Origin of the sequence: Pollutimonas thiosulfatoxidans (genome assembly GCF_004022565.1) — a bacterium.
Taxonomy (GTDB): Bacteria; Pseudomonadota; Gammaproteobacteria; order Burkholderiales; family Burkholderiaceae_B; genus Pusillimonas_D; species Pusillimonas_D thiosulfatoxidans.
Genome location: NZ_CP022987.1, coordinates 115,343 through 170,331, shown reverse-complemented (window position 1 = coordinate 170,331; position 54,989 = coordinate 115,343). Strand labels below are relative to the sequence as shown.

The following is a 54,989-nucleotide window of genomic DNA, read 5'->3' as shown; positions in this document are numbered from 1 at the left end:
ACGGACCACGGGTTCTTGCTGGCGGAACATGACTGGTGGGGCAAAAACAGAATGCCCTTCTTCAACGAGATCGCGCACATCCCGCTGATCATTCACCATCCTGCCTATGCCGAGCAAGCAGGCACTCGCCGCAAGGCCCTGACGCAAACTACCGACATCATGCCTACCTTGCTGGACTGCCATGGGATGGCGCCGCCGCATACTGTTGAAGGGCATTCACTGTTGCCTGTACTGGCTGAAGACGCCCCCCTGCGCGAGGCCCTCCTATATGGCATGTTTGGCGCTGGCACCAACATCACTGACGGACGCTACACCTACTTTTGTTATCCCGAAGACATGACCCGCCAGATGCTATACGAGTACACCCTGATGCCCATGCATTTAAAGGGCTTGTTCCATGTGGATGAGCTTCGCCAGGCCGAGCTGACGTCAGGGTTCGGCTTCTCGCAAGGGGTTCCATTACTGAAGGTGCCAGCAAGGCGCAACGTAAAGGGACAGCCAGTCGGCCATCGAGGTCAAGGCGGTGGCTATGAAGACACCACGACAGTGCTGTACGACCTGGAAACAGACTACGAGCAGCAGCATCCCTTCCGTGATGAAGCCATCGAGAACCGCCTGCTGACCTCCATGTCAAAGATCATGGAAGCCAACGAGGCGCCAGCAGAGGCGTTTACGCGCCTGGGGCTACCCAGCCCATGGGCCCCCGCCGGTCAGCACTAGGCTTTGGGTGGAGGCCGACTTGCACGACTTTAAAAAATCGTGCATAATCTCGCTTCTTCGCTAGACAAGCCGGTTACGGGGGTATAGCTCAGCTGGGAGAGCGCTTGCATGGCATGCAAGAGGTCAGCGGTTCGATCCCGCTTACCTCCACCAGTCTTACGAAGATCAATTGGTACACAGCAGTAAACAGCGTATTGATATGCTAGAATACGCAACTTGTTTTGTCCTGTCCCCTTCGTCTAGAGGCCTAGGACACCACCCTTTCACGGTGGGTACAGGGGTTCGAATCCCCTAGGGGACGCCAGTTATCGCTGCGGAGCGGTAGTTCAGTTGGTTAGAATACCGGCCTGTCACGCCGGGGGTCGCGGGTTCGAGTCCCGTCCGCTCCGCCAAAAAATTCGAAAATCAAGCGCTTACGAAAGTCGGCGCTTTTTTTTCGTCCCGATTTATATTCCGAAGTCGGGGGTAGTGACGGGAACGATCTAACCTCACACCCTAACGCTCAACCTCGCCCCACAGCTACAAGATCCACACAGACGGTCCGGCTTGCCATAACATACAAAATATTGTATAAATCACGCATGCCGCCGCTTAAGCCTGTCGAGTTCCTCGGAAGTTCACTTGATGATCTTCGTGCCTTCCCGCCCTCTGCCAAGCGCGAAGCGGGTTACCAGATCGATCAGGTGCAGAACGGTTTTGATCCGGATGACTGGAAGCCTATGAACGTAGTGGGCCAAGGTGTCAGAGAAATCCGCGTTCGCGATGGCGCCGGCGCCTTCAGGGTCATCTACATTGCCAAGTTCGCCGATGCCGTCTATGTGATCCACTGCTTCCAGAAAAAGACAGAGAAAACCAACAAGGCGGATATAGATCTGGCCTCGAAACGCTATCGGGACCTACTGCAGGAGCCAAGTAAATGAAAAACGAACGATTTACCAGCGTCTGGGATGCGATCGAAGACACCCACGAAGAAGCAGAAAACATGAAGCTTCGATCAGTCCTCATGACGGCGCTGAAGCAGCACATAGTTCGCGTCAAGATGAGCCAGACCGAAGCCGCCAAGCTTTTTGGCGTGACCCAGCCCCGCGTCTCTGACCTGATGCGCGGAAAAATCAACGTTTTCGGTCTTGATGCACTGGTAAATATGACCGCTGCCGCTGGACTGCACATTGAGATGCGTGTTCTTGAGCCTGCCTAAGGTGAGGCATAGAATTTCGAATCCCTATACAACCTCGCATCTAGCGCTCAGACCTTGCAGGGCTAAGTCACTCAAGGCTTTGGCAGGTGCGGCGCAGCCTTTGGCGATGATATGAACTTTCATGTCGCTGGCTTGCGGAGACAGTGCAGTATGCGTCACACAGTGCTGAGTCATCATGCCGGTAAGATAAATGTCAGTGATGCCAGCGTCGCGCACGATTTGCTCCAAGTTTGTTTTGAAGAAACTGTCAGCCTCGCCTTTTACAACAATGGGTGCATCACCCAACGCGGCAGCAATGGTACTGTGGATTTTCACGCCTTCGGTGTTGGGCTTGAAAGCGGGGCCATCGGGTGAACCGACGTGCTGCACCCCCACAACCAGCCATCCATCGCGCTTCGCTTGCTCAATGGCTTCGACAGCACCTTTGCAAGCTTCGTCGGCATTTTCCAGTGTGAATGCACCGCCAGGAAAGTAGTCGTTCTGAATATCGATAACGATAAGTGCTTTATTCATTGAGTTTCCTTTGTAGCGTTAAAGAACCGGCCTAAACGTTTAGGCAGCTTTATTTCATTAGAACTCCATGGACTGACCATCGTCAGGAACCAATACCCGCTTCCAGTGTTGAATACCACTACGTCTGGCTTATGCTGCTTCAGCGCCTCAACGAACGCTTGCAACGCACACGAGAGTTGCTGGAAAGTACCTCGTTGCCTGTGGAAACTATCTCTGACGCGGTCGGATTTCAAACCCTACTTCGCTGCGTCAGCACTTCAAGCGCAGAAACCAGATAAGTCCCAGAGAGTGGAGACGAACCTTTGGATGCGGCTGAACATCCCATAACGCGTGAATGGACTGATAGACATTGCACCCGGTACGGTGGACATTATGCGTCTAGTCAAATATCTATGCTATTAATAAAAGATTAGTCGCACGCGATTGGTATTGCCATGCCTTCAGCCATTGTCCTGCACCGAGCCGGCCCCCCCTGGGAACCTGAAATTTGAGCAGCTCAACGTTCGAGGCCCCTTGCCTGGGGAGATTCGGCTTCGGCATACCGCCGTCGGCGTGAATTTCCACGATATTTACGTCCGTTCAGGTCTGTATCAGACGCTGGCTCTACCAGGGATTCCGGGTATCGAAGGGGTCGGAGTCGTCACTGAGCTGGGAAGCGAAGTCAAGCACCTGGACGTTGGCGACCGTGTCGCCTACATTTACCTAGGCTACGGCGCTTATTCGGAAGAACGAACGTTGCCCGCCGGGGCAGCGATTCGGCTACCTGCTGGCATTGACGACCACCTTGTCGCTGCCACCTTGCTCAAGGGCCTCACCGCGCAGGTTCTAGTGCACGAGGTTTACGTCGTTAAGTCGGGTGACTGGATACTGGTCCACGCGGCTGCGGGGGGTGTTGGCTCCTTGCTAAGCCAGTGGGCCAGCCACTTGGGCGCCCGGGTCATTGGCACGGTTGGGGCAGAACATAAAGTGGAGCTCGCGCAGCGCTATGGATGCAGTCATGTTATTCAGTATAGGCAAGAGGATTTTGTCGCCCGGGTTAAAGACATTACGGGCGGCGAAGGCGTCCAGGTAGCGTACGACGCCGTTGGCAAGGACACTTTTTCTGGGTCACTGGCATGCTTGGCGCCGTGTGGTCATTTGGCCAATTATGGACAAGCGTCGGGCATCGTGCCGCCGTTTGAAGTATCGGCCTTATTCGCTCGGTCCAACTCGCTGTCCCGACCGAACGTATTCCAGCACCTGCGGACTACCGAGAAACTGCACGCCGCAGCAGCGACGCTTTTCAAAGCGTTAAACGATCAGATCTTGCAGCCGGGCCACATCACCACGTTCGACCTCGCCGATGCAGCGCAAGCGCATCGTGAAATGGAATCCCGGTTCCGACAAGGGTCTGTGATACTCACGATATAGAGGAAGACCAGGGACTTCAAGTCGGCGCGGCACACTTTTCCGATAGATCGCGACAGTTGGACTCCGGAGTAGCGGGAATGCACGTAGCCATCGCGATTGCAACGTTGAAAGACATCCTCGCAGCACTCAATGCGCATGATCTTCTGGAGTTTCACAATGGAAAGATCGTCAAGAAGGACTCGTACTGGAAAATAATCCAGAAATGAACCAGGGCCGTGGCGCAAGATGCAGCCGCTGACTACACCCGACGGCCGATACATCGTTGTTCGCGGACGCCTTTGGCGCGCAAGCAACCCGAATCTGTCCGACACCGAGCGCAGTGCGCTGGTGCATGCGCTATCAAGCGCTCGGCGCGATGTGAAAGCAGCCCTCCGGCAGCAAGACCGGGCAAGCCTTGCCGCCGCTCGAAACGCCGTCCACCAAGCGAAAGTTGCGCTCGGCGAGCGTGGCGCGCCGTGGTGGAAAGATGGTGCCAAGGACTTCAACCGACACATGATCAAGAACAGCCCCTATGCGCAGTGGTATGAAGAAGTAACAGCAGCCAGTTAAATCGCTTGCCTGATTGCTTCTTATGCGGCAACGGCGTAACAATGCAATATTGCGCACAACCGTTCCGATGACATCAAGTCAGCCAAGGAGCATACGGTGAAATACATACCCACAATACCAGGCATCTTGTCCGCTGCCGCCGCAGTGCTGCTCATCCCCATTGCGCTCGCACAAGATGCCACCCAGACAGATGGAGATAAGTACAAGGTCGTGCTGGAAAACGAATGCGTCAGAGTGTTGGAGTATCGCGATCAGCCGGGCGACAAGACACAACAGCACCGTCATCCAGCGTTCGTTCTATACGCTCTAAGCCCGTTCGAACGGACATTGACCCTTCCCGATGGCAAGGTGCTGCGACGCCAGTTCAAGGCGGGCGAGGTCATGTGGTCGGAGGCGCAAACACATATTGGAGCAAATGTTGGCCAAACAGCCACACATGTTCTCATTACTGAATTGAAGAGCAGCCCTCAAGGCAACCAGGGGTGCACCAAACGTTGACGGTAAGGCGCCCCGCAACACGGTAGTTGCGAGGCGCCTTATTTTCGGTTCCGAGCTTAAGCGCCGTTCTGCTGAACCTCTCTGTTGGCGTCGATAACAGTCAGCGCGGCCATATCGATAATGCGCCGCACCGACGAACTTGTTGTCACGATATGCACAGGCGCATTGGCGCCCAGCAGGAAGGGTCCCACAGCCACATTGGCGCCAGCCGTGGTCTTGAGCAGGTTGTAGGCGATATTGCCGGCGTCCACGTTGGGACAAACAAGCAGGTTGGCCGAACCGGTCAAGCGCGAATTGGGCAGAATGCGCCGACGCAAGGCTTCGTCCAGTGCGCAGTCGCCGTGCATTTCGCCATCGATCTCCAGGTCGGGCGCCTGCTCCAACACCAGCTCCATCGCCCTGCGCATTTTCTCGCCCGATGCCGAACTGCCTGAACCAAAATTGGATCGCGACAGCATCGCGACCTTGGGCACAAGATTGAGCCAGGAGATCTGCTGGGCCGCAGCCAAGGTGAACTCTGCGATCTGCTCCGCCGTGGGGTGATCATTGACGTGGGTGTCGACCAGCGCCACGGTTCTTTCGTCCAGCAGCAGGATGTTCATGCCAGCGTATGTCTGCGCACCAGGTTTGCGCCCGATGACTTCATCGACGTATCGCAAGTGATCGTGATAGCCGCCCACGGTGCCACAGATCATGCCGTCGGCATCGCCCAGGTGCACCATCATGGCGCCGATCAAAGTCAGACGACGGCGCATTTCGACGCGCGCCATTTCCTTGGTCACGCCGTGCCGACAGCGCAGCTCCCAGTAGGTGGTCCAGTATTGGTGGAAGCGATCGTCGTATTCGGGGTTGGTAACCTCAACGTCCTGGCCCAGACGCAGCCGTAAGCCGTATTTCTCGATGCGGGACTGCAGCACCTGCGGGCGCCCGACCAGTATGGGACGGGCCAGCTTTTCGTCGACGATAACCTGCACGGCGCGCAGCACGCGCTCTTCTTCGCCTTCGGAGAAGACGATGCGCGACTTGCCGCCCTCGCGCACCATCTTTCTGGCGGCGGTGAACAGCGGTTTCATGAATGCGCCGGAGTGGTACACAAACTGCTGCAATTGATCGGCGTAGGCCTGCAGGTCGGCCAGTGGCCGCGTGGCAACGCCGCTTTCCATGGCTGCCTGGGCGACCGCCGGCGCGATGCGCACGATAAGGCGCGGATCAAACGGTTTGGGAATCAGGTATTCGGCACCAAACGAAATATCGTAGGTGCCGTAAGCGGCAGCCACCACTTCGTTCTGCTCTTCTTCAGCCAGGCCGGCAATGGCGAGCACGGCCGCCTTCTCCATCTCTCGCGTGATGGTGGTGGCGCCGACATCCAGCGCGCCGCGGAAAATATACGGAAAGCACAGAACGTTGTTGACCTGATTGGGATAGTCGGAGCGGCCGGTGGCCATGACGACGTCGTCACGCACCGCATGGGCGTCCTCTGGGAGGATCTCCGGGTGGGGGTTGGCCAGCGCCAGTATCAAGGGTTTGTCAGCCATGCGGGCCACCATGTCGGGCTTCAGCACGCCGCCAGCGGAAAGGCCCAGGAAGGCATCCGCGCCGTCTATCACTTCGCCCAGCGTGCGCAGGGCGGTATCTTGCGCGTAGCGTTCTTTCTTGGGGTCCATCAGCACCGTGCGCCCCGTGTAGACCACGCCTTCAATGTCCGCTACCCAAATGTTTTTCAGCTGCACGCCCAGATCGACCAATAGGTCCAGGCACGCCAGGGCCGCGGCGCCTGCGCCCGACACGACCAGTTTGATATCGGCAATGTCTTTGCCCACCACCTTCAGGCCGTTGATGAAGGCAGCCGAGACCGTGATGGCCGTGCCATGCTGGTCGTCGTGGAATACGGGGATGTTCAGCCGCTCGCGCAGCTTGCGCTCGACCGTAAAGCACTCGGGCGCCTTGATGTCTTCCAGGTTGATGCCGCCGAAAGTGGGCTCCAGCCCGGCAATGATCTCGACCAGCTTGTCCGGATCGGTTTCATTGATCTCGATGTCGAACACATCGATGCCGGCAAACTTCTTGAACAGCACCGCCTTGCCTTCCATCACCGGCTTGGAAGCCAGCGCACCTATATTGCCCAAGCCCAACACCGCCGTGCCGTTGGTGATCACCCCAACCAGGTTGCCGCGCCCGGTATAGCGAAAGGCATTCATGGGATCAGCCGCGATTTCTTCACAAGCCGCCGCCACCCCCGGCGTATAGGCCAGCCCGAGATCGTGCTGCGTTACCAGCGGCTTGCTCGCGGTAACGGAGATCTTCCCGGGGTGAGGAAATTCGTGGTAGTCCAGGGCTGCTTGGCGATCGGTCGTGGCGCTCATGTGTGTCTCGAAGGTAAGGGGCTGGGGAGGTTGAGGCCATTCTAACAAGCATCCATAACCTAAATATTCTTGTTCACTATCGCTGAATAACCCTACAGTTATAATGCGCCATGGAAACCTTGAATCCACAGGCCACCATACATCGGCTGACTCAGCGCCTGAAGATGCGCCACCTGGTGCTGCTGCTCCGCATCCAGCAGCACGGCTCGCTTACGCGTGTTGCCGACTTCATGGCTACCAGCCAGCCAGCCGTCACCAAAGCGCTGGCTGAACTGGAAGCAATGTTCGGCGCACCGCTATTCGACCGCTCGTCGCGGGGGATGACGCCTACCGCACTGGGACGCGTGGCCTTGAAGCGAGCCGAAGCCATGCTGCACGATCTGGATCACCTGGCGCGCGACATGCAGGCGGTGGCCTCCGGCCATCACGCCCACTTGAATGTCGGTGTAACGCCCTTTCTGTCGGGCAGCATCCTGGGCAGCGCAGTGCGCAATGCGGTCAGCGACCCTCTCGAACCCTTGATGCTGACGCTGCATGAGGGCAGCAGCGAGTATCTGCTGCAGCGGCTGCGCGACCACAGCCTTGATGTCGCGATCTGCCGCGCCTCGGCGGCGGTCGACATTGAAGGCCTGGCCTTCGAGGTATTGTTGCACCAGCAGCCCCGGCTGCTGGCCAGCCGGCGCCTGGCCGCGCAACTGGCGCGCCGCCAACTTAGTTGGCCAGCCTTGCGGGACCTGCAATGGATACTGGGCACGGAAGGCACCTCGGTCAGGCAGCAAGTCAGCAACATCTTTCTGCAAGAGGGAATCACGCCACCCCTGCCTGTGGTCGAAAGCGACTCGACCATGATCGTCGGCGACATCCTCGTCGCCAATGAAAATGCCATATCCATCATGCCCTCGGACATTGCCGCTGAACTGGTGCGCATCGCTGGGGTAGCCATAGTCCCCTACACCTTTTACTGGACCTTGCCACCTATCGCCCTATACACCCGGCTGGAAGATCCGCAAAGGGAAGCCGGCACGCGGTTTGCCCAAGCTCTGCGCAAGGCCTTCCCCGGAGGCCATCAACGCGAGGCCGGCCATGGGCGCTGATCGACAAGAAGAACTGGAAGCTGTCTTTAACAATGCGATCTATATCGTTTATGCCCCGGAGGGTGAGCTACGCTTGCGGATAGGCGAGGACGCCCCAGCGCTGCGCCAACTATTGCACAAGCACGGAACAAACAGGGCGGCGATTATCACTGCTCATAACCCCGAGGCTCGTAGGCAAGGCGCGGCCGCCAACCAGGCCGCTCAAGCTCGGCTGCTGCACCAGGCGGAGGAACTGCAACTGCCCTTGCTACATGGGCACAATCGCGCCGAACAGGGGGATGGCCCGGTAGAACCGACAGTTGTCATACTGGGAATTGAGCACCAGGATGCCTGCAAACTCGCACGCGACTTTGATCAGGTGGCGCTGGTATACATTGGCGAGCACGCCCCCGAAGTCGTTTGGCTCTAGCGCCGTTACTTCTGCTAACCATAATTCTGTCTGCAGAGTTACCTCGTCCAGCGGGTGCATTTTTCGCAAATAACGCAATATTAGAAGACGTTGACGAAACTTCCGAGATTTTAGAACCGTTTTAGCCAAACCGCATCCTTGCCTTGCGCGCTTACGCTCTCTACCATTCCCGAGCTACTGCAACAAAGAGGAATGGAAATGATTGCAACCAACGTCGCCCGTATGCGGGACAAAGACCAATGGAATATAGAAGATATCCTGGCGCTATATGACTTGCCGCTGATGGACTTGCTATTGCGGGCGCAAACCACGCACCGCGCCCACCATGCGCCTAACGCGGTGCAACTTTCCAGCCTGCTTTCGATCAAGACCGGCGCCTGTCCGGAAGACTGTTCCTACTGTCCACAATCGTCGCGCTACGACACTCCGGTCCGCGATGAGCCCCTGATGCCTCTGGACGAGGTGTTGGCAGCAGCAAAAAAAGCAAAAGACAGCGGCGCGCAGCGTTTTTGCATGGGCGCCGCCTGGCGGTCTCCCACTGCCAGGCAATTGGACCATGTCATCGAAATGGTGTCGGCCGTGAAAGAGATGGGCCTGGAAACCTGTGTAACGCTGGGCATGCTTAAGGCTGGACAAGCCGAGCGCCTGCGCGTGGCGGGCCTGGACTACTACAACCACAACCTGGATACCGCGCCCGAATTCTACGGAAACATTATTTCGTCGCGCAGTTATCAAGACAGGCTGGACACCCTTGATCGGGTCAGGTCGGCAGGCATCAAGGTTTGCTGCGGCGGCATCGTGGGCCTGGGCGAGTCGCGTCGGCATCGTGCCGGCTTGCTGGCTCAGTTGGCCGGCCTGTCGCCCCAGCCCGAGTCGGTACCCATCAACAATCTCGTGAAGGTCGCCGGCACACCCCTGGAAAACGAAGCCGATATCCCGACGTTTGAGTTCGTGCGCACCGTGGCCGTCGCTCGTATCGTGATGCCTAAATCGGTTGTCCGCTTGTCCGCCGGACGCGAAAGCATGAGTGACGAGACGCAGGCCTTGTGCTTCATGGCGGGCGCCAACTCCGTCTTCTATGGCGATCATTTACTGACCACCGGCAACCCGCAAGTCGAGCATGACCGCATGCTGTTCGACACCCTGGGCCTGACTCACTAGTACGACTTCCTTCTCCTACCGGACCTTGAACCTGCCATGTATACCCTAGTGATCAGTATTGCCTGCAGTGTCGCCGTATCGATCCTGCTTAAAATCGCACGCCGCCAGCAAATTCAGGTTGACCAGGCCATTGCCGTCAATTATGTGGTCGCTGCCGCGCTATGCGTCGCTATTCTGCAGCCACAGCCGTCCGCCCTGCTCGCCCCCGGCACGCCGTGGGGCGTGCTGATTGCCTTGGGAGTGCTGCTGCCCACCATCTTCCTGGCGATGGCCGGTGCAGTACGGCATGCCGGCATCGTCCTGAGCGATGCCGCACAACGCCTGTCGTTGTTTCTGCCGCTGATTGCAGCCTTTGTGCTGTTTAGCGAGACGGTATCAGGCAGCAAACTGGCCGGCATCGCCGTTGCCCTGGTGGCACTGGGCGGCCTGCTCTACCGTCCGCGCCCGCAGGAGGCAGGCGCTACTACCGGCAAGACAGTGGGGTTCCTGCTGGCGGTCTGGCTGGGTTACGGCACCATAGACATTCTGTTCAAGCAACTGGCCAAAAGCGGTGCTGGCTTCACCAACAGCTTGCTGGTGTCCTTCGTGCTGGCCGGGATCGTTATCTTTACCTACCTGATTGCCCGACGCAGCGTATGGACCAGGCGTAATGTCGTGGCAGGCGTGGTACTGGGCCTGCTGAACTTCAGCAATATCTATTTTTATATACGGGCCCACCAGGTGTTTCCAGAGAACCCCACGCTGGTATTCTCGGCCATGAACATCGGCGTGATTTCGCTAGGCACCTTGGTGGGCGCCGGCTTCTTCCGCGAAAAGCTATCCTGGATCAACGCGGCGGGTATCGCCCTGGCCATTACCGCCATCGTCATCCTCATCCCCCGCTAGGCCCGCGTCAACAGCCACCGGCGCCGCGTCGGGGTCGTCTTCTTCCACAGGCGGCTCCGCTTCTTCGACGGGCTCGAAAGAGACGTCATGCTCTACATCTACACGCGGGTCCAAAGCAGCCACCACGTTAGAACTTTGCAGGCTGTCGGACATGGCCACGAAGTGAGTCGGCGCGTCTTCGGTAAGGTTGGCGCCTGTAACGCGCTGCGGTCGTATGACCAGCACCAGGATAGCGGCGCATACCGAGACAAAAACAAAGTACATGCTGGAATCGAGCTCGCGCATGAGCAGACCGGCCACCAACGGGCCGACACACGCCCCCAAGCCATAGACCATATACAGAATGGCGCTCAGCCCAACGCGCCGTTCCTGTTCGACGTTATCGTTGGCGAAGGCGGCGCCCAAGGGATAAAGCGTGAACTGCAGGGCACCAAAAGCACACGAAAAAGCCACCAGGGCCGTGAAGGAGAATGTCCAGCCCCAACCCCACAAGGGCACGGCCAGCAGCAGCAATACCATTGCGCTGATCCGGATCATCAGCACACGGTTCATGCGGTCGGCAAGCCAGCCCAGCGGCCATTGAGCCAGCAGGCCAGTGGCCACAGACGCCGCCAGGAAGACAGCCACCTGGCTGTTGCTTAAGCCCTGATGCAGCGCGTAAACGGGCGCCAGGCCATAGAAGGCGCCTGTCAGCGTCCCGGCAACAAACAGCACTGTCAAGGACAGGGGGACCCTGGCCATGTAGTACTTCACTTGCAACGGAGCAGGCAGTTGCAGGGCCGGGTGCAGGCGCCGCGTAAGCGCAATGGGCACCAGGCATAGCGCCGAGCACATTGCGGCGAAAATCAGCGGCCGGTAATCCAGTGTAGGAAATAAGGTAAGGGATAGCTGGCCGAGCACGGTGCCGCAACTGGAAAACACCATGTAAAAGGCGAAAACACGGCCACGTTGATGGTTCTCGGTTTGCTCATTCAGCCAGCTTTCCAGCACCATGAATTGCGTCACCATCGCGATGCCGGCAACAAAACGAAAGCCCAACCAGGTCCAGAGGTTATCCACCAGCGCCAGAACCAGGACTGTGATGGTGACGATGGCAGCCGTCGCCGCATAGGCGCGTATATGGCCCACCCGAATGATGATCTTGTGCCCGATGCGCGCGCCGAACACCAGGCCCAGGTAATACACCGCGATCAGGCCGCCCACCCACACCTCGGACACGGACTGCGAGGTCAGCCGCAGGCCCATGTAGGTATTGAACAGCCCGGAACCTGCGAGGAGCAACAAGGTGGCCAGGTAAAGCGAGAAAAACGCGCCTATCATTTGCACCATGGCAGATACCCGGGTAAAGACATAAAAAAGTTCAGGAATCCAATTGCGTCAACATGGTCTGCGCGTCGCTGACCTCGAATTGCCCGGGCTTCTCGATATTCAGCATCTTTACGACGCCATTGTCGATCAGTGCTGAATAGCGCTGCGAACGTACGCCCATGCCGCGCGCAGACAGATCCAGTTCCAGCCCCAGCTTGCGTGTCCACTCGGCGCTGCCGTCGGCCAGCATGCGTACCCGTCCGTTCACATTCAGATCACGTCCCCAAGCCCCCATGACGAAAGGATCGTTGACCGACACGCAGCAGATTTCATCGACGCCAGCGGCCTTGAGCGCCTCGTACTGCTCGACGTAGCCCGGCACATGCTTGGCCGAGCACGTAGGGGTGAAGGCCCCGGGCACCGCGAACAACGCCACTTTCTTGCCGCCGAACAGCTCGGCAAGCGACACATTGGTCGGACCCACCGGGCACGACTCAGTAGCTGTGTCGATGTACTCGCTCAGGGTGCCGTCCGGCATTTGATCACCGATTTTTATGGACATCGCGCTCTCCAGGTAGAAAAGTCAATAAAGGCGCCGCGAACGGCGCCAGGAAACCCTAATCATACGACTATCAGGCTACACCACCGCGACAAGGGTCCGTGTCAGCTCAGGCGCATTGCGTATATGATAGTTAATCACCTGCCCTGCAATCGTTTCCACATGAGCAACGCCACTATGGACAACCCCGTACTCACGCACATCGACGAATCCGGCCAGGCCCGTATGGTGGACGTCAGCAATAAAACAGCTACCGCCCGTACGGCAGTTGCTGAAGGGCGCATCCGCATGAGTTCGGAGGCCTATGCCCTGCTGTCTGCACAGCAGAACGCCAAAGGCGATGTGCTCAACACCGCGCGTATTGCGGGCGTGCTGGCTGCCAAGCGCTGCGCCGACCTCATTCCCTTGTGCCACAGTCTGCCGCTCAGTTTTGTGGGCATCGAATTTTTCACGAACGACACCGACTACACGATTACGGTGCGCGCCACCTGTCGCACCGATTACAAGACCGGCGTCGAAATGGAAGCCATGACTGCCTGCAGCATCGCGGCGCTTACCATTTACGATATGTGCAAGGCGGCCGACAAGGGCATCGTGCTCGAGCAGATAAAGCTACGCTATAAATCAGGAGGTAAAAGCGGTGAATGGCGCAACGACGATTAAGGTGAGGTACTTCGCCCAAGTGGCAGAGCTTACGCAAGTTCGGGAAGAAGACTGGCCCTTGCCGCAAGCAATCAGCGGCACGCAATGGCTGGCCGCCCTGGCGCAGCGCTATCCACAGCTCGGTTCGGTCAGTCGCCTGAAACTTGCCATCAATCAATTTCATGTAGCGCAAGACACCGTCATACAGCCGGGCGATGAAGTCGCCGTGTTCGAACCCGTTACCGGGGGCTAAGACATGGTCATTGTGCAGGAAGACGACTTCGACACAGCTTCATTGCTGGAAGAATTGCGGCAGCGTGGCGCCGGCAAGGCCGGTGCGGTGGTTAGCTTTACGGGCTATGTTCGCGACTACGCCGAAGACACCCCTACCCAGTCGCTGTTCCTGGAGCACTACCCCGGCATGTGTGAGCGCGAAATCGAAGCCCTGTGCGCCACGGCTCAATCGCGCTGGAACATCCACGAGTGCCTGGTGGTGCATCGCGTGGGCGAATTGCATAATGCCGACCAGATCGTCTTCGTGGGCGTAGCAAGCGCCCACCGGACAGATGCCTTCCGCGCTTGCGAGTACATCATCGACGCCCTGAAGACGCGGGCGCCCTTCTGGAAGCGCGAAACACTCGCCAGCGGCGAACGATTTTGGGTACAACAGCGCGACGCCGACGCGCAAAAGACCAGCCTATGGGATGAACCCCAGGAGCCAAAACAATCATGAGTAAAGCCAGGACCGATGCGCCCGCCATCGCATTGCGATGTGCCGTGCTGACCATATCAGACACGCGTACGGCGGATAGCGACAGTTCGGGCGACTATCTTGCAGCATCGCTGGCTGCGGCCGGCCACCAATGCACCGCCCGCGCCATCGTCCCCGGCAACCTTTACGGAATTCGGAGAATCATCAGCGACTGGATAGCCGACGATGCCGTGCAAGTGATCCTGACCAACGGCGGCACTGGCTACTCGCATCAAAAGTCCACGGTAGCCGCCATCACGCCGCTGCTGGACCAGCTTATTACCGGTTTTGGCGAGCTTTTCCGGCAGTTGTCCTATCGGGACATCGGCAGCTCGGCATTGCAATCCGAGGCCTTCGCAGGCGTTGCCAACGAGACCCTGGTCTTCTGCATGCCCGGGTCCACGTCAGCCTGCAAGACGGCCTGGGAAGGCATACTCCGGGAACAACTCGACAGCACCCACCGACCCTGCAACTTCGCCAGTGATTACCACCATGCTTGATTTCGACGTCGCCCAGTCGCGCCTGGCTGCAGCCGGCAAACCGCCCAGCATCACCGAAGCCTGTTCCTTGAACGACGCCTACGGACGCGTACTTGGACAAACTCTTTTCGCCACACAAGACCTCCCACCGGCGGACAACAGCGCCATGGACGGCTATGCGTTACGGTATGCCGACTACGCCCCAGAATGCGTTCTGCCTGTGCAGCAACGCTGTTACGCGGGCGAGCTTCCAGAGGCGCTACAAGCTGGAAAAACCATCAGGCTGTTTACCGGCAGCCTCATGCCGGAAGGCGCCGACACGGTCGTCATGCAGGAAGACACGGTCGAAGCCGATAACATGCTGCAGTTCCGGCACATTCCGGTGCGCGGTGCCCATGTGCGATTGCGCGGCGAAGACGTACGCGCCGGCGACCAGCTTTTCGCCAAAGGCACCGTACTGGGCGCAGCACAAATAGCACTGTTGGCATCGCAAGGCTACGCCGAGGTCACCGTTTATGCGCCGCTTAACATCGGCATATTAACCACTGGCGACGAACTGGTACCGGCAGGCCAGCCGCGCAGCGAAGAACAAATCTATAACGCCAACGGCCCCATGCTGGCCGCGCTGGCCCAAGCCATGGGCGTGCGGGTTCGGCATGTGTTGCACGCTCAGGACACCATGGAGTCGCTTGAATCAGCGTTCTCGACATTGCTGGCGGAATGCGACCTGGTGCTGACGGTAGGTGGCGTCTCTGTCGGCGACAAAGACCTCGTCAAACCAGCCATCGAACAACTGGGGGGCACTTTGGATCTATGGCGGGTATGCATGAAGCCGGGCAAACCGGTGGCACTGGCCACGGCACAAGAAAAGACCATCGTCTGCCTGCCGGGCAATCCGGTGTCGGCATTTGCCGTGTTCACCTTGCTGGTCACGCCGCTGATCCGCCAGATGCAGGGGCGTTCGACCATCATGCCTGCGGTTCAATACGGACGCATCGTCACCCCCGATCCCCTGTACGAAAAGCGCGAAGAGTTTTTGCGTGTACAGGCAGCCCACGACCGCGCCGGGCTGCCCGCTTTGACGCCGCATCCTCAACAAGGCTCCGGCATCATGAGCTCGCTGCCCTGGGCGACCGGTCTGGCCCGCATACCGCCCGCCACCCAAGTCAATGACGGCGACGTGGTCGCCTACTACGACTTGCAAAGCTGGTTGGCGTAAGCCAGGTCGTCCGGCGTGTTGATGTTGAAGAATGCGTGGGCGTCATCGGGAAACAGGACGGGGACCGCCTGATGGAGTGATTGCCACAGGCCCACCTTGCGATCACCGCCGCTCAGGAAGTCGCCCAGCGATGACATCAGGCTGGCGTGGACGACCATGCATAAGGGATGGCCGCGAGTAGCGGTTGTCGCATACGCAATAAGCGCAGCGGACTGATCAAGTGCCTGCGCCAGGCGGCCGATTAGGTCGGGTGGTAAACGAATCACATCCACAGGAAGCACGACTATCCACGGCGTGTCGATGTGGCGCAGCGCCGTAGCGACACCGACCAAAGGCCCCGCATCGTCGCCCCAGCTCTGGTCGTCGCTGATAACCTTGCCATAAGCTGCATAGCGCTCCTGATGACGGTTTGCGCTAACCAGCACGGTACCCACGCGAGGCGCCAGGAAACGATGCGCATGTGCGACCAGCGGCTCTCCGTTCAGCATCAGCAAGCCTTTTTCTTCGGCCGTACCGGCGCCGGCAAGAAGGGGGGATTGCATCCGCCGCGCGCGCCCGCCGGCGAGTATCAGACCGGTAGCGACAGCAGGGGGAATCATCCGCCGATATAGCTCATTTCGATCTTCTTGCGCGCGACCGTTGCGCGCCCCCGAATCTCGGAATAGTTGTCATCGCGAACCGACCAGATGCCGGCCATGCGCGCCGCGATGTCCTGATCGGAAGCGCCGCTGCGTATCAGGCCTCGAAGATCATGGCCTTGCGTGGCAAACAGGCACAGGAACAACCGGCCTTCTGGCGACAGGCGTGCGCGGGTACAGTCGCCGCAGAAGGGCTGGGACACACTGGTGATCACACCGACCTCGCCGCCGCCGTCTTCATAGCGCCAGCGCGCTGCCACCTCGCCACGGTAGTCGGCCTGCAAAGACACGACGGGGAACTCGGCGTGGATGCGCTGCAGTATTTCGGCGCCTGTAATGACTTCATCCATGTTCCAGCCGTTGGTGCTGCCTACATCCATGAACTCAATGAAGCGCAGCACGTGGCCGGAATGGCGAAAGCGCCGCGCCATGGGGATGATCTGCTGGTCGTTCAAACCTTTGCGCACGACCATGTTGACTTTGACTGGTGCCAAGCCCGCCTCGGCCGCCGCCTCGATGCCATGCAGCACCGTGGCGGGGCTGACCTGGCTGTCGCTCATGCGGGCGAACAACGCGTCGTCCAGGGAGTCCAGGCTGACAGTGACGCGGCTTAGGCCGGCCTCTTTCAATACCCTGGCTTTCTTGGCCAGCAATGTGCCGTTGGTGGTCAGCGTTATATCAAGCGGCATGCCATCAGGCGTACGCAATTGCGCCAGCATGGCGATCAGCGTCTCGATGTTCTTGCGCAGCAAGGGCTCGCCTCCGGTCAGACGAAGCTTGCGCACGCCCAACTGGGCCGCCACACCTGCGACCCGCGTGATCTCTTCAAAGCTTAACAAGGCCGAATGCGGCATGAAACTGTAGTTGGCGTCGAACACCTCGCGCGGCATGCAATAGGTGCATCGGAAATTGCAGCGATCGGTGACCGAGATGCGCAAGTCATGCAGCGGACGCCCGCGCGTATCTTTCGCTGGGCCCAAGGGGCGAGACGCCCCCGGCTGCGCGTCGGGTCCGGACCCTGCGGTATGGAAAATGACTTTGCTCATGACCTTATCTTAATCTTTCAGCGTCCAGCTCGGAGCGCCCGGGCGAAATCTGGCCCGAATGCCTCTTCCAGGGTTTCGACGCGGCCCATCAACGTAGCGTCGTAACCCACCAACTGCGATACATAGCCTTGATACTCTACCCCGTTCATCAAGTCCAGCAAACGCCTCATGTGCGGGGTGTCCAGGTTGTCCCGATGCACGGCCAGGAAATAGCGTTCCTTGGCAAGCGGTATGAAAGCCAGGCCACAACGCCAGGCCGCCGTCTCGACACCGATGCCGACATCGGCCATGCCGCTGGCAATGTGGGCGGCAATCGCCATATGGGTGAACTCGCTGGTGTCGAATCCCTGCACCCTGCTGGTGTCGATATTAAGCTGTTCCAGCATCAGCCCGACCAGGAAGCGCGTACTGGAGCCGATCTGCCGGTTGACGAAGCGCACGTCCTGATTGACCAGGTCGGCCACGGAGGTGATGTGCTTGGGGTTGTCGCGCTTGACGAACATGCCGGTATTGCGCACGGCAAGATTGATCAATCTGTGTCGGGTCGGATCCAGCCACTCGCCGTAGCGCTTCAGGATAGGCAGCTCGAACTCGCCGACCGGCACCTGGAAGCCGGCCAGGTCGCATTCGCCTCTATCCAGCGATGCCAGGGCTTCGATGGCAGTTCGGTAGCGTAGCTCCAGCGGCGACATATCCATGCCATTGGCCAACTGCATCAGGCCTTCCACCGCAAAACCATGGCTGGCGTGCAAGCGCAAGCGCGGCTGGCTTTCCGGGTATAGCCGCTCGAGTTCTTCCTGCAACTCGGAGGCCATGCTTTCCAGTGTCGGCATGAGCCGCGCGTCCAGCCGCCTGTTGGCCCAGATAAGGTGTTGGCCGAAATTGGTCAGTTTGGTGCCCTGCCGTCGCGAGGTCTCGATCAGTGCCATCTCGAATTCTTTCTCTGCATGGCGCAACAAGCCCCAGGCATGCCGATACGACATGCCGCAGGCGCGGGATGCGCCCGAGATATTACCTGTGGCATCGACCGCTGCCAGCACGCGCAACACTTCGCTAAGAGGCAGGACCGTACCGGACGGTTTCTCCAGTACCCACTCGGAACTCAATCGGGCCTTGAATTTGTATGTCATGGCTTCTCTGGCGGTGGCGCCGCGCATATATGCAGAACAGTTCCTATTGAATGATACGCGCTGGCCGAGTAGATTAGCTCAAACTGACAACAAGTATATATGCAGACAATTGCATGTTTGCGACAGAATAGTCCTGATCCCACCAAAGGAAGCGTCATGCATACGCCCCCAGACCCCAGCCAGTTCCGTCCATCGGACGATAGCGTGCGTGCTGTTGCATGCCAGGCCATCGAGCAATATCGCGACCAGCCCGGCAACCTGCTGCCCATACTCCATGCCGTGCAGCACGCCCTGGGTTGTATACCGGCCGGCGCCGTCCCGGTGCTGGCCGAGGGGCTGCAGTTATCGCGCGCCGAAATCCACGGCGTCATCAGCTTTTATCCGCACTTGCGCAGTACACCGGCCGGCACGGTATTGCTGGAAGTGTGCCGGGCCGAGGCCTGCCAGGCGATGGGCGGCGAGAAGCTGGCCGATCATGCCCAACAACGCCTGGGTTGCAGCTTCCATGCAACGACAGCCGACGGCGCGATCACGCTCGAGCCGGTCTACTGCCTGGGGCTTTGTGCACAATCGCCCGCCGTGATGATCAACGGACAGCCACACGCCCGCATGACGGCCGGCAAACTCGATCGGCTGCTGCAAGCCGAAGGGGTATAGGCATGGGCACTCAGCGCATCTTCATCCCCCGCGACAGCGCGGCCATTGCCGTTGGGGCTGACGCCGTCGCCCGCGCGGTCGCTCATGAAGCCGAGGCACGCGGGCTACAGGTAGAAATGGTCCGCAACGGATCGCGTGGCTTGCTCTGGCTGGAAACCTTCGTCGAAGTGGAAACGCCGGCGGGACGATACGCGTACGGCCCGGTCGAGGCCGACGATGTGGCAGGCCTGTTCGATGCCGGCTGGCTGCAAGGTGGCGCGCACCGCCTGGCTCATGGCTTGACCGAAGACATCCCCTATTTGAAGCACCAAGAGCGGCTGACCTTCGCACGCACCGGCATTACCGACCCCCTGTCCCTGACCGACTATCAAGAGCACGGCGGCCTGGAAGGCTTGCGACAGGCCCTGGCCATGACGCCCGAAGCCATCGTTGAACAAATCACGGCATCGGGCTTGCGCGGTCGCGGCGGCGCGGCTTTCCCCACCGGTGTCAAGTGGAAGACCGTCCTGGCAGCCGGTGACGACCAAAAATACATCGTCTGCAATGCCGATGAAGGCGACTCGGGTACTTTTTCTGATCGCATGCTGATGGAAGGAGACCCCTACACGCTTATCGAAGGCATGGCCATTGCGGGCCTGGCGGTTCAAGCCACCTACGGTTATATCTATGTGCGGTCCGAATACCCCTACGCTATTGCGACGCTGCAAGCAGCCATTGCCTCGGCCCGCAGCGCCGGCTGGCTGGGCAGCCAGATTCTTGGCAGTGATCGCGCTTTCGACCTGGAAGTGCGCGTCGGTGCAGGCGCCTACATATGTGGCGAAGAAACATCCTTGCTGGAAAGCCTGGAAGGCAAGCGCGGCCTGGTGCGCGCCAAACCTCCACTGCCGGCCATCAAGGGCTTGTTCGGCCGTCCCACAGTCGTTAACAACGTGATCTCGCTGGCGTCCGTACCGATTATTATGGCGCGCGGCGCGGCTTTCTATCGCGACTATGGTGTGGGCCGATCCACCGGCACGCTGGCCTTTCAACTGGCCGGCAATATCAAGCAAGGGGGCCTGGTCGAGAAGGCCTTCGGGGTGACCCTGCGCGAACTGCTTTATGACTTCGGCGGCGGCAGCGCCAGTGGCCGACCGCTGCGCGCCGTTCAGGTGGGCGGGCCGCTGGGCGCTTACTTGCCCGAGTCACAATGGGATGTTCCGCTGGATTACGAAGCTTATATGGCCATCTCGGCGATGATAGGCCACGGTGGCCTGGTCGCCTTCGATGACAGCGTCGACATGGCCAAGATGGCCGGCTACGCCATGGAGTTCTGTGCGGTGGAGTCCTGCGGCAAATGCACCCCCTGTCGCATCGGTGCCGTACGCGGCACCGAGGTCATACATAACATTCGCAACAATCAGCAGCGCGAACAACAAGTCATGCTGCTGCGCGATCTGTGCGACACCATGCTGGCCGGATCGCTATGCGCACTGGGCGGCATGACGCCCTACCCCGTCCTGTCGGCGCTGGAGCACTTTCCGGAAGACTTCGGCCTGCCCGCCATCCAGCCCGCCAACGCGCCAGCCGCCTGAGGATACCCACATGCTAGAGACCATCATTCAACGCGAACGCGATTTCGGCACACCGCCCTCCACCAGTACCCAGATGCTGCGCGTTACGGTAGACGGAACAGAAATGACCGTGCCGTCAGGCACTTCGGTGATGCGCGCCGCCGCCCAAGCCGGTATCAATATCCCCAAGCTTTGTGCGTCGGACACCCTGGAAGCCTTCGGATCCTGCCGCCTATGCCTGGTACAGATCGAAGGCCGACGCGGCTATCCGGCGTCCTGCACCACGCCAGTAGAAGAAGGCATGGTCATCTGGACGGAAACACCCAAGTTGCACGAACTGCGGCGCGGTGTAATGGAGCTCTATATTTCGGACCACCCACTGGACTGCCTGACCTGCCCGGCCAACGGCGATTGCGAGCTACAGGACATGGCCGGCGTCGTAGGCCTGCGCAATGTGCGCTATGGTCAGGACGGCGCCAATCACTTGTCCGAACCCATCGACGAGTCCAATCCCTATTTTGCCTACGACCCCTCCAAGTGCATTGTTTGCAGCCGCTGTGTAAGGGCTTGCGACGAGGTACAAGGCACCTTCGCGCTGACGGTCGACGGCCGCGGCTTCGAGTCGCGCATCACGGCTGGCCAGAACGATAGTTTTTTGGAAAGCGACTGCGTTTCCTGCGGCGCCTGTGTGCAGGCTTGTCCGACTTCTTCGCTGATCGAGAAATCGGTAATCGATATGGGGCAAGCCGAGCATTCCGTGATCACGACCTGCGCCTATTGCGGCGTAGGCTGCGCCTTCAAGGCCGAGATGAAAGGCCAGGAAGTCGTGCGCATGGTGCCCTGGAAAGACGGCCAGGCCAACCGCGGCCACTCTTGTGTGAAAGGGCGATTTGCCTGGGGTTACGCCACGCACCAGGACCGCATGCTCAAGCCCATGATACGCAGCGACATCTCGCAACCATGGCGTGAAGTCAGCTGGGACGAGGCCATAGCTTATGCAGCATCCGAGCTGCGCCGCATCCAGAACAAATATGGCCGCGACTCGGTCGGCGGCATTACATCCTCGCGCTGCACCAACGAAGAAACCTATCTTGTCCAGAAGCTCGTGCGCGCCGCCTTCGGCACGAATAATGTGGATACCTGCGCTCGCGTGTGCCACTCGCCCACCGGTTATGGCTTGAAGACCACGCTGGGCGAATCGGCCGGCACGCAAACCTTCGACTCGGTCATGTTCACCGACGTCGTAATCTTGATGGGCGCAAACCCCAGCGCTGCCCATCCCGTGTTTGCTTCCCGCCTGAAGCGGCGGCTGCGTGAAGGCGCCAAGCTTATTGTGATAGACCCGCGCCAGATCGAATTGGTTGATGGCCCCCACGTAAAGGCCGACTTTCATCTGCCCGTGCGGCCCGGCACCAACACCGCACTGCTTACCTCCATGGCCCATGTCATCGCCACCGAAGGCCTGATCGACGAGGCCTTTGTGGCGGAACGGTGCGAGCCTGTCGCCTTCGAACAATGGCGTGACTTCGTATCGCTGCCGGAAAACTCCCCCGAGGCCATGGAAGCCGAAACCGGCGTTTCGGCGGCAGCACTGCGCGGCGCCGCCCGCCTGTTCGCCACTGGGGGCAACGGCTCTATTTATTACGGCCTGGGCGTTACCGAACACAGCCAAGGCTCGACCACAGTCATGGCCATCGCCAACCTGGCCATGGCTACCGGCAACCTGGGCCGCGAGGGGGTTGGCGTCAACCCGCTACGCGGGCAGAACAACGTCCAGGGCTCCTGCGATATGGGCTCTTTCCCGCACGAGCTGCCAGGCTACCGACACATCTCGGACGACAAGGTACGACAGCAATTCGAACAGGACTGGGGCGTTACGCTGCAGCCCGAGCCCGGCCTGCGTATTCCCAATATGTTTGACGCCGCCATCAGCGGCTCGTTCAAGGGCCTTTATTGCCAGGGCGAAGACATCGTGCAGTCGGACCCGAACACGCAACACGTGGCCCAGGCGCTGGCGGCTATGGAGTGCATCATCGTGCAAGACATTTTCCTGAACGAAACGGCCAAATACGCTCACGTGTTCTTGCCAGGCTCGTCCTTCCTGGAAAAAGATGGCACCTTCACCAACGCAGAACGGCGCGTGTCGCGGGTGCGCAAGGTAATGGAGCCCAAGGCCGGCAAGGCCGACTGGGAGGCCACCTGTGCCCTGTCCAATGCCCTGGGCTATCCCATGAACTACAGCCATCCGTCCCAGATCATGGACGAGATCGCACGGCTGACGCCCACCTTCGCGGGGGTGTCTTTCGACAAGATCGACGAACTGGGCGGCAGCGTGCAGTGGCCATGCAACGAGCAGGCGCCCGATGGCACGCCCACCATGCACGTGGACGAGTTCGTGCGCGGCAAGGGCCGCTTCATGATCACCAAATATGTGCCCAGCGAAGAGCGCAGCACACGCAAGTATCCGCTGCTGCTGACCACCGGTCGCATTCTGTCCCAGTACAACGTCGGGGCGCAAACCCGCCGCACGCCCAATGTGGTTTGGCACAGCGAAGACCTGCTGGAGATTCATCCTCAAGACGCCGAAGACCGCGGCATCCGGCACGGCGACATGGTGGCGGTAGCCAGCCGTGCCGGAGAAACCGTCTTGCGCGCCGACGTCACCGAGCGAGTGCAGCCCGGCGTGCTGTACACCACCTTCCACTTCCCCGAGTCCGGCGCCAACGTGGTCACCACCGACAGCACCGACTGGGCGACGGACTGCCCCGAGTACAAGGTCACAGCCGTACAGGCCAGGCTGGTGACGGAACCCTCTCAGTGGCAGGCGCGGTGGTCGCGCTTCAGCGACATCCAGCTGGGTTTGCTGGCGCAACGCCAAGGCCAGCAGGACGGCCTGGCAGCCGACCCTACACCGGCATCGGTTCCGCAGACAGCGCCTACCCCGCAGCCAGTGGTAGCGGCATCGCAAGATTGAGACCAAGCCATGACGCCTAACAGGCCCCAGCGCTCCGACAACGATGCCGTCCTACCCGGCCTGTGCACCCGGTCGGTGTGGCGCAGCGGCCGCGCTACGCGGGGCTATGCCCAGACCGACACCCTGGCGGAAGAAGTGCCGGTTGCGCTGCAGTTCAATGGCATCAGCCACGCGACCTTACTGGCCACGCCCGCCGACCTGCTGGATTTGGCCTATGGCTTTTCCTTTACGGAAGGCATTATCCGCAAGGCCGGCGATATCTATGACGCTGATGTCGTGACCAGCCCGCAAGGCATCACACTAGCGCTAACCATAGCCAGCGCCTGCCTGCACGAATTGAAGCTGCGCCGACGCAGCCTGGCCGGACGCACCGGCTGCGGCTTATGCGGCATAGAGAGCCTGGACGAGGTGCGGCGCGAACTTGGCCCCCTGACGCCTAGGCCCGCGGCGTTTTCTACAGATGCCATCGCGACAGCGGTTGAACAGCTGCGCGCACGTCAACCTATGCACCTGGCCAGCGGCGCCACCCATGCCGCCGGCTGGGCCGACGCCTCGGGCGCCATACAGCATGTGCGTGAGGATGTCGGCCGCCACAATGCGCTGGACAAACTGATAGGACATTTGCTGCGCCAGACTATCGACCCGGCCCCTGGCATTGCAGTGATTTCAAGCCGGGCCAGTTTTGAAATGGTGCAGAAGGCTGCTGCAGCCGGCATATCTGCCGTCGTGGCGGTGTCGGCGCCCACGAGCTATGCAGCGGACCTTGCCGACGAACTGAATGTGATGCTTGCCGGCTTCGCACGCGAGCAATTCTTTACCATTTACAGCCACCCCGAATTTCTGGGGGCGCCGGGAGCCTTGTTTGAAAAACATCGACCACCTCATCAAGCTTGCCAACCGCATCGGCTATTTTTTCGAGGCCATGCCCGACCGCGCTGAGGGGCTGGAAGGCATTGCCAACCACATCCAGAAGTTCTGGGAGCCGCGCATGCGTATTGCGATCCTGGCGTTCCTGGACCAGCATCCCGATGGAAAATCAGGCGACGTCGCACTTAGCGAAGTCGCCCGCATAGCCATTATGCAGAACAAGGAACGTTTGACACCCGCCCCGAGGAACGCTGCTGTTTAAGTGGCTTCTTTCACCCGATAAACGAGCACTGCGGTTCTGGCCAGGCTGAGCACCTTGATGGTGACGCTGCCCAGCAGCAAACGTGACAGACCGCTGCGGCCGTGACTGCCAATGAAGATAAGGTCGCAGCCTTCTTCTTCGGCGGCTTGCACCAGGCCATCGGCCACATTGAAATTGGATACCGCCCTGCCGCGCGCTGGCACACCGGCGGTGGCGGCGCGATCGAGCACGGACTTAAGGTATTTTTGCGCTTGCTCTTGTGCCGTCTTGTCGTAGTCTTCGTCAGTAATGGCATAAGCTGCCGCCATGCCGTCGAAGCCCACCGTAGCCGCAAATGGCTGGGTGACGTACAGCGCTACGATCTCGGCACCGATCTCGCGGGCAAAACATACGCCCTTGTTGGCGGCCTGCGCCGACAATGCGGAACCATCAGTTGGTATAAGTATTTTTTTAAACATGATATAGCCCCCATGAGTATCGAATGCCCATCAGCATAACCTGTGCACCCTGCAAAACATAGCTGGTGAATACACTGGTTTTGATCTGGATCAAGAAGTGCCCGCTGCCTGGAACAAATGCGTGCAACGCGTGCCCGTACGGCAATAAGCCAGCACGGGCTGAGGCAAGGTCTGCAGCAGTTCGCTAAACCGCTGCACATCCTCTTGCGTCATCGCACCGCTGACGACGGGCTGATAAACAGCCTGCAGCCCGGCATCCTGCGCCGCAGCCATGACGTCAGTAGAGCTGGGCTGGTCAGGACCACCTTCCAGATCCGGTCGATTGATGATGACGCTTTTGAAGCCCGCATCGGCGACGGCTTGCATATCCTGGGGGACAACTGAGGCGCCACCGCGAAATTATCGGTCAGCGCATTGAATGGTAGGGACATATCGGACTCCTGGTTTTGTGCTTGTGAATCAGCTTGGAATCGATAGTATGTCCGGCACCGGCAGCGCGCAAGCCCTGATGCCCGCCCCTTGCGCTTAACTTAGCACCACGCCGTACTGCTGCATCCATTCGCCAACCACCGCACTTTGCAGCACCTGGAACTCGGCCACCCGTTGCGGACCAAGCCCATCAGTCGGATAAGCATCGGCGGCCGGATGACACATGATCACATCCCCATCGCGCGCGTGCTTGAACCACTGCTGTAGCAGCGCGGCATAAACCGGCTGTCCACCCTGAAAGTCATACACGCCAAGAAACCGTCGGTTCAGCGGCAAACCACGGCGCTGTGCCGCTCGCGCAAACTGACGCGCACCCAGCGCCTCTATGGTCCAGGCCTTCAGTTGCAAAGACCAGGACATGCCCGGCATGGCGGCCGCCTGCGTACACCGCAGCCACGGTGGGTTTTTTGCATAGCGTCGTTGCACTTGGTCCAGCAAGGCGCTGCGTATTTGAGGGAACTGATGGATATGCTGATGCCCATCTATGAAGTCGGGCGCGCGGCCAAGCAGCGACTCGAAAGCGTCCAATTGCCTGGCGATCTGCCGCGCTACCGCCTGAGCATCCAGGCGACGCAGCCAGGCATGCATGATCAAGGACGACACCGGCAAATAGAGCCCCGCCTGCTGCAGCGATTCGGTGAAGTTCAAGTGCAGGCCAAGCTGCAGGCCGGATTGCGTCAGCGCCTGGGCACCCGCAGCAAAGCTGGGGCCTTCCACCAGGCAACTGGTGGCATTTAGCCGCCCAAGCTTGGCCAGATGCAAGATACCCGCATCCACGGCAGGATTCATGCCAAAATCGTCCGCGCAGATCACGATCTGCTTTTTACCTGCTTCGGCCACACGCCTACTCCGGAAAACAACAACAATGCAGAAACTGGTACGCCAATTGGCTTGCTTTATTGCAGTGGGCAGCGCTGCCGCCGCGACACACTGGTTGGTGGTGGTCTTGGCGGTCTCGCTGGGCGGATTACCGCCGCTGATAGCCAACATCGCCGGATGGCTGGTAGCTTTTGGCGTTTCGTTTGCCGGCCACTTCCGCCTCACCTTCCGGCATCAGCACGCCCCCATGGGGCTAGCGGCGCGCCGCTTCTTTGCCGTCTCGGCCCTGGGTTTTGGCGTAAACGAACTGTCATACGCCTGGTTGCTGCATGCTACCGACCTTCCTTACGACCTGTTGCTGGCCCTGATTTTAATTGCCATTGCAGGTATGACCTTTATTCTTGGACGTCTTTGGGCATTTCGGCGCAAAACGTAAGTGGGGCGCCAGCCGGCACATGCCATACACGCAGTTTCCCGTCTTGCAGATCGGGCACCCAACCTTGCAAGTAGGGATAGCGGGTGGGGCTATCGTGTTGCCCCATCAGCCATAGGTCAACGACGCGGTCATTGCACAGTTTGCGCAGTAGCCCCTGCTTGTTGATCAGCAGATTTGCGGCGGCAACGGGATCAAACCTTCCGGCATCGTAAAGCTCTCGCCGCCAGTTGTCGGTACTCTGCAATTCGGGATCGTCCCAGTCCGACACCACAAAAATGGACTTGCCCGCACCAAGATAAAACGGCAAGTCATAGCGATACCGCTCAAGCATGACGATTTTGTCGGAGGGCCCATAGTAGGATTTCAGATTCAGTGCCAGCGCTTTGGTGCCCGGTTGCGGCCAGGCCACCATCACCATCGCCGCTGCAATGCAGATAGACAGCGATATGGCCAGAAAGCTGCCCAGCATGCGTAAAGAGCGTGCCCCGCTGGTGCCTGCCAACCGGGGCGCCCAGGCCTCGGCGACAAAGTAGGCGAAAGGCGCGATGGCCGGCAAGATATAACCGACCAACTTGGAATTGGGCAGCGAGAAAAACACCAGCACGAACAGCAACCAGATCAGCATGAGACTGCGTATGCGTTGGTGTTGGAGATTGCGCCAATATGCCCTGTCGGCCAGGCGCCACAGCTTCAGCGACCAGGGCAGCATCAACCCCAGCAGCACGGGCGCATAGAACCAGACTGCTTGGGCGTTATTGAAACTCTTCCCGGTAAATCGCTGAAGATGCTGATTGACGATGAAATAGTCGAAGAAGCCTCCGTAGCGCTGCTGCATGGCGTACATCCATGGCAGCGCCAACAACAGAAAGATAGCAATGCCCGGCAGCCACAGCAAGCGGCGCATCGTGTCGTAGCGGCGCCGCCAAAGCAGCCAGAAAAAAATCACACCACCGGGGATGACAATACCAATGAGGCCTTTGGTGAGGAAGGCGGCAGCGGCAACAGCGTATGCCGTCAGCAAAGCCGTCCGGTACTGTCCATGTTGCTCGTAACCAAGAGCGGCAACCGCCAAGGCTACGATGGTAGCGGTAACCAAGCCACCCACCGTCATGTCCATATTGGCGTAATGAGACGCGCCGAACAGCAAGGGCGAACTCATCAGGATGAGGGCAGCCAGCAGTGCGATCCGCGTATTCACATAGTTTTTAAGAAACCAGAACAACACCGTAATCGTAAGGACTGCGCCGCCCACCGAAACCAGGCGCGCCGCCCATTCGTTGACGCCAAACACTGACAGGGACAGTGCGGTCAGCCAGTAAAACAGCGGGGGCTTGTGAAAGAACGGAAGGCCGTCCAGCATGGGCACGGCATACTGACCCGTACTGAGCATATGCCAGGCTATGCCGACATAGCGGCCTTCGTCGGGCAATAACAAGGGATACAGGCCGGTAGTCGCCGAAAGCCATAGCAAGCTGACTGCCGCTACCAGCCATGTGGACTGCACATCCAGGACATTGGTCAGCGTCGTTGCCAGACGCGGCTTGGGTAGTGGCGCGATGCACGCCGACTCTATCGAGCTTGCTTCGGAGGAGTGTTGCATAGAAAGTTGCGAATCAACTGACTTCTTCGGGAAGCTCGGATAGCAGCACGGATGGTATGCCCGGTTCTTGCTGCGGCGCTGCTGCTGCCCGGGTGCGAGCCGTCATGCCCTGCCCTTGTCGCTGACGCACCAGGTATACGGGACGCCGTTTGACCTCGTCGAAGACCCGGGAGATGTACTCGCCCACCACGCCCACGGAAATAAGCTGCACGCCAGCAAAGAAGAGGACCACAGTCATCAGCGTGACCCAACCCTGCACCGGATCGCCAAACAGCATGTAACGCCCGACAATGAATGCACCGTAGGAAAAAGACAGCAGCGACAGCAAAATGCCGAACAAGCTGAGCATGCGCAAGGGCCAGGTTGTAAAGGCCGTCAGCCCATCGATGGCAAAGCGAAATAGCTTGAAAGGCTTGAAGCAGCTTGAACCGTGCAAGCGCGGCGGCGGCCAATACGCCATGGGCTCGGCCTTAAAACCCACCCACGCGAACAAGCCTTTCATGTAGCGGTTGCGCTCAGGGAGCATCAGCAAGGCATCTACCACGGCACGATCCATCAAGCGGAAGTCACCGGCATTTTCGGGCACTATCAGGCCGTCCGATGTGCGCATGAGCTTGTAAAACAAACGGGTGCCCCAGCGTTTGAAGGTGGCTTCGTCTTCGCGCGTCGCACGCACGGCATAGACCATTTCGATCCCAGCACGCCAACGGTCCAGCATTTTCGGTATGAGCGCGGGAGGATGTTGCAGATCGGCGTCCATGCAAATGACGACTTCTCCGCGCGCGGCCTCCAGCCCAGCCGTAAGCGCCGCCTCTTTGCCGAAGTTGCGGCTAAGCTGCAAATACAAGATGCGGGGATGACGCTGCACCCAATCGTGCATGCTGTCTGGCGTGCCGTCGGTGCTGCCGTCGTCAACCACGATGATTTCAAACTTGCGGGCAAGCGGCTTCAGCACGGCGAGCAATGCGGGCAGCAGCACGTCGAGATTGGCGCGCTCGTTAAGGCACGGAATGACGCAAGTCAGCGTTGCTGGCTGTCGCATGGCAATAGGCGTTACGGAAGTAATTGGAAGTTCTTGTGATCGTCTACGGCACGCGCACAGCGTTAACAGTGGGTGACATGCCCGAATGTTAGCCGATAAGTGTAAGTTTGTGTAGCTTTACGTCAGTTTGAAACAAGGCGTTGTTGACGGCCTACAAAAAAATTTATAAGATACCTTCCATATACATCTTATGGCCGCAAGGCTTCAACAGCTCCGCCCGCCCGCAGGACCTCCCACATGGCTAGACCCGACTTTTGCACCGAAGAAGACATCACCGCCCTGGTTCATGGGTTTTATGGCCGTGTGCGCGCCGACGCCATGCTGGCGCCCGTGTTCGACGCCCAAATACAAGACTGGGATAAGCATCTGGCCATCATGTGCCGATTCTGGTCGTCGCTGCTTCGCGGCAGCGGCACGTATACCGGTACACCCATGCCCAAGCACGTGGCCCTACCGGGCCTGACGGCCGACATGTTCCACCAATGGCTGTCGCTGTTTCGCGAGACCACCCAGCAGTTTTCAAATCCCGAGTTCGCCGAGCGCGCCCAGGACTTCGCTGAACGCATCGCGCGCAGCCTGTGGTTCGGCTACCAGATCAATAACGAACCCGAACGCCTGCCCACCGAGCTGGCCCATGACTGACCTTACCCAAGCCCGCACGCCGCAAACTGCCGCCGGCGCGGCGCCTGATCTGCAGGCCTTCCTCAGCTTGGGATTCCGCCCCCTCTACATCGCCGGCTGCGCCTGGGCGCTGATCGCGATTGCCCTCTGGATCTTCGCACCTCAGTGGCTGGGACAACCGCTGGGAGGCGTGGCGTGGCATGCACACGAAATGCTGTGGGGCTTCATCGCAACAATCGCCGTCGGGTTTCTGCTGACCGCAAGCGCCACCTGGACCGGCTTCAATCCGCTCAAGGGGGCCGGCCTGGCCGGGCTGTGCGTCTTATGGGTGGTGGCTCGACTGGGCCTGCTGTTTGGCGGCGAAACCGGCTTTCATATTGCCTGCGCCAGCGTGGCGGCATTTTTTCTGATCAGCGCCGTTTGCCTGCTGCGTGTCATGCTCAAGGGCAACAGCCGCCGCAACTACGGCGTACCCGTGCTGGTGCTGGGCCTGGGCCTGACCGACGTGCTGTTCCTGCGGGCGGCCTTGGCCGGCGACTACATCCTGCTGATGCAGCGCTTCAATCTGGGCTTGATCTGCATGGCAGTCATTGCACTGCTGATTGCACGGCGGGTTATTCCTTTCTTCTCGATGCGCATGGTGCCCGGCCTGACCATACCCATGCAGACCCGCAGCGGGCAAGTACAACTGGCACTAAGCGTGCTGGCCATCTTGCTGGGGGCTGTGCAATGGGCCGCCCCTATGGCTGCGGCCCTGGCGGCCACCGGCCTTATCGCCCTGTGGCAAACCATACGTTGGCAGCCGCTGGCTGTGCGCCATAAGCCATTGCTATGGATTCTGTACATCGGCTATGCCGCCATGGGCGTCGGCCTGATCGCCGCCGGAATGCATATCGCCGGTCTGGGTACCGGCGTCTTGCAGCGGTCCGCCGCACATGTGCACATTATTGGCATGGGAGGCTTCGCCGTCCTGATCATCGGCATGGTCACGCGTACCGCGCTGGGCCATCTGGGGCGCCCTCTCGTCCTCGATGGCAGCATGCTGCTTTGCTATTGGCTGATGATCGCCGCCGTCGTACTGCGGCTGGCAGCCTTGTGGCCCTCTGGCGCCAGCCTGACGCTGCTGCAAGCCGCCGCAGTGTGCTGGATGGGCTGCATGGCCTTGTACCTGTGGCGATTTGTGCCGCTGCTGATACGGCCTCGGGCCAAATAGGCGGGCAAGCGCCATGCGACTGACCGCCATGACCGACTATGCCATGCGTCTGCTGATGTACGTTGGACAGCACCCTGACCGCCTCTGCACCATCAATGAGATTGCGGGTGTCTACGCGATTTCCGAGCCGCACCTCATGAAGATCACCCATAGGCTGGCTCAGAAAGGCTGGATAGAAACCATCAGGGGCAAGCATGGCGGCATGCGGCTGGCGCATCCGCCACAAGAAATCAACCTGGGCGCGGTCGTGCGTGACATGGAAAACGACCTGGCCCTGGTCGAATGCTTCGTTACCGGCAACAGCTGCACGCTAAGCGGCACTTGCGGGCTGACGGGCATCCTGCAGGGCGCGCTGCAGCAGTTCATGCAGCATCTGGATCGCTACACGCTAGCCGATATCATTCCGCAACCATATCGCAGCGTACTGTGATGGGGTGCGCCCGCAGCACAGACAGCACGGTGTCATCGACTTTGCCTTCGACATCGGAAATCACATAGCCGATCTGGCCTCGTGTCTGCAATTGCTGGCTGACGATATTCAATCCGTGCTCTGCCATTAGATTGCTAAGCGTACCCATGGCGCCAGGCAGGTTGCGGTGCACATGCAAAATACGCGCAACGCCGGCGGTTTCCTGATACGGAATTTCCGGAAAATTGACCGCACCCTTGGTGGTGCCGCTAAGCATGAAGCGCAGCAGTTTCTCGGCGACTTCGCGCCCTATGTTCTCTTGCGATTCTTGCGTGCTGCCCCCGATATGCGGGGTCAGGATGACATTGCGCATACCGATAAGCGGGCTGATCAAGGGCTCGTCGACGCTTTTCGGCTCGGAGGGGAAGACATCCAGCGCCGCACCCGACAAATGACCTGACTTCAAGGCGGCGTGCAGGGCGTCGATGTCGACGACGGTGCCGCGCGAGGCGTTGATAAGGATGGCACCCCGCTTCATGGAACCTATGGTTGTGGCATCCATGATGTTGCGCGTGGCATTGCCGCCCGGCACATGCAAGGTAACGATGTCGGCCTGGCTTAGCAGCTTCTTCAAGGATGAGCAGGCGCGGGCATTGCCCAGCGGCAGCTTGGCTTCCACGTCATGAAAAATAACGCGCATGCCGGCGGCTTCGGCCAGCGTACCTACCTGTGAACCAATATTGCCGTAGCCGATAATGCCCAGCGTCTTGCCGCGTGCCTCGAAGGCGCCGTCGGCGGTCTTGTCCCAGTGCCCTTGATGAACGCGATCGTTCTTTTCGGGGATGCGGCGCAACAGCAAAATAGCTTCGCCCAATACCATTTCAGCAACGGAGCGGGTGTTCGAAAACGGCGCATTGAATACCGGCACCCCGCGCAGCATGGCGGCTTCCAGGTCGACCTGATTGGTGCCTATGCAAAAGCAGCCGATGGCCCGCAGGTCAGGAGCACCCGCCAACACGGTGGCATCCAGATGGGTACGCGAACGGATGCCGACCAGCTCGGCGCCAGCCAATGCATCACGCAATGCATCGGGAGGCAGGGAAGACGCATGGGTGACGACATCTGTGAGGCCGGCCGAGGTAAATACTTCCTTGGCGCTAGGGTGGATGTTTTCGAATAAAACAATACGAGTCATGAATATCCCGGCAGACAATGTTAAAGATCTATTGTGGACGATTTGGTCCGTTCAACGGCAGGTGCCCCCTGGGCGTAAAGGGCTTTGTGCAGGCTTAGAAGCCTACCGCCTGACCGTCGCGCCGGCCGTCGCTGGCCGCCACATAACCATGATCGCCATCGGATTCGGACAAACGCCAGATGAACTGGCCCGCGCCGAAATCCATATAGGGATCGTCGACGGCCTTCAGGCGATGGCCCAGGGCTTCCAACCCGCGTATGACGTCGGGGTTCATGCTGGACTCGACATCCAGCGTGAAGTCGCGGTTGACCTTCCAGCGCGGCGCGCAGCATGCCGCTTGCGGTTGCTGGTCGTAATCGATCATGCGGATAAGCGTTTGCATATGGCCTTGCGGCTGCATGTCGCCCCCCATGACGCCAAAGCTCATTACTGGCTTGCCGTCGCGGCTGAGAAAGCCTGGAATAATGGTGTGGAAAGGACGCTTGCCGCCTTCCACCACATTGGGCGATTGCGGATCCATCGAAAAGCCCACGCCCCGATTCTGCAGGCTGATCGCCGTGTCGGGCACAACCACGCCTGATCCGAAACCCATGTAGTTCGATTGTATGAAAGACACCATCATGCCGTTCTCGTCGGCCGCGGTCAGGTAGATCGTGCCGCCAGCATGTGGGCGACCGGCTTCGTGATGCATGGCCTTGTCCAGGCTTATGAGGCGCGCGCGGCTATCCAGATAGCTGTCGTCCAGCATTTGCTCGGGCGTCACTGTCATGCTGCCAGGATCGGACACATAGCGGTACAGATCGGCGAAGGCCAGCTTCATGGCTTCGATCTGAATGTGCTGCGACTGCACGGAGTCGACCGGCATATTGCGCAGATTGAAGCGCTCCACGATGCCCAAGGCAATTAAAGCGGCTATGCCCTGCCCGTTAGGGGGGATCTCGCTGACGGTGTAGCCATGATAGTTCTTGGAGATGGGCTCGACCCATTCGGGCTGATAATTGCGCAGGTCGTCCAGGCTGAGCGCCGCGCCATTTTCGCGACTGTAAGCCGCAATTTGTTCAGCCAGTTCGCCTTCGTAGAAGTCGCGTCCGTATGATTTGGCAATGCGCTGCAAGGTGCGCACGGCGCCCGGATGACGGAAATTCTCGCCGACCTTGGGGGCACGCCCACCCGGCATGAATCCCTGCGCAAAGCCCGGCTGATCATGCAGTTCTTCGGCAGCCTTGGCCCACTTGGCCGCCACGACCGGCGGCACGACAAAGCCACGCTCGGCGATTTCGAGCGCGGGCTCGAACAAGTCTTCAAACGGGAGTTTGCCGAACTTCTTGTGCAACGCCGCCCAGCCGGCGACCACACCGGGCACAGTGACGGTATCCCAGCCTCGCTTGGGCTGCTTGGCCAGGCCAGCCGCATCCGTGCCGTACTTGCGCTTGAAGTAGTCCACGTTCCAGTTTGCTGGCGCGGTGCCGGAAGAATTCAACCCGTGCAGCTTCTTGCCGTCCCACAAAATGGCGAAGCAGTCGCCGCCTATGCCGCAGGACACCGGCTCGACCAGCGTGATGGCCACCGCGCCGGCGATGGCGGCGTCGACGGCGTTGCCGCCCTTGAGCATCATGCGCAAGCCGGCCTGGGCCGCCAGCGGGTGCGAGGTCGAGACCACGTTGCGGGCAAACAGCGGAATGCGCACGGACGGATAAGGGTTGATCCAGTCGAATTCTTTCATGATGAACAGCTACCTAATCAAACATTGAACAGGAAGTTAAGCACATCGCCATCCTTGACCACGTACTCTTTCCCTTCGGCGCGCATCTTGCCGGCTTCTTTCGCGCCTTGCTCGCCCTTGCAGGCGACGAAATCTTCAAAGGCTATTGTCTGGGCACGTATGAAGCCACGCTCGAAGTCGGTATGTATTACGCCAGCGGCCTGCGGCGCGGTGTCGCCTATCTCGATCGTCCAGGCGCGCACTTCCTTCACGCCTGCTGTAAAGTAGGTTTGCAAGCCCAACAAGCTATAAGCGGCGCGGATCACGCGGTTCAAACCCGGCTCGTCCATGCCCAGATCGGCCAGGAAAACGTTACGGTCTTCGTCGTCCAGCTCGCCGATCTCGGCCTCGACCGCCGCGCACACCGCCACGACGGGTGCATTCTCGGCTTCTGCGTATTTCTGTACGGCCTGCAAATGCGGATTGCCTTCGAAGCCGTCTTCTTTCACGTTGGCCACATACATGCAGCGCTTGGCGGTAATGAAACAGAACTGCTTGATCAGCGCCGTTTCGTCTTCATCCAGTCCCAGCGACCGGATGGGCCGCGCCTCGTTCAGCACAGGGATGATTTTTTCCAGCAGCGCCACCAGCTTGATGGCTTCCTTGTCGCCGGCACGCGCCGTCTTCTGGTTGCGCTGCAAGGCTTTCTCGGCCGTGGCCAGGTCGGCTAGGGCCAGCTCGGTATTGATGACCTCGATGTCGGAAATCGGATCAATGCGCCCGGCCACGTGGACGACGTTCTCGTCTTCGAAGCAACGCACCACATGGACGATGGCATCGGTCTCGCGGATGTTCGCCAGGAACTGATTACCCAGGCCTTCCCCTTTGGATGCTCCCGCCACCAGTCCCGCGATATCGACAAACTCGACCACCGCAGGCAGCACACGCTCGGGCTTGACGATGTCGGCCAGTGCCGACAAGCGGCTGTCGGGCACCTCAACGACGCCCACATTGGGCTCGATGGTGCAGAAGGGGTAGTTCTCGGCGGCAATGCCAGCCTTGGTCAACGCATTGAATAGGGTTGATTTTCCGACGTTGGGTAAACCAACAATGCCACATTGCAAAGCCATGAGTGTCCTGAAAGATAAAGAAGTAAAGCGGGAAAGAGACTATTGTAGTGTTTGTCGGCGTGCCGGTCCGGCGCCGGCGGCCGCCCGATCCTAGACCGCCAGTTCGGGCGCCATGCGCAATACCAGCCACACAACCAGCAAAGGCCCACCGTTAAAGATGCCATGCAGCAGTATCGAGGCGCCTATGCCCAGCCTCACGCGGTGCCATCCCAGAACCAGCCCCGTCAGCCATTGCGGCAATACCAGCAAGGGCAGCAACCAAAGCGGCGTCTGATGCAAATTGAAGTTGTACAAGTGCACCGCGGCGAAAGCCACCGAAGTCAGGTGGAATACCCATGGAAAACCGCGCCGATAAGCCTTGCGCACACGCCAGGGCAAGTCACGACGCGCAAACGGCATGTTCAGTAAGTAAGGCAGCCAGCACAGCAACAGAATGCCGGTAACCAGCAAAATACCCGGCCACTTGGCTCCCATCAACATGGCAGCGACTGCGCCGGGCACCAGCCACCATGCCGGTGCAGGCCGACGCAAGGCATAGCGGAACACCAGCTCTTCGACCACCGGCGCCCACAACAAGGCATGCAGCCACGGAATATTGTGAATATTCAGCCGGTGGGTCGCCCCGCCGGCTCCGGCGGCGGCGACGGCGATGGGCCCCAGGAACACCAGGTTGATGGCCCACAGGAATAGCGCCCACTTCAGCAGGCGGCCTACCGAGACGGTCGGAAACCAATCCTCCCACCATCCATCGCCAGCGCGCCGGCCGGGTAACCTGGGAGCCAGCCGGGGACGCCTGACAAAAGAGAAGAAGTCGCGCAGCTCGTCCCGAAAACGCAGCCGGCCAACAGCCGGCGACCGGCCGCTGCCGGCTTCAAGCACGATTGGCCTCGTGCAACTGGCTGGTGGCTTGTTGAAACTCGCCGCGCAACAAGGCGGGCGCCACCGCCCTGCATCGGTCGATGACCTGCACTATCCCATCGAGTTCGTCCTTGCGCGGGGAATTCAGCACGAAGGCGGCCACGTCCTGAGCCAGCCCCAACGTACGTGGATGGCCTATGCCGATGCGCAAGCGCCAGAAATCCGGACTGGAAAACGCGGCCTGTATGTCGCGTAAGCCGTTATGGCCGGCGTGCCCGCCACCTTGCTTCAGCTTGACCTGCCCCGGCATGAGATCGAGCTCGTCATGCAGGACCAGTACTTGTTCGGGCAGGAGCTTATAAAAACGCATCAGCGCGCCGGCCGCCTGCCCCGAGCGGTTCATGAACGTGCTGGGCTTGGCCACGATGATCGCTTCGCCATCGAACCGGCCCTTGGCTACCCAGGCAGAAAACGCCTTGTCCAGCGAAAAGCCCGCCTTCAGGTCGTCGGCCAAATGATCGGCCAGCCAGAACCCGGCGTTATGCCGCGTGGTTTCGTATTGGGGACCTGGATTGCCCAGGCCGATAATGAGGCGAATTGCAGGTGGAGTCATAGTCGCAAAGTCTACACAAGAAAAACCCCTGCCGGCGCGAGGCGGGCAGGGGTTGTGCCGGATAAGGCGCTTGCTTATTCGGCAGGCGTTTCGGCTTCGCCGTCGGCTGCAGCAGCGTCAGCGACATCGGCACCCGGCTTGCTAAGCGCAGCGGCCAGCACGAGCTCGTTTTCCGGGCCCTTGAAGGTGTGAACCACGCCCTTGGGCATGGTGACATCCGACAAGTAGACGTTGGCGCCGCCCACCAGCATGGCCAGGTCGACCTGGATGAACTGAGGCAGGTTGGCAGGCAGGCAAGTGACTTCAAGCTCGGTTACGACGTGGCTGATGATCTGGCCGCTAAGCTTGACGGCAGGAGAGGTCTCGCCGTTGATGAAGTGCAGGGGAACCTTCGTGGTGATCGAATGCGAAGCATCGATGCGCTGAAAGTCCACGTGCTGCACTTGCTGCTTGTACGGGTGCCATTGCACGGCACGCAGCAGAACCTGACCGCCTGCCTTGCCATCCAGTTGGATATCGAGGATGGAGGCGTGGAACTCTTCTTTGCGCAGGGCGTGGAAGATTTCGTTGTGGTCGAGCTCGATGCTGACGGGATCGGCATTGCCGCCGTAGACGATGCCCGGGACACGGCCAGCGTGGCGCAGGCGGCGGCTCGCACTCGTACCCTTATCGCTACGCGAAGTGGCGTTGAATTTCATGGATAACTCCAAATACTAAAGGCCGTTACAGCCTTGTGGGTAATCGCAGCACCAGTGTGCTGCGAATGACTGCTGCCCGCCGCGACCAGCGGACAGCAACATGCTTAATCGACGAACAGTGAACTGACTGATTCGGCGTTTGATATACGTAATATGGTCTCGCCCAATAGCGAGGCACACGATAGCTGGCGAATCTTGGGGCAATCGCGGGCCTCGTCCGACAAGGGAATGGTGTCGGTCACAACCAATTCGTCGAGCTCGGACTCGGCAATGCGCTGCACTGCACTGCCCGACAATACCGGGTGCGTGCAATAGGCATACACCATGATGGCGCCACGTTCTTTAAGCGCCTGCGCAGCCTTGCACAGCGTACCGGCGGTGTCGACCATGTCGTCCATGATGATGCAGGTGCGGCCGTCGACTTCGCCAATAATGTTCATGACTTCGGACACATTGGCGCGTGGACGACGCTTGTCGATAATGGCAAGGTCGGCCTCGAGCTGCTTGGCCAGCGCACGGGCGCGGACCACACCACCGATGTCGGGTGAAACCACGACCAGATCCTGGTAGTTGCGGCGCCAGATGTCGCCCAGCAAAATAGGACCTGCATAAATATTGTCGACGGGTATGTCGAAGAAACCTTGTATCTGGTCGGCATGCAGATCCATGGTCATGACGCGGTCAACGCCCACGACCTGCAGCATGTTGGCAACAACCTTGGCCGAGATGGACACTCGCGCCGAGCGCGGGCGACGGTCTTGGCGGGCGTAGCCGAAATACGGGATGGCAGCGGTGATCTTGCCGGCTGAAGCACGGCGCAGGGCATCGACCATTACCATGATTTCCATCAGGTTGTCGTTGGTCGGCGCGCACGTGGGCTGCAGCACGAAAACATCTTTACCACGGACGTTTTCGTTGATCTCAACCATGACCTCGCCGTCTGAAAAGCGGCCGACAGTCATTTTCCCCAACGACATATCAAGGTGATTTGCGACATCGACCGCTAACCGTGTGTTAGCTGTGCCGGTAAAAATCATGAATCTGTCGTGTGCCATGGCGGAAGGTTGATTGCGTTGCGTTAAACAACAAAGCTGTTGACCAGCACCGCCGTATGGGGCCGACTCAACAGCTTGACGTTAACGACAAGCCCTAGGGCTTGAAAAAGTGGCTGGGGAAGAAGGATTCGAACCTTCGCATGCTGGAATCAAAATCCAGTGCCTTAACCAGCTTGGCGATTCCCCAATTCAACTGCTAATCCAGTCCCGTAGCGGGTGGTCCATCAGACCTTGGCAAGCCCAGGTTTGCTGTACTACTGCTACGGCTTCGCTTTCGCGACTCGGTATTTTACCGATAATTTGCTGTTGGCACATCTGGGCCTGTTTCATCGTTACAAACTCGACAAAAAAACACGACCCCGAGCCACTCATTCTTGCTGTAAGACCCTGCTGTGTCAGCCATTGGTAAAGGGCGGCAACGCGTGGGTATCTGGCAAAAACGACCGGTTCCAAATCATTGCGTCCAAATAAATCTGGTGCGTTGATTTTTTGCCAATCAGCAAAGACCGCTATTTTGAGCGAAGCAGAGTTTCTTGTCAAATCGCTATCGGCAAATACACGGGCAGTCGCTACGTTTTGCGGCGGTTGCACCACAAGGTAGCTGCGCTCGGGCAGTTGCACCGGCGTCAGGACCTCGCCTATGCCGGTGGCGAAGGCGGGCTGGCCATGGACAAACACCGGCACATCCGCTCCCAGGGGCAAGGCCAGCGCCATTAGTTGCTGGCGATTCAGACCGGTCTTCCATAGCCGGTTAAGCGCAATCAGCGTGCTGGCAGCATCGCTGGAGCCGCCCCCCAAGCCGGCGCCCGACGGAATGTTTTTTTGGTATCGCACCTGACACCCCTGGCGGGTTCCGGTCGCAGCCTGCAGGGCATGCGCCGCTCGCACCACCAGGTCGTCCTCGGGCGACAAGCCCTCCACAGCGCAGCCTTCACGCACGATCCGGCCATCGCTGCGCGCATCGAAATGCAAGGTATCGCTGAGATCGATGAAGCGAAAGACGGTTTCCAGCAAGTGATAGCCGTCGGCACGGCGACCGGTCACATGCAGAAAGAGATTGATCTTGGCCGGCGCGGGCACATCGTATAAAGCCGCCATGAGCCGCGCTTAACTGCCGTCCGCGACCAGGCGCGCACTGATGGCGCGATTGGCGTCGTTGCGGTTCATTTGCAACAGGCGCGGGCCCTGGTCGTCGTAGCGGGATAACTGCACGCGCCAGCCGTTTTGCGTAAACGATGCGATATTCCCGCCATCGTCCTTGCGCAGATCGCTGACCGGATCATTACCGGTACGGCCACGCAACCAGTCGCGCAGGCCGGATACCGGTATGGGGCTACCCAGTGCCTGCTCGACCAGCGCATCAGGATGATCCGCGTGCTCGACCTGTCCGTTGCTGCGCGTCAGCACGGCGCGGCCCGGCAATACCTGTACGCGCGCCAGCGTGCTGCCCAATGGGTTGGCAAGGTCCAGCAGCAGTTCGCGGCCGGTATCACGCCACACAAAACCGCCCTGCACCGCATCGCGCTTGCCGTTGAAATAAACCACGCTGACAGCAAAGCGTCCTGCACGATCAAACGCCGGCCCATCGGCCTGCTGGGCATGGCGTGTAGGTGTTGCACATGCAGCAAGCAAAAGCGCGGCCAGCACGGCGCAAGCGACTGCGCGAAATCGGGTCAGCGCGAGCATCATTGCAGGTTGACTCCCAAGCGTTCAAGTGTGCTGCGCAGGGTTTCGTTCTCGGGGTCGTTGCCCCGGCCTTCCTGCCAGATTCGGCGGGCTTCGTCGACCTTCCCGGTCACCCACAAGACCTCACCGAGGTGCGCCGCCACCTCTGCCGAGGGCAGTTGTGCATACGAACGCTCGAGGTACTCGATGGCGGCCTGATGATCGCCCCGGCGATACAGATACCAACCCACGCTATCGAGTATGTAGGGATTGTCCGGATCGAGCTCGAGCGCCCGCTCGAGCAAGTCCTGAGCTTGATCGAGCTCGCGATTCTGCTCGGCATAGGTATAGCCCAAGGAGTTATAGGCATTGGCGTTGTCTGGGTCGAGCTCGATCACGCGCCGCATCAGCGCTTCGAACTCTGCCATCTTGCCTTGCCGTTCGTAGAGCATGGCCAGGTCATATTTGATTTCCGGCGTATCAGGCAGGTCCTGGTCGGCCTCTGCCAGCAGTTCGACGGCAGCGTCCGTGCGGCCGGCCTCGCGATAGATGGACGCGAGGGTCAGCGCGGCCACCGACCGCTCACGCGGATCTTGTGGCTTCAGTGCCTCGATGGTGTTGCGGGCCTGCGTGATATTGCCTAATCGAGCCTGTAATACCGCCTTGTGGATCTGGGCTTGAAAGCGAAGTGAACCATCTTCTATCTGGTCCAGCTGCGCGATGGCCTCGTCCAGGCGGTTCTCCTTTTCGGCGATTTGCACGAGCAGCAGGCGCGCGTCGGACGCATCGGCGGCCGCGTTGCTGGCCTTGTCGGCAATGGCCGCTCGCCTTTGCGTCTGCACATTGATGTATTCATTCAGCAGCGCGCGTGCCTGGTCGTAGCGCTCGGCACGGATGTTGACCTCGGCCTCGGTAAACAAAAGATCGAAATCTTCAGGCGAGCGTTGGCGCATCGCCTGGACTTGCTGCAGCGCGGCCTGGAACTCATTGCGGCTCACCAGGCGATTGACCAGCATCAGTTGCAGCCTGCGGCTGTCCGGATGCGCCGCCACATAAGCCTTGGTTTGCTCGATGGCGGCGGCGGGGTCGACCTTGAGGCCGTATTCGAGCACGCGCTGTGCGGCGGCGTCGGAGTCGGGATCCTTCACCAAAACTTTCTGCGCTTCTTCAAGCGCCCTGCCCGGCTCGGACGCCGCCCAGGCAGCGTCAGCCATGGCCAGGTGCGCGACCGGCAAGGTGCGCACGGACGGGTGCAGGGCTTTCTCGAGGACCTCAAGCGCAAGCTTTTTGTCCGGCATCTTGCTGACAATGGAGGAGGCCTGTGCCACGGCTTGTTCTTTGTTCTCGGCTTTTTCTATGCGCGTCCAGAGCGCCGCCGCCAAACCGGAGGTTTGTCCGTTAGAGGCGGCCAGCGCCAGCGAGGAAGCCACGGCTTCCGGGTCTTGCGGGGCCAGCAGCGCCCATTTGCGCGCAGCGCTGAGGGCACGCGGCAGGTCGTGATCGACCATGGCGAACTGGAAAGCGCGTTTCGCCAGCCGAGGGTCGGAGGTTTCGCTGGCCAGATCCAGCATGGTTTGACTGGCCATGTCGTAGTGGCCACGCGATGCCGCCACTTCGGATGCCAGTATGCGATAAAGAATATCGGCGGTAAGCTTGATGGTGGGCAGTTCGCCCGCGCGCAAGCGTATAACCTCGACATGCTCGTCAGGCGGCTCGGCGGGCGCAGACCATGCCGTGCCAAAGCACAACACGAGAATAGGCGCAAAGACTGCAAACGGCAGGGGAATAGGCAGTTTCATTCAGCAGGACCATCGCCGCTGCGCCCAGGAAAAGCGTCAGATGGCAAAATTACATAAACAGATTTAATGATCTTATCACCCCCTTATGCCTGAGCTGCCAGAAGTAGAAACGACTCGTCGTGGATTAGCGACGATTATGCCCGGCCATGTGCTCGAACGGTTTGTGGTGCACGAACCGCGCATGCGCTGGCCCATTCCGCCCGACCTTCCGGACCGTATCAATGGCTGCGGCGTACTGAGCTGCGAGCGGCGCGGTAAATATTTGCTGATCAACTTCCAGCACGGCACCCAGATCGTGCACCTGGGCATGTCGGGCTCGATGCGCCGCGCCCCGCCCGACGAACCGCGGCGCAAACACGACCACGCCGAATGGATATTCGGCCATGCCCGCTTTCTGTTGCATGACCCACGCCGCTTCGGCGCTGTATTGTGGCACGATGCGGCCGCCGGACCCGTATCTGGCCACCCTCTGCTGGCCCGCCTGGGCATAGAACCCTTTGATCCGGGCTTTACCGCAGAGTTCCTGCACGCCGGACTGCGCGGCAAGTCGCTGGCCATCAAGCAAGCCTTGCTGGCTGGCAACATCGTCGTCGGTGTCGGCAACATCTATGCCTCCGAAGCCTTGTTCAGGGCAGGCATAGACCCACGCAGCCCTGCGGGCGCCTTGTCGCGTCAGCGTTGCACGGCGCTTGCCACGGCCGTACGCGAAACGCTGACCAATGCGCTGGAATCAGGCGGCAGCACATTGCGTGACTACGTCAATGCCACCGGCCAGCCCGGCGCTTACTTCGAAATGCATGCCGCCGTCTACGAACGGGCCGGCCTGCCCTGCCGTTTATGCACCACGCCCATACGCCGCATTGTTCAGGGGCAACGGGCCACCTACTTTTGTCCCGCCTGCCAACGCCGTGCGCGCTAGCATTCGTTTATAGCGAATACATTGCATATAAACGAATTGTGGGATATATTTTGACGATCTAACTGGAGACTTACCAATGACCAAGCAATTCGCCTCCCATGCCGACATGGAAGACAAAGAAGTATCGTTTGAGAAGCTGTCCGACAACGCCTACGCCTATACGGCCGAGGGTGATCCGAACTCTGGCATCATCATCGGCGACGACGCCGTCATGGTGATCGACACCCAGGCAACGCCCATCATGGCGCAAGACGTCATCCGTCGCGTCAAGGAAGTCACCGACAAGCCCATCAAGTACATTTTGCTTTCTCATTACCACGCCGTGCGCGTGCTGGGCGCTTCGGCCTACAACGCACAAGAAATCATCGCCAGCCGCGACACTTACGATCTGATCGTCGAACGCGGCGAGCAAGACAAGGCCAGCGAAATCGGGCGCTTCCCCCGCCTGTTCCGCAACGTTGAATCCGTGCCGCCCGGCCTGACCTGGCCCACCATCACTTTCGACGGCGAAATGACGGTCAACCTGGGCAACCTGGAAGTGCAAATCCTGCAAGTGGGTCGTGGTCATACCAAGGGCGACACCATCGCATGGTTGCCCGAGCAACGCATCTTGTTTGCCGGCGATCTGGTCGAGTACCAGTCCACCCCTTACGCCGGCGACTGCTATTTCCGCGAATGGCCGCACACGCTGGATACCCTGGCCGAATTCAACGCCGAAAAAATGGTGCCCGGACGTGGCCCAGCGCTGAAGTCCGCAGATGAGGTCCGCAAGGGCCTGGCCGGCACCCGGGCCTTCCTGACCGACCTGTATTCCAGCGTAAATACCGGTGTAGCCGAAGGCAAGGACCTGAAGACCATCTACCGCGAAACCTACGACTTCATGAAGCCGCGCTATTCCGACTGGGTCATCTTTGATCACTGCATGCCCTTCGACGTGGCTCGCGCCTACGATGAAGCAACCGGCTACGACGACCCGCGCATCTGGACCGCTGAACGCGACATCGAAATGTGGAAGCAGCTGGAAGGTTAAGCGCCTGCACGGAGCACACGATGGCACACATGGACTACCAGGCTCTGGAATTCGACTATGCGCCACCGCCTCGCGACGAGGGCAAACGCCACTCCGTCGTCGTGGTGGGGGCAGGCCCCGTGGGGCTGACCCTGGCCCTGGACCTGGCCCGGCGTGGCATGGCGGTTGTTGTCATTGACGACGACTACCGCCTGTCCACGGGTTCGCGTGCCATCTGTTTTGCCAAGCGCACGCTGGACATCTGGGATCGCCTGGACGTGGGCGAGCGCATGGTTTCGAAAGGCATCTCCTGGAACGTGGGCCGGGTGTACTTCAAGGATGAAGAGGTGTGGCGTTTCGATCTGCTCCCCGAGCAAGGGCACAGACGCCCTGCCTTCATCAATTTGCAGCAGTACTACTGCGAAGGCTACCTCTACGAGCAGGTGGCAGCCCACGCCAACATCGACCTTCGCTGGAAGACCAAGGCGGTCGCTGTTGATCAGCATGCCGACCATGTCGTCCTCACGGTCGAGACGCCGGACGGTCGCTACACGCTGGACACCGACTGGCTGATTGCTTGTGATGGCGCCCGATCGCCTACCCGCAAGATGATCGGGGAAGAAAGCCATGGCCGGATATTCCGTGATCGCTTCCTGATTGCCGATGTGCGCATGCAGGCCAATTTTCCGACCGAGCGCTGGTTCTGGTTCGATCCGCCCTTTCATCCGAACCAGTCCGTGTTGTTGCACAGCCAGCCTGACAATGTCTGGCGCATCGACTTCCAGTTGGGCTGGGACGCCGACCCAGTCGAAGAGGTCAAGCCCGAAAACGTCATGCCGCGCATCCAGGCGCTATTGGGCCAGGACACGCAGTTCGAGCTGGAGTGGGTCAGCATCTATACCTTCGCTTGCGAACGCATCGACAAGTTCCGTCATGGCCGGGTCGTGTTTGCGGGCGATGCCGCGCATCGCGTCTCGCCGTTCGGGGCCCGTGGCGCCAACAGCGGCGTACAGGACGCCGACAACCTGGCATGGAAGCTGGACCTGGTCAGCCGCGGCCTCGCGCCTGAAACACTGATCGACAGCTATGCCCAAGAGCGCGAGCTGGCCGCCGACGAGAACATCTTGAACTCGTCACGGTCCACAGACTTCATCACGCCCAAAAGCGAGATCAGTCGCCTTTTCCGCGACACGGTCCTGAAGCTTGCGAAAGAACATGAGTTCGCACGCCGCCTGGTCAATAGCGGACGCCTGTCCATTCCCACCAGCTATGTCTCCTCAACGCTGAACACGCCGGACGAAGACGCCTACACCAACGCACCGCCACTTGGCGGCGTAGCACCTGATGGCCCCATCACGGTGGACGGCCAAGCCGGCTGGTGGCTGAGCCAACTGCAGGGCGGCTTTGTTGTCGCCGTGTTTTGTGTCAGCCAACTGCCGCCAGCGGAAGTGCTGGACGAACTGGCCGGCCTGCAAGACGAGCCTTTGGGCGCACAGTTGGTGTTGGTACTTGCGCCCGGCTTGCAAGCGCGAGCCCCCAAGAACCATCGCTGGGTGGTGGACCATCAAATGACGCTGGCAAGGCGCTATGACGCCCTGGACGGCGCCTGCTATCTGATACGGCCCGATCAACACATTGCGGCGCGCTGGCGGCAAGCGGACGCCTCGCGCGTTCGGGCGGCCCTGCAACGCGCAAGCGGCCAGCCCCCAAGGACAGCCCCATGAGTCAATTGCATACTGAATCCAGATTCGCCAGCCCTGACGACTTCTACGAGCAGCTTATTGACGCACACCGCGATCTGACAACCGAGCAGAGCCACGCGCTGAATGCCGCGCTGGTGCTGTTGCTGGCCAATCATATCGGCGACCTGGACATCGTCGGCGAGGCCTTGAACCACGCCCGCGCCACCCTACAAGACCTGCCTAACACTCCCTCAGGAGCAACATCATGACGACACTGAAATACCAAAGCGGATTTGGCAACCATTGCGCGACAGAGGCATTGCCCGGCGCATTGCCCCAAAAACAGAACTCTCCGCAAAAATGCCCTTATGGGCTGTATGCCGAACAACTGTCAGGCACCGCATTCACGGTGCCGCGCGGCGAAAGCCGCCGCTCGTGGCTATACCGCATACGCCCGGCGGCACTGCAAAAAGCCTTTGAGCCTTTCGACGGCGCCAAGGCCTGGAGCAATCAATTCGGCTCAGGCCCGGTTACGCCCAACCGCTTGCGCTGGAACCCCATGGAGATCCCTAGCGTACCCACCGATTTCATCGATGGCATGCACACCTGGGCGGGCAACGGCAATTGCGACGACCAGTTCGGCGTCAGCATCAGCCTGTACGTAGCCAATCGTTCGATGGACAAGCGCTGCTTCTATAACGCCGACGGCGAGATGCTGATCGTGCCGCAAGAAGGTCGGCTGCGGCTGGCCACAGAGCTGGGCCTGATCGACCTGGAGCCCTGCGAGATTGCCGTCATCCCGCGCGGCGTGCGCTTCCGCGTCGAGCTGCTGGACGGAACCGCGCGCGGCTACATGCTGGAGAACTTCGGCGCCGCCTTGCGCCTGCCTGAGCTCGGCCCCATAGGCTCCAACGGCCTGGCCAATGCCCGGCATTTCCAGATACCCGTGGCCTGGTACGAAGATGTCGAAGACGATATTGAACTGGTCGCCAAATTTACAGGCGGCTTCTGGCGCACCATGCTCCAGCACTCGCCGCTGGACGTCGTTGCCTGGCAAGGTACTAACGCGCCCTACAAATACGATCTGCGTCTGTACAACACCATAGGTTCGATCAGTTTCGACCATCCCGACCCTTGCCTGTTTACCGTACTGACCTCCCCATCGGACGTCCCCGGGGCCGCCAACATGGATTTCGCCATCTTCCCTCCGCGCATCCTGGCTATGGAACACACCTTCCGACCACCCTGGTTCCACCGCAATATCGCCGGCGAGTTCATGGGACTGATCCAGGGCGTGTACGATGCCAAGGCAGACGGCTTCGCCCCGGGCGGCGCCAGCCTGCACAACTCCATGAGCCCGCATGGCCCCGATGCCGACACCTTCGAGAAGGCGTCCGTCGCCGACACCAGCAAGGCCGATTATCTACGCAGTACCATGGCATTCATGTTCGAAACACGCCGCGCGATCCGGCCCACGCAGGCAGCCATGACGGCAAGCACCCTGCAGAGCGACTACGATGCCGCCTGGTCCGGGATCCAGAAGCACTTCGACCCGAACAAGCCATAAGCACACACAGGAATCACCATGTCTTATTTAAATGAAACGCACGACCCCGGCCTACAAAGCTGGGTCGCATCCGCCAATGTTGCCGACAACGGCTTCCCCATCCAGAATCTGCCCTTCGGTGTCTTCCGTCCCGCAGGCAGCACTGAAGCTTTTCGCGTAGGCGTCGCCATCGGCGACAAAGTGCTGGACCTGGCCGCGCTGGCCAAGGCTGCCCCATGGAGCGGCGCTGCCGCCGAGGCACTGGCCGCTTGCGACGCGCCCGAACTCAATGGCTTGATGGCCCTGGGCCAGACACATTGGTCGGCCTTGCGCCTGGCGCTCTCGCGCGCACTTCGTGCCGGCTCGTCCGAGCAAAGCCTGCTGGAACCCTTGCTGACTAACGTAGCGCAAGCAGAACTCGGCCTGCCAGCGCGCATCGGCGACTACACCGACTTTTATATTTCGCTGCACCACGCCACCGCAGTCGGCAAGCAGTTCCGTCCCGACAACCCATTGCTGCCGAACTATAAATGGGTGCCTATCGGCTATCACGGCCGGGCATCGAGCATAGGCGTGTCGGGCCAGCAGTTCCCGCGTCCTATCGGGCAGACACGCCCCACCGCAGAAGGCGATGCACCGGCTTTCGGGCCTTGCCGCCGGCTGGACTACGAGCTTGAACTTGCCGTTTTTGTCGGACCGGGCAATGCGCAAGGCGATCGCCTGGACATCGCTGATGCAGAAGCACATGCATTTGGCCTTTGCATACTGAACGATTGGTCTGCGCGTGACCTGCAGGCCTGGGAATACCAGCCTCTGGGCCCTTTCCTGGCCAAGAACTTTGCCAGCACGATCTCGCCCTGGGTGGTGACCCTGGAGGCGCTGGCGCCATTCCGTACCGCTTTCAAGCGTGATGCCAGCGATCCGCAGCCCCTGCCCTATCTCACCAGCGATGCCAACGACACCAGCGGCGCCTTCGATGTTGCATTGGACGTGCTGATCAGTACGGAAAAGTCGCGCGCAGAGCAGCAAGCGCCGGCTACGCTGTCCAGCAGCAACTTCAAGGAAGCCTACTGGAGCGTCGCCCAGATGTTGACGCATCACACCGTCAATGGCTGCAATTTGCAAGCCGGCGATCTGCTGGGCACCGGCACCTTGTCGGGCCCTGCTGGCGGCCAGGAAGGCTCGTTGCTGGAATTGAACCAGGGTGGCAAGAAGCCCATCAAGCTGCCGTGGGGCGAAGAGCGCGTCTTCCTGGAAGACAATGACGAAGTCACCTTGCGCGCCCGTTGCAGCAAGGCCGGCTACCCCACCATCAGCTTTGGAACCTGCGTCGGTAAGGTGCTGCCGGCCCGTCTATAAGCAAGCGCTGGCCTAGGTGGCCAGCATCTTGCCCGGGTTCATCAGATTGTGCGGATCAAGCGTTTGCTTGATCTGCCGCATCAAGGCCAGCTCGACCGGATCTTTATAGCGCGGCAGTGCATCGCGTTTCAGTTGGCCGACGCCATGCTCTGCGCTGATCGAACCGCCAAACTGGTGCACGCTATCGTGCACCACTTCGTAGATGTCGTCCTGCATGGCAAGCAACTGCTCTTCGGTGTAGGCATCGCCACGTGCCACGTTGTAATGCAGGTTGCCGTCGCCCAGATGGCCGAAGATCACATGCTCTATGCCGGGAAAGCGCTGCTGCAATGCCGCGTTGGTCGTCGTGACGAACTCGGCCATGCGCGACACCGGAATCGACACATCGTGCTTGATGCTTTTGCCGAAGGCCTTCTCTGCCAGCGGTATGCTTTCGCGCAGGTGCCATAAGGCCTTGCTTTGGCTGATGTTCTCGGCGATGACCGCATCGGCCACCAGGCCATCCTCGATGGTTGCTCCCACCACTTCTTCAAAGCGTTCGCGCGCGTGTTCGGCGCTTTCGCTATCGGATAACTCCAGCAAGGCGTACCACGGCAGTTGGGCCGAAGGGCCTTCGAAGGGTATACGCTGCTGCGGATAACACTGCGTCACGCCCTGCAGGCAGTTGCCGGCAATAAGCTCGAAGCCGGTCAATGCGGCGCCGAAACCCTTGCGTGCGGCCGACAACACCACTACCGCATCGTCTATGGATTCCAACGCCAGCAAGGCCGTGCATTGCGCGACCGGCACCGGAAACAGCTTGATGGTGGCAGCGGTAATAATGCCCAGCGTGCCTTCGCTGCCTATGTATAGGTTGCGCAGGTCGTAACCCGTGTTGTCCTTGCGCAGGCCTCGCAGGCCGTTCCAGATTTCGCCCTGTGCCGTGACGACTTCCAAACCCAGCACCAGGTCGCGTGCATTGCCGTAGCGCAGCACTTGCGTGCCACCGGCGTTGGTGGCCAGGTTGCCGCCCAGTGTGCAACTGCCCTCGGCCGCCAGGCTGAGCGGGAACAGACGATCATTGTCGCGCGCCGCTTGCTGCACCGATTGCAATATGCAGCCTGCTTCCACGACCATGGTGTCATTGTCGGTGTCGACGCTGCGGATGGCGTTAAGACGCCCCAGGGACAGCACCACAGCCTTCCCCGAAGAATCGGGCGTAGCACCCCCGCACAAGCCGGTATTGCCGCCCTGAGGCACCATGGGCACGCTATGTGCCACACACCAGCGAACGAGTTCAGCCACTTCGGCCGTCGAGCCCGGACGCACCACAGCCAATGCCGCGCCCTGATAGCGCCCGCGCCAGTCGGTGGTGTAGCTGTCGGTGTCTTCGCCCGTCAGCACATGCTGTTGCCCGAACATTTGAATCAGTTCGTCTACTGGAGTCATTACCGCCTTCCGCAAAAAGTAAAAATAGAAATGCCAATCATGATTTTAAGCCAGATACCTACAGCACCCTCAAAGCCGCATCAACCGGCACTGCGCGCCGGAATCCGCGATAATCACCAGCAAAGCCCAAACTGCTCATCAAGGAATAAAAGTGAACCAAGCCGCCAGCCTGCCTTCCGCTGTTTTCAAAGCCTACGATATACGCGGCACCGTGCCCGATCAGCTTAATGCGGCGTTCGCGCAACGGTTGGGACAGGCTCTGGCACAACGGGCCCGCAACGAAGGCATCCCCACACTGGTAGTCGGTTACGACGGCCGATACAGCAGCCCCGAGCTGTCCACCGCCCTGCAAGAGGGCATCATGCAAGGCGGCGTCAACACCATCGACCTGGGCATGGTGCCTACGCCACTGGTGTACTTCGGCACCCATACTCAAAAGACCGGCTCGGGCATCGCCATTACGGGTAGTCATAACCCGCCCAACTACAACGGTTTCAAGATGATGATGGGCGGCAAGACACTGTATGGCGACGACATACAGCAGTTGGCCGCCATCATGGCCAATCCCGAACCTGCCGATGGCCTCAAGCGCGGTACCCGACAAGTCATGAACCTGCTGGACGCTTATGTGGACGAGATCACGCGGGGCGTGGGCCTGTCGCGACCCATGAAGATCGCCATCGATTGCGGCAATGGCGTGGGTGGCGTCGTGGCAAAGCGCCTGTATGGCGCGCTGGGCTGCCGGGTCGACGATCTGTATTGTGAAGTGGACGGCGGCTTTCCCAACCATCATCCCGATCCGGCCGATCCGCACAACCTGCAAGATCTCATACGCCATGTGCAGGAAAGCGATTGCGAACTGGGCCTGGCCTTCGATGGCGACGCCGACCGGCTGGGCGTGGTGACCAAATCAGGCCAGATCATCTGGCCCGATCGACAACTGATCCTGTATGCGCAAGACGTCCTGCAGCGCCAGCCTGGCGCCACCATTATTTTTGATGTGAAGTGCAGCCGCCATGTGGCAAGCTGCATCGAACAAGCCGGCGGACAACCCTTGATGTGGCAGACGGGGCACTCGATGATCAAGGCCAAGCTGGCCGAAACCGGCGCACCGCTGGCGGGCGAGATGAGCGGCCACATATTCTTCAAGGAACGGTGGTACGGCTTTGACGACGGCCTGTACACCGGTGCGCGCCTGCTCGAAATATTATCCCGCCACGACGATCCCTCGGCTGTACTCGAGGCACTGCCTCAAGACATCAGCACGCCTGAAATCAAGCTGGAGATGAAAGAAGGCGAGCCGCACGCCTTGATTGCACGACTGCAAAAAGAGGCTCGGTTTCCCGCCGCCACCACCTTGCACACGATAGACGGCGTGCGTGCGGAGTACCCCAGCGGTTTTGGCCTGGCTCGTGCCTCTAACACCACGCCCGTCATTGTGCTGCGTTTCGAGGCCGACACCGAGGATGACATCGAACTGATCAAGGCCGAGTACCGTCAGGCGCTTACCGCTCTGTCACCCGGCATCAAGCTGCCGTTCTAGGGCAGGCGCAGCGCCGCGTAGAGCCGCAGATGTGCGGCAACTATCCGGCCAATGTCGAACTCGGTCTCAGCCAGTCGCCGCCCGGCGGCCGCCATAGCCTGGCGCTGGGCGGTGTTCTCGGCCAGTTGCAGGACGGCATCGGCCAAGGCGCGGGCATCGCGTGCCGGCACCAGCAAGCCTGTGACGCCAGGGTCGATGGCATCACGGCAACCGGGCACGTCCGTCGTTACCACAGCCCGTCCGCAGGCTGCAGCTTCAACCAGGCTTTTTGGCAGGCCCTCACGATAAGACGGCAGCACCGCAATATGCGATTGCGCATACAGCGCGGCAATGTCGCTGCGCTCGCCCAGGCACTCCACCACCCCCTCTTTGCGCCACTGCGTGTACGTGTCTTCAGAGACGCTCGCCGGATTGCCCGGGTCAGGGGACCCTACCAGCCGCCAACGCAAGCCGGTGGGATGACCTGCCGTCATGCGGGCCGCGTCGACAAACTCCTGCGCGCCTTTATCGTGCAAGAGACGCGCCACCATGATGGCCACAGGGGGGCCCGGCGGCTCGGGCACAACGGGAAAGGCATCCAGGTCAACGCCCGATCCGCGTATCAACACGGCTTGCCCCGGCTGCAGTACCCGCGCCTGCTGCAGCACATCCCTATCGTTCGCGTTCTGGAAGATCACCCGGCTATTGGGATGGCCCAGGGCCAGGCGGTAAAGCAAGGTTGCCGCCCGCCTCGTGGCATCCAGGCCACCGCTGCGCCCAGTGAATAAAAACCCCAAGCCGGAAATTGCCGCGACGTAAGCGGGCACACCCGCCAGGCGTGCCGCAATGCCGCCATACAACACCGGCTTGATGGTGACGGCATGAACGATGTCCGGCCTGATGCGCCGGAACAAACGCCACATGGCGTGGATGGACTGGAATTCCTGCACCGGGTTTTTGCCGCTGCGCGACATTGGAATCACATGATGCACCAGACCATGCGACAGGATCTCGGGCACAGTTGGGCCATCCATCGTCGCCACATGCACGTCGTAGCCTTCCTCTTTGGCGCCCAGAGCCAAGGGCAAGCGGTGGGACAGGAAGAATGCGGGGTTATTGACCATAAACAGCAATAAAGGAGCGGTCCGTGCACCAGCCGGGACATGGGCCGGCCCGCTTGCCCTGCTCTTGGCGCCGGCCGTCGGAAAATCCTCGGCCAGGCGCCGCCACACCACATGATAGGACGCCACCATGGCTTCCAGACTGAATAGCCGCGCCACGCGGTCGCGGCCCCGTGCGAGTCGGGCGGCATGCTCGGGCGTGCCAAGCACACCCACCGCCTGGTTGATGGCCGCAGCAAGCGCGCTTGCATCCTGTGCCGGCGCCACCCAGCCGGCATCGTCCACCATCATGGCGGCGTCACCCACGTCAGTGACCACGCAAGCCACGCCGGCCGCCATGGCCTCGGCCACCACATTGGGAAAGCCTTCGGCACGACTGGACAGTACATGCACGTCCAGCCCATTGATCAGCGTGGGCACGTCATCGCGACGGCCCAGCAAGATGACCTTGTCGCGCAGGCCGTAGCGATCCAGCAGTCCGCAAAGCTCGGCATTGCTCTCGTCCATGCCCTGACCGATAAGGACGCAGCGCATATGGGGGTAGCTGTCCAGGCTCTGCGAGAAAGCCGCAAGCAAATTGTGATGGTCCTTCAGTGGGTTCCAGCGCGCTACGCTGCCGATGACTGGCGTATCGCTTGACACGCCCCACTGCTGCCTGGCCTGTCCGCGTGCAATGGCGTCCGCCTGCCAACGCGACAGGTCGTAGCCATTGGGAATGACCAGCATGCGGTCGGCCCGATAGCCCCATTGCTGATGCCGACGCGCCGCATTCTCGGCGCAGGAGACGATGACGGCTGGAACCGAGCCGGAAACGCGCGCACAAAGCCAGGACAGGACACGGGCGGACGGACTGCTCTTGTGCAGGTCTGCGCCGGAATTGCGTATGCCCCACGACACGGCACGTATACCTGCCAAGCGCGCAATCAAGCCGCCGACCAGATCGGCGTGATACATCCAGGTTTGCACGACATCCGGGCGCAACTCGCGCAGCAAATGGAACAAACGCCACAGCCCGTTGAGCGCAGCCTTGGGCCCGTGCATGTGCAAGGTATGCAAGGCGATGCCGGCCGCCTGGAGCCGCGGTCCGAACACGCCGGCGTCGCCCATGGAAATCACAATGTGGGTATCGGGCTGTGTCGGCGCGGTGACCAGACGATGCAGCACGGTTTCCGCACCGCCCAGACCCAGGCCGGAAATAATATGCACGACGCGCAAGCCGCCCTGTTGACGCAAGGGTTCGGGCATCAGCTTGCCTCGACAGCGGCCTCGACGGCCGGTTCGCTGGCGGCTGCGATAACACCATCCCAGGTGTGCAAGACCTCGTCCAGCCCGTAGCGCTCGCGCACAAAGCTTGCGGCGTGGCGCCCCATGACATCACGCAGGGTGTGGTCTGCCATCAGTTGCGACAAGGCCCGGACCAGCGCGCCCTGGTCGCCCAAGGGCACCAGCAAGGCATACTTGCCGTCCTGCGTAATCTCGCGCGGGCCGCTGGGACAGTCCACGGTCACGCAAGCCCGACCCAGCGCCATGGCTTCAAGCAAGACGTTAGGAAAGCCTTCCACTTCGGAGGTCATCGCAAAAGCGTCGGCGCGCGACAGCTCCGTCCAGGGTTCGGCAGTTCGTCCGGGCAACGAGATGCGTGAGGACAAGCCTGTTTCCTGAACACTTTGCTTGAGCTCGTCGCGCAAGGGGCCATCGCCCCAGATGGTGAGATCCCAG

General features: G+C 60.2%; 56 protein-coding genes, 4 tRNA genes and 2 pseudogenes (2 of these 62 running past the window's edge). 35 read left to right on the top strand and 27 right to left on the bottom strand.

The window, feature by feature from the left end:
- The 6 genes from CKA81_RS00825 to CKA81_RS00800 all read left to right on the top strand — a co-directional run.
- Positions 1 to 720, top strand: the final stretch of a protein-coding gene (locus CKA81_RS00825; RefSeq protein WP_128353594.1) for a sulfatase. The gene continues 828 nt to the left of window position 1, outside the view; the window shows 720 of its 1,548 coding nt (coding positions 829-1,548); its start codon lies beyond the left edge, outside the window; its stop codon occupies positions 718 to 720.
- Between the two features lie 77 nt (positions 721 to 797).
- Positions 798 to 873, top strand: a tRNA-Ala gene (locus CKA81_RS00820).
- 75 nt (positions 874 to 948) lie between these two features.
- Positions 949 to 1,024, top strand: a tRNA-Glu gene (locus CKA81_RS00815).
- Positions 1,025 to 1,035: 11 nt separating this feature from the next.
- Positions 1,036 to 1,112, top strand: a tRNA-Asp gene (locus CKA81_RS00810).
- 189 nt (positions 1,113 to 1,301) lie between these two features.
- Complete coding sequence (locus tag CKA81_RS00805; RefSeq protein WP_128353593.1) at positions 1,302 to 1,640, top strand: type II toxin-antitoxin system RelE/ParE family toxin; 339 nt, start codon at positions 1,302 to 1,304, stop codon at positions 1,638 to 1,640.
- Positions 1,637 to 1,918 carry a helix-turn-helix domain-containing protein gene (locus CKA81_RS00800; RefSeq protein ID WP_128353592.1) on the top strand — a complete coding sequence of 94 codons (282 nt, stop codon included), beginning with the start codon at positions 1,637 to 1,639 and terminating at the stop codon, positions 1,916 to 1,918. Before CKA81_RS00805 ends, CKA81_RS00800 begins: the two co-directional genes overlap by 4 nt.
- A gap of 24 nt (positions 1,919 to 1,942) precedes the next feature.
- On the opposite strand, the gene CKA81_RS00795 is transcribed toward CKA81_RS00800, so the two are convergent.
- Positions 1,943 to 2,431, bottom strand: a complete 489-nt coding sequence (locus CKA81_RS00795) for an isochorismatase family protein (protein ID WP_128353591.1) — start codon at positions 2,429 to 2,431, stop codon at positions 1,943 to 1,945.
- A gap of 552 nt (positions 2,432 to 2,983) precedes the next feature.
- Here CKA81_RS00795 and CKA81_RS00785 point away from each other — a divergent pair.
- From CKA81_RS00785 to CKA81_RS00775, 4 genes are all read left to right on the top strand, one after another.
- Positions 2,984 to 3,841, top strand: a complete 858-nt coding sequence (locus tag CKA81_RS00785; protein ID WP_237183399.1) for a quinone oxidoreductase family protein — start codon at positions 2,984 to 2,986, stop codon at positions 3,839 to 3,841.
- 77 nt (positions 3,842 to 3,918) lie between these two features.
- Complete coding sequence (locus tag CKA81_RS17400; RefSeq protein WP_257791476.1) at positions 3,919 to 4,047, top strand: hypothetical protein; 129 nt, start codon at positions 3,919 to 3,921, stop codon at positions 4,045 to 4,047.
- A gap of 19 nt (positions 4,048 to 4,066) precedes the next feature.
- Positions 4,067 to 4,390 (top strand): hypothetical protein, encoded by a 324-nt coding sequence (locus CKA81_RS00780; RefSeq protein ID WP_128353590.1) that lies wholly within the window; start codon positions 4,067 to 4,069, stop codon positions 4,388 to 4,390.
- Between the two features lie 96 nt (positions 4,391 to 4,486).
- Entirely contained in the window at positions 4,487 to 4,888 is a 402-nt protein-coding gene (locus CKA81_RS00775; protein ID WP_199287557.1) for a cupin domain-containing protein, read from the top strand.
- A gap of 56 nt (positions 4,889 to 4,944) precedes the next feature.
- Here the strand turns inward: CKA81_RS00775 and CKA81_RS00770 are convergent, their stop codons facing one another.
- On the bottom strand, positions 4,945 to 7,251 hold the full coding sequence (locus CKA81_RS00770; protein WP_128353589.1) for an NADP-dependent malic enzyme: 2,307 nt from the start codon (positions 7,249 to 7,251) through the stop codon (positions 4,945 to 4,947).
- A 110-nt stretch (positions 7,252 to 7,361) separates the two neighbouring features.
- Here CKA81_RS00770 and CKA81_RS00765 point away from each other — a divergent pair, with 110 nt between their 5' ends.
- The 4 genes from CKA81_RS00765 to CKA81_RS00750 all read left to right on the top strand — a co-directional run bounded on the left by CKA81_RS00765 (position 7,362) and on the right by CKA81_RS00750 (position 10,800).
- Positions 7,362 to 8,345, top strand: a complete 984-nt coding sequence (locus tag CKA81_RS00765; protein WP_128353588.1) for a LysR substrate-binding domain-containing protein — start codon at positions 7,362 to 7,364, stop codon at positions 8,343 to 8,345.
- Positions 8,335 to 8,754 carry a DUF3293 domain-containing protein gene (locus tag CKA81_RS00760; protein ID WP_128353587.1) on the top strand — a complete coding sequence of 140 codons (420 nt, stop codon included), beginning with the start codon at positions 8,335 to 8,337 and terminating at the stop codon, positions 8,752 to 8,754. Before CKA81_RS00765 ends, CKA81_RS00760 begins: the two co-directional genes overlap by 11 nt.
- A 198-nt stretch (positions 8,755 to 8,952) precedes the next feature.
- On the top strand, positions 8,953 to 9,915 hold the full coding sequence (gene bioB, locus CKA81_RS00755; protein WP_128353586.1) for a biotin synthase BioB: 963 nt from the start codon (positions 8,953 to 8,955) through the stop codon (positions 9,913 to 9,915).
- A gap of 36 nt (positions 9,916 to 9,951) precedes the next feature.
- Positions 9,952 to 10,800 (top strand): EamA/RhaT family transporter, encoded by an 849-nt coding sequence (locus CKA81_RS00750; protein ID WP_128353585.1) that lies wholly within the window; start codon positions 9,952 to 9,954, stop codon positions 10,798 to 10,800.
- On the opposite strand, the gene CKA81_RS00745 is transcribed toward CKA81_RS00750, so the two are convergent.
- Complete coding sequence (locus tag CKA81_RS00745; protein ID WP_128353584.1) at positions 10,732 to 12,129, bottom strand: MFS transporter; 1,398 nt, start codon at positions 12,127 to 12,129, stop codon at positions 10,732 to 10,734. The genes CKA81_RS00750 and CKA81_RS00745 overlap by 69 nt on opposite strands.
- 31 nt (positions 12,130 to 12,160) lie before the next feature.
- Positions 12,161 to 12,670 (bottom strand): peroxiredoxin, encoded by a 510-nt coding sequence (locus CKA81_RS00740; RefSeq protein WP_128353583.1) that lies wholly within the window; start codon positions 12,668 to 12,670, stop codon positions 12,161 to 12,163.
- A 159-nt stretch (positions 12,671 to 12,829) separates the two neighbouring features.
- On the opposite strand from CKA81_RS00740, the gene moaC reads away from it, so the two are divergent.
- Genes moaC through CKA81_RS00715 form a run of 5 tightly spaced genes read left to right on the top strand, consistent with a single transcriptional unit; the run spans position 12,830 to position 15,758 of the window.
- On the top strand, positions 12,830 to 13,330 hold the full coding sequence (gene moaC / locus CKA81_RS00735) for a cyclic pyranopterin monophosphate synthase MoaC (RefSeq protein WP_128353582.1): 501 nt from the start codon (positions 12,830 to 12,832) through the stop codon (positions 13,328 to 13,330).
- Entirely contained in the window at positions 13,308 to 13,562 is a 255-nt protein-coding gene (locus tag CKA81_RS00730; protein WP_128353581.1) for a MoaD/ThiS family protein, read from the top strand. Before moaC ends, CKA81_RS00730 begins: the two co-directional genes overlap by 23 nt.
- Before the next feature lie 3 nt (positions 13,563 to 13,565).
- A complete protein-coding gene (locus tag CKA81_RS00725; protein WP_128353580.1) occupies positions 13,566 to 14,042 on the top strand; it encodes a molybdenum cofactor biosynthesis protein MoaE in 477 nt (158 codons plus the stop codon).
- Entirely contained in the window at positions 14,039 to 14,560 is a 522-nt protein-coding gene (gene moaB, locus CKA81_RS00720) for a molybdenum cofactor biosynthesis protein B (RefSeq protein WP_128353579.1), read from the top strand. Before CKA81_RS00725 ends, moaB begins: the two co-directional genes overlap by 4 nt.
- A complete protein-coding gene (locus CKA81_RS00715) occupies positions 14,553 to 15,758 on the top strand; it encodes a molybdopterin molybdotransferase MoeA (protein WP_128353578.1) in 1,206 nt (401 codons plus the stop codon). The genes moaB and CKA81_RS00715 overlap by 8 nt, the downstream gene beginning before the upstream one ends.
- Here CKA81_RS00715 and mobA read toward each other — a convergent pair.
- From mobA to CKA81_RS00700, 3 genes are read right to left on the bottom strand one after another with little or no spacing between them, the layout of a single operon-like run.
- On the bottom strand, positions 15,731 to 16,300 hold the full coding sequence (gene mobA, locus CKA81_RS00710) for a molybdenum cofactor guanylyltransferase MobA (RefSeq protein WP_237183398.1): 570 nt from the start codon (positions 16,298 to 16,300) through the stop codon (positions 15,731 to 15,733). The genes CKA81_RS00715 and mobA overlap by 28 nt on opposite strands.
- Positions 16,301 to 16,353: 53 nt before the next feature.
- Positions 16,354 to 17,442, bottom strand: coding sequence for a GTP 3',8-cyclase MoaA (moaA, locus tag CKA81_RS00705; RefSeq protein ID WP_128353576.1), 1,089 nt, complete (start codon positions 17,440 to 17,442; stop codon positions 16,354 to 16,356).
- Positions 17,443 to 17,459: 17 nt separating this feature from the next.
- Positions 17,460 to 18,572, bottom strand: coding sequence for a substrate-binding domain-containing protein (locus CKA81_RS00700; protein ID WP_128353575.1), 1,113 nt, complete (start codon positions 18,570 to 18,572; stop codon positions 17,460 to 17,462).
- A gap of 156 nt (positions 18,573 to 18,728) precedes the next feature.
- Here CKA81_RS00700 and CKA81_RS00695 point away from each other — a divergent pair, with 156 nt between their 5' ends.
- Genes CKA81_RS00695 through CKA81_RS00675 form a run of 5 tightly spaced genes read left to right on the top strand, consistent with a single transcriptional unit; the run spans position 18,729 to position 24,882 of the window.
- A complete protein-coding gene (locus tag CKA81_RS00695) occupies positions 18,729 to 19,229 on the top strand; it encodes a formate dehydrogenase subunit gamma (protein ID WP_128353574.1) in 501 nt (166 codons plus the stop codon).
- Between the two features lie 2 nt (positions 19,230 to 19,231).
- On the top strand, positions 19,232 to 20,800 hold the full coding sequence (locus CKA81_RS00690; protein WP_128353573.1) for a formate dehydrogenase beta subunit: 1,569 nt from the start codon (positions 19,232 to 19,234) through the stop codon (positions 20,798 to 20,800).
- A gap of 10 nt (positions 20,801 to 20,810) precedes the next feature.
- The gene (gene fdhF, locus CKA81_RS00685) at positions 20,811 to 23,753 is read left to right on the top strand and encodes a formate dehydrogenase subunit alpha (RefSeq protein WP_128353572.1); all 2,943 of its coding nucleotides are present in this window, start codon (positions 20,811 to 20,813) and stop codon (positions 23,751 to 23,753) included.
- Positions 23,754 to 23,762: 9 nt separating this feature from the next.
- Positions 23,763 to 24,692 carry a formate dehydrogenase accessory sulfurtransferase FdhD gene (gene fdhD, locus CKA81_RS00680; protein WP_128353571.1) on the top strand — a complete coding sequence of 310 codons (930 nt, stop codon included), beginning with the start codon at positions 23,763 to 23,765 and terminating at the stop codon, positions 24,690 to 24,692.
- Entirely contained in the window at positions 24,676 to 24,882 is a 207-nt protein-coding gene (locus CKA81_RS00675; protein ID WP_237183397.1) for a formate dehydrogenase subunit delta, read from the top strand. Before fdhD ends, CKA81_RS00675 begins: the two co-directional genes overlap by 17 nt.
- Here CKA81_RS00675 and CKA81_RS00670 read toward each other — a convergent pair.
- The 3 genes and pseudogenes from CKA81_RS00670 to CKA81_RS00660 all read right to left on the bottom strand — a co-directional run bounded on the left by CKA81_RS00670 (position 24,879) and on the right by CKA81_RS00660 (position 26,669).
- On the bottom strand, positions 24,879 to 25,340 hold the full coding sequence (locus CKA81_RS00670) for a universal stress protein (protein WP_128353569.1): 462 nt from the start codon (positions 25,338 to 25,340) through the stop codon (positions 24,879 to 24,881). The genes CKA81_RS00675 and CKA81_RS00670 overlap by 4 nt on opposite strands.
- 90 nt (positions 25,341 to 25,430) lie before the next feature.
- Positions 25,431 to 25,771: pseudogene (locus CKA81_RS00665) on the bottom strand (TIGR01244 family sulfur transferase).
- A gap of 94 nt (positions 25,772 to 25,865) precedes the next feature.
- Entirely contained in the window at positions 25,866 to 26,669 is an 804-nt protein-coding gene (locus tag CKA81_RS00660) for a ChbG/HpnK family deacetylase (RefSeq protein WP_128353568.1), read from the bottom strand.
- 25 nt (positions 26,670 to 26,694) lie between these two features.
- Here CKA81_RS00660 and CKA81_RS00655 point away from each other — a divergent pair, with 25 nt between their 5' ends.
- Positions 26,695 to 27,084: a GtrA family protein gene (locus CKA81_RS00655; RefSeq protein ID WP_128353567.1), complete on the top strand. Its 390-nt coding sequence runs from the start codon at positions 26,695 to 26,697 to the stop codon at positions 27,082 to 27,084.
- On the opposite strand, the gene CKA81_RS00650 is transcribed toward CKA81_RS00655, so the two are convergent.
- Both CKA81_RS00650 and CKA81_RS00645 read right to left on the bottom strand, forming a co-directional pair.
- Positions 27,044 to 28,684: a glycosyltransferase family 39 protein gene (locus CKA81_RS00650; RefSeq protein ID WP_128353566.1), complete on the bottom strand. Its 1,641-nt coding sequence runs from the start codon at positions 28,682 to 28,684 to the stop codon at positions 27,044 to 27,046. The genes CKA81_RS00655 and CKA81_RS00650 overlap by 41 nt on opposite strands.
- A 13-nt stretch (positions 28,685 to 28,697) precedes the next feature.
- Positions 28,698 to 29,726 (bottom strand): glycosyltransferase family 2 protein, encoded by a 1,029-nt coding sequence (locus tag CKA81_RS00645; protein WP_128353565.1) that lies wholly within the window; start codon positions 29,724 to 29,726, stop codon positions 28,698 to 28,700.
- Positions 29,727 to 29,963: 237 nt separating this feature from the next.
- Between CKA81_RS00645 and CKA81_RS00640 the strand changes: the two genes are divergently transcribed.
- The 3 genes from CKA81_RS00640 to CKA81_RS00630 are packed head-to-tail and all read left to right on the top strand — an operon-like array spanning position 29,964 to position 31,990.
- Entirely contained in the window at positions 29,964 to 30,368 is a 405-nt protein-coding gene (locus tag CKA81_RS00640) for a group III truncated hemoglobin (protein WP_128353564.1), read from the top strand.
- Complete coding sequence (locus CKA81_RS00635) at positions 30,361 to 31,560, top strand: NnrS family protein (RefSeq protein ID WP_128353563.1); 1,200 nt, start codon at positions 30,361 to 30,363, stop codon at positions 31,558 to 31,560. The genes CKA81_RS00640 and CKA81_RS00635 overlap by 8 nt, the downstream gene beginning before the upstream one ends.
- 13 nt (positions 31,561 to 31,573) lie before the next feature.
- Positions 31,574 to 31,990: an RrF2 family transcriptional regulator gene (locus tag CKA81_RS00630; protein ID WP_128353562.1), complete on the top strand. Its 417-nt coding sequence runs from the start codon at positions 31,574 to 31,576 to the stop codon at positions 31,988 to 31,990.
- Here CKA81_RS00630 and serA read toward each other — a convergent pair.
- The 11 genes from serA to CKA81_RS00575 all read right to left on the bottom strand — a co-directional run bounded on the left by serA (position 31,959) and on the right by CKA81_RS00575 (position 42,684).
- The gene (gene serA, locus CKA81_RS00625; RefSeq protein ID WP_128353561.1) at positions 31,959 to 33,164 is read right to left on the bottom strand and encodes a phosphoglycerate dehydrogenase; all 1,206 of its coding nucleotides are present in this window, start codon (positions 33,162 to 33,164) and stop codon (positions 31,959 to 31,961) included. The genes CKA81_RS00630 and serA overlap by 32 nt on opposite strands.
- Positions 33,165 to 33,258: 94 nt before the next feature.
- On the bottom strand, positions 33,259 to 34,887 hold the full coding sequence (locus tag CKA81_RS00620) for a gamma-glutamyltransferase family protein (protein ID WP_128353560.1): 1,629 nt from the start codon (positions 34,885 to 34,887) through the stop codon (positions 33,259 to 33,261).
- A gap of 17 nt (positions 34,888 to 34,904) precedes the next feature.
- A complete protein-coding gene (gene ychF, locus CKA81_RS00615; RefSeq protein WP_128353559.1) occupies positions 34,905 to 35,996 on the bottom strand; it encodes a redox-regulated ATPase YchF in 1,092 nt (363 codons plus the stop codon).
- 90 nt (positions 35,997 to 36,086) lie between these two features.
- Positions 36,087 to 36,875, bottom strand: a complete 789-nt coding sequence (locus CKA81_RS00610) for a CPBP family glutamic-type intramembrane protease (protein WP_128353558.1) — start codon at positions 36,873 to 36,875, stop codon at positions 36,087 to 36,089.
- Positions 36,868 to 37,467: an aminoacyl-tRNA hydrolase gene (pth, locus tag CKA81_RS00605; protein WP_128353557.1), complete on the bottom strand. Its 600-nt coding sequence runs from the start codon at positions 37,465 to 37,467 to the stop codon at positions 36,868 to 36,870. Before pth ends, CKA81_RS00610 begins: the two co-directional genes overlap by 8 nt.
- Before the next feature lie 74 nt (positions 37,468 to 37,541).
- Positions 37,542 to 38,165, bottom strand: a complete 624-nt coding sequence (locus CKA81_RS00600; protein ID WP_128353556.1) for a 50S ribosomal protein L25/general stress protein Ctc — start codon at positions 38,163 to 38,165, stop codon at positions 37,542 to 37,544.
- A gap of 104 nt (positions 38,166 to 38,269) precedes the next feature.
- The gene (locus CKA81_RS00595) at positions 38,270 to 39,220 is read right to left on the bottom strand and encodes a ribose-phosphate pyrophosphokinase (RefSeq protein ID WP_164878309.1); all 951 of its coding nucleotides are present in this window, start codon (positions 39,218 to 39,220) and stop codon (positions 38,270 to 38,272) included.
- A gap of 110 nt (positions 39,221 to 39,330) precedes the next feature.
- A tRNA-Gln gene (locus tag CKA81_RS00590) sits at positions 39,331 to 39,407 on the bottom strand.
- Positions 39,408 to 39,409: 2 nt separating this feature from the next.
- Positions 39,410 to 40,318, bottom strand: a complete 909-nt coding sequence (gene ispE / locus CKA81_RS00585) for a 4-(cytidine 5'-diphospho)-2-C-methyl-D-erythritol kinase (RefSeq protein ID WP_128353555.1) — start codon at positions 40,316 to 40,318, stop codon at positions 39,410 to 39,412.
- 9 nt (positions 40,319 to 40,327) lie between these two features.
- Positions 40,328 to 40,909 carry a lipoprotein insertase outer membrane protein LolB gene (gene lolB, locus CKA81_RS00580; RefSeq protein ID WP_128353554.1) on the bottom strand — a complete coding sequence of 194 codons (582 nt, stop codon included), beginning with the start codon at positions 40,907 to 40,909 and terminating at the stop codon, positions 40,328 to 40,330.
- The gene (locus CKA81_RS00575) at positions 40,906 to 42,684 is read right to left on the bottom strand and encodes a tetratricopeptide repeat protein (protein ID WP_128353553.1); all 1,779 of its coding nucleotides are present in this window, start codon (positions 42,682 to 42,684) and stop codon (positions 40,906 to 40,908) included. Before CKA81_RS00575 ends, lolB begins: the two co-directional genes overlap by 4 nt.
- Positions 42,685 to 42,769: 85 nt before the next feature.
- Here CKA81_RS00575 and mutM point away from each other — a divergent pair, with 85 nt between their 5' ends.
- The 6 genes from mutM to fahA all read left to right on the top strand — a co-directional run bounded on the left by mutM (position 42,770) and on the right by fahA (position 49,199).
- Positions 42,770 to 43,603, top strand: coding sequence for a bifunctional DNA-formamidopyrimidine glycosylase/DNA-(apurinic or apyrimidinic site) lyase (gene mutM / locus CKA81_RS00570; protein ID WP_128353552.1), 834 nt, complete (start codon positions 42,770 to 42,772; stop codon positions 43,601 to 43,603).
- 76 nt (positions 43,604 to 43,679) lie between these two features.
- Complete coding sequence (locus tag CKA81_RS00565) at positions 43,680 to 44,633, top strand: MBL fold metallo-hydrolase (RefSeq protein ID WP_128353551.1); 954 nt, start codon at positions 43,680 to 43,682, stop codon at positions 44,631 to 44,633.
- A 20-nt stretch (positions 44,634 to 44,653) separates the two neighbouring features.
- On the top strand, positions 44,654 to 46,336 hold the full coding sequence (locus CKA81_RS00560; RefSeq protein WP_128353550.1) for an FAD-dependent oxidoreductase: 1,683 nt from the start codon (positions 44,654 to 44,656) through the stop codon (positions 46,334 to 46,336).
- Positions 46,333 to 46,563 (top strand): DUF2783 domain-containing protein, encoded by a 231-nt coding sequence (locus CKA81_RS00555; protein ID WP_128353549.1) that lies wholly within the window; start codon positions 46,333 to 46,335, stop codon positions 46,561 to 46,563. The genes CKA81_RS00560 and CKA81_RS00555 overlap by 4 nt, the downstream gene beginning before the upstream one ends.
- A complete protein-coding gene (gene hmgA / locus CKA81_RS00550) occupies positions 46,560 to 47,861 on the top strand; it encodes a homogentisate 1,2-dioxygenase (RefSeq protein WP_128353548.1) in 1,302 nt (433 codons plus the stop codon). Before CKA81_RS00555 ends, hmgA begins: the two co-directional genes overlap by 4 nt.
- Positions 47,862 to 47,879: 18 nt before the next feature.
- Positions 47,880 to 49,199 (top strand): fumarylacetoacetase, encoded by a 1,320-nt coding sequence (gene fahA / locus CKA81_RS00545; protein ID WP_128353547.1) that lies wholly within the window; start codon positions 47,880 to 47,882, stop codon positions 49,197 to 49,199.
- A gap of 12 nt (positions 49,200 to 49,211) precedes the next feature.
- Here fahA and CKA81_RS00540 read toward each other — a convergent pair whose 3' ends face one another.
- Positions 49,212 to 50,627: an FAD-binding oxidoreductase gene (locus tag CKA81_RS00540; RefSeq protein WP_128353546.1), complete on the bottom strand. Its 1,416-nt coding sequence runs from the start codon at positions 50,625 to 50,627 to the stop codon at positions 49,212 to 49,214.
- A 151-nt stretch (positions 50,628 to 50,778) separates the two neighbouring features.
- On the opposite strand from CKA81_RS00540, the gene CKA81_RS00535 reads away from it, so the two are divergent.
- The gene (locus CKA81_RS00535; protein WP_128353545.1) at positions 50,779 to 52,170 is read left to right on the top strand and encodes a phosphomannomutase/phosphoglucomutase; all 1,392 of its coding nucleotides are present in this window, start codon (positions 50,779 to 50,781) and stop codon (positions 52,168 to 52,170) included.
- On the opposite strand, the gene CKA81_RS17440 is transcribed toward CKA81_RS00535, so the two are convergent.
- The 3 genes and pseudogenes from CKA81_RS17440 to CKA81_RS00525 form a co-directional block, all read right to left on the bottom strand.
- Positions 52,167 to 53,273, bottom strand: a complete 1,107-nt coding sequence (locus CKA81_RS17440) for a glycosyltransferase family 4 protein (RefSeq protein ID WP_317135169.1) — start codon at positions 53,271 to 53,273, stop codon at positions 52,167 to 52,169. The genes CKA81_RS00535 and CKA81_RS17440 overlap by 4 nt on opposite strands.
- 273 nt (positions 53,274 to 53,546) lie before the next feature.
- Positions 53,547 to 54,515, bottom strand: a pseudogene (locus tag CKA81_RS17435) (glycosyltransferase); the annotation flags it as partial.
- Positions 54,515 to 54,989, bottom strand: the 3' end of a protein-coding gene (locus CKA81_RS00525) for a glycosyltransferase family 4 protein (RefSeq protein WP_128353543.1). The gene runs 668 nt beyond the window's last position; only the last 475 of its 1,143 coding nucleotides appear in the window; its start codon lies beyond the right edge, outside the window; the stop codon is at positions 54,515 to 54,517. The pseudogene CKA81_RS17435 and the gene CKA81_RS00525, both read right to left, overlap by 1 nt.

What these genes read in the sequence shown, in the direction of transcription:
- moaA (WP_128353576.1), bottom strand. Translation starts at nt 17,442, where the DNA reads ATGAGCAAAGTCATTTTCCATACCGCAGGGTCCGGACCCGACGCGCAG.
- CKA81_RS17400 (WP_257791476.1), top strand. Translation starts at nt 3,919, where the DNA reads ATGCACGTAGCCATCGCGATTGCAACGTTGAAAGACATCCTCGCAGCA.
- CKA81_RS17440 (WP_317135169.1), bottom strand. Translation starts at nt 53,273, where the DNA reads ATGGTCAATAACCCCGCATTCTTCCTGTCCCACCGCTTGCCCTTGGCT.
- CKA81_RS00630 (WP_128353562.1), top strand. Translation starts at nt 31,574, where the DNA reads ATGCGACTGACCGCCATGACCGACTATGCCATGCGTCTGCTGATGTAC.
- mutM (WP_128353552.1), top strand. Translation starts at nt 42,770, where the DNA reads ATGCCTGAGCTGCCAGAAGTAGAAACGACTCGTCGTGGATTAGCGACG.
- CKA81_RS00640 (WP_128353564.1), top strand. Translation starts at nt 29,964, where the DNA reads ATGGCTAGACCCGACTTTTGCACCGAAGAAGACATCACCGCCCTGGTT.
- CKA81_RS00645 (WP_128353565.1), bottom strand. Translation starts at nt 29,726, where the DNA reads ATGCGACAGCCAGCAACGCTGACTTGCGTCATTCCGTGCCTTAACGAG.
- CKA81_RS00800 (WP_128353592.1), top strand. Translation starts at nt 1,637, where the DNA reads ATGAAAAACGAACGATTTACCAGCGTCTGGGATGCGATCGAAGACACC.
- CKA81_RS00750 (WP_128353585.1), top strand. Translation starts at nt 9,952, where the DNA reads ATGTATACCCTAGTGATCAGTATTGCCTGCAGTGTCGCCGTATCGATC.
- CKA81_RS00655 (WP_128353567.1), top strand. Translation starts at nt 26,695, where the DNA reads ATGCAGAAACTGGTACGCCAATTGGCTTGCTTTATTGCAGTGGGCAGC.
- CKA81_RS00600 (WP_128353556.1), bottom strand. Translation starts at nt 38,165, where the DNA reads ATGAAATTCAACGCCACTTCGCGTAGCGATAAGGGTACGAGTGCGAGC.
- CKA81_RS00595 (WP_164878309.1), bottom strand. Translation starts at nt 39,220, where the DNA reads ATGGCACACGACAGATTCATGATTTTTACCGGCACAGCTAACACACGG.
- CKA81_RS00670 (WP_128353569.1), bottom strand. Translation starts at nt 25,340, where the DNA reads ATGTTTAAAAAAATACTTATACCAACTGATGGTTCCGCATTGTCGGCG.
- CKA81_RS00770 (WP_128353589.1), bottom strand. Translation starts at nt 7,251, where the DNA reads ATGAGCGCCACGACCGATCGCCAAGCAGCCCTGGACTACCACGAATTT.
- CKA81_RS00635 (WP_128353563.1), top strand. Translation starts at nt 30,361, where the DNA reads ATGACTGACCTTACCCAAGCCCGCACGCCGCAAACTGCCGCCGGCGCG.
- serA (WP_128353561.1), bottom strand. Translation starts at nt 33,164, where the DNA reads ATGACTCGTATTGTTTTATTCGAAAACATCCACCCTAGCGCCAAGGAA.
- CKA81_RS00695 (WP_128353574.1), top strand. Translation starts at nt 18,729, where the DNA reads ATGCATACGCCCCCAGACCCCAGCCAGTTCCGTCCATCGGACGATAGC.
- fahA (WP_128353547.1), top strand. Translation starts at nt 47,880, where the DNA reads ATGTCTTATTTAAATGAAACGCACGACCCCGGCCTACAAAGCTGGGTC.
- CKA81_RS00675 (WP_237183397.1), top strand. Translation starts at nt 24,676, where the DNA reads ATGCCCGACCGCGCTGAGGGGCTGGAAGGCATTGCCAACCACATCCAG.
- CKA81_RS00765 (WP_128353588.1), top strand. Translation starts at nt 7,362, where the DNA reads ATGGAAACCTTGAATCCACAGGCCACCATACATCGGCTGACTCAGCGC.
- moaC (WP_128353582.1), top strand. Translation starts at nt 12,830, where the DNA reads ATGAGCAACGCCACTATGGACAACCCCGTACTCACGCACATCGACGAA.
- CKA81_RS00795 (WP_128353591.1), bottom strand. Translation starts at nt 2,431, where the DNA reads ATGAATAAAGCACTTATCGTTATCGATATTCAGAACGACTACTTTCCT.
- CKA81_RS00700 (WP_128353575.1), bottom strand. Translation starts at nt 18,572, where the DNA reads ATGACATACAAATTCAAGGCCCGATTGAGTTCCGAGTGGGTACTGGAG.
- CKA81_RS00690 (WP_128353573.1), top strand. Translation starts at nt 19,232, where the DNA reads ATGGGCACTCAGCGCATCTTCATCCCCCGCGACAGCGCGGCCATTGCC.
- CKA81_RS00740 (WP_128353583.1), bottom strand. Translation starts at nt 12,670, where the DNA reads ATGTCCATAAAAATCGGTGATCAAATGCCGGACGGCACCCTGAGCGAG.
- CKA81_RS00540 (WP_128353546.1), bottom strand. Translation starts at nt 50,627, where the DNA reads ATGACTCCAGTAGACGAACTGATTCAAATGTTCGGGCAACAGCATGTG.
- CKA81_RS00805 (WP_128353593.1), top strand. Translation starts at nt 1,302, where the DNA reads ATGCCGCCGCTTAAGCCTGTCGAGTTCCTCGGAAGTTCACTTGATGAT.
- fdhF (WP_128353572.1), top strand. Translation starts at nt 20,811, where the DNA reads ATGCTAGAGACCATCATTCAACGCGAACGCGATTTCGGCACACCGCCC.
- CKA81_RS00725 (WP_128353580.1), top strand. Translation starts at nt 13,566, where the DNA reads ATGGTCATTGTGCAGGAAGACGACTTCGACACAGCTTCATTGCTGGAA.
- lolB (WP_128353554.1), bottom strand. Translation starts at nt 40,909, where the DNA reads ATGATGCTCGCGCTGACCCGATTTCGCGCAGTCGCTTGCGCCGTGCTG.
- fdhD (WP_128353571.1), top strand. Translation starts at nt 23,763, where the DNA reads ATGACGCCTAACAGGCCCCAGCGCTCCGACAACGATGCCGTCCTACCC.
- CKA81_RS00650 (WP_128353566.1), bottom strand. Translation starts at nt 28,684, where the DNA reads ATGCAACACTCCTCCGAAGCAAGCTCGATAGAGTCGGCGTGCATCGCG.
- bioB (WP_128353586.1), top strand. Translation starts at nt 8,953, where the DNA reads ATGATTGCAACCAACGTCGCCCGTATGCGGGACAAAGACCAATGGAAT.
- CKA81_RS00745 (WP_128353584.1), bottom strand. Translation starts at nt 12,129, where the DNA reads ATGGTGCAAATGATAGGCGCGTTTTTCTCGCTTTACCTGGCCACCTTG.
- CKA81_RS00575 (WP_128353553.1), bottom strand. Translation starts at nt 42,684, where the DNA reads ATGAAACTGCCTATTCCCCTGCCGTTTGCAGTCTTTGCGCCTATTCTC.
- ispE (WP_128353555.1), bottom strand. Translation starts at nt 40,318, where the DNA reads ATGGCGGCTTTATACGATGTGCCCGCGCCGGCCAAGATCAATCTCTTT.
- CKA81_RS00555 (WP_128353549.1), top strand. Translation starts at nt 46,333, where the DNA reads ATGAGTCAATTGCATACTGAATCCAGATTCGCCAGCCCTGACGACTTC.
- hmgA (WP_128353548.1), top strand. Translation starts at nt 46,560, where the DNA reads ATGACGACACTGAAATACCAAAGCGGATTTGGCAACCATTGCGCGACA.
- CKA81_RS00565 (WP_128353551.1), top strand. Translation starts at nt 43,680, where the DNA reads ATGACCAAGCAATTCGCCTCCCATGCCGACATGGAAGACAAAGAAGTA.
- CKA81_RS00780 (WP_128353590.1), top strand. Translation starts at nt 4,067, where the DNA reads ATGCAGCCGCTGACTACACCCGACGGCCGATACATCGTTGTTCGCGGA.
- pth (WP_128353557.1), bottom strand. Translation starts at nt 37,467, where the DNA reads ATGACTCCACCTGCAATTCGCCTCATTATCGGCCTGGGCAATCCAGGT.
- moaB (WP_128353579.1), top strand. Translation starts at nt 14,039, where the DNA reads ATGAGTAAAGCCAGGACCGATGCGCCCGCCATCGCATTGCGATGTGCC.
- CKA81_RS00760 (WP_128353587.1), top strand. Translation starts at nt 8,335, where the DNA reads ATGGGCGCTGATCGACAAGAAGAACTGGAAGCTGTCTTTAACAATGCG.
- CKA81_RS00560 (WP_128353550.1), top strand. Translation starts at nt 44,654, where the DNA reads ATGGCACACATGGACTACCAGGCTCTGGAATTCGACTATGCGCCACCG.
- mobA (WP_237183398.1), bottom strand. Translation starts at nt 16,300, where the DNA reads ATGCAATCCCCCCTTCTTGCCGGCGCCGGTACGGCCGAAGAAAAAGGC.
- ychF (WP_128353559.1), bottom strand. Translation starts at nt 35,996, where the DNA reads ATGGCTTTGCAATGTGGCATTGTTGGTTTACCCAACGTCGGAAAATCA.
- CKA81_RS00620 (WP_128353560.1), bottom strand. Translation starts at nt 34,887, where the DNA reads ATGAAAGAATTCGACTGGATCAACCCTTATCCGTCCGTGCGCATTCCG.
- CKA81_RS00715 (WP_128353578.1), top strand. Translation starts at nt 14,553, where the DNA reads ATGCTTGATTTCGACGTCGCCCAGTCGCGCCTGGCTGCAGCCGGCAAA.